The following is a 56,744-nucleotide window of genomic DNA, read 5'->3' as shown; positions in this document are numbered from 1 at the left end:
AGGACCAGGCGATCCTGGACGACCTCCTCGAGCACGTCCCAGACGGCCGGCAGCTGGCGGTCGATCGCGCGCTTGGCGCCCTTGATGTTCTCCACCTTGCCGAGCTCGACGAGGCGGCGCATCACGAACGGCTTGAAGAGCTCGAGGGCCATCTGCGTGGGCAGGCCGCACTGGTGCAGCTTCAGCTTGGGATCGACGACGATGACCGAGCGGCCGGAGTAGTCGACGCGCTTGCCGAGCAGGTTCTGGCGGAAGCGGCCCTGCTTGCCCTTGAGGGCCTCGGCGAGCGACTTCAGCGGACGCCCGCCGCGCCCGGTGACGGGGCGGCCGCGACGGCCGTTGTCGAAGAGCGCGTCCACGGACTCCTGGAGCATGCGCTTCTCGTTGTTGACGATGATCGCCGGGGCGTCGAGGTCGAGCAGGCGCTTCAGGCGGTTGTTGCGGTTGATCACGCGACGGTAGAGGTCGTTCAGGTCAGACGCCGCGAAGCGGCCGCCGTCGAGCTGCACCATCGGGCGCAGGTCGGGCGGGATGACCGGGATGACGTCGAGGATCATGTTGGCCGGGTCGTTGCCGCCCTTGAGGAAGGCGTCGACGATCTCCAGGCGCTTGATGGCCTTCTCGCGCTTCTGCTTCTGGGCGTCCTCGGAGGCGATGATCTGGCGCAGGGTCTGGGCCTCGGACTCGAGGTCGATGCCGCGCAGCAGCTCGCGCACGGCCTCGGCGCCCATGCCGCCCTTGAAGTAGATGCCGTAGTAGCGCTTGAGCTCGGAGAAGAGGCTCTCGTCGGAGATGAGCTCGCGCTCCTCGAGCTGCATGAACTTCTCGTAGGCGTCGCGGCGGAGCGCCTTCTCCTCCTCGTACTCCTCCTCGAGGTCGGCGATGCCGGCGCGGATCTCGTCGGCCGAGAGCGGCTCGATGTCGCTGAACTCGTCGTCGGAGGCCTCGCCCTGCTCCTTCAGGCGCTCGATCTGCTCGTCGCGCTCGGCGTCGAGCTCCTCGAGGTCGGCGGCCAGCTCCTCCTTGAGGTCGTCGGCGTCGGCCTCGCGGGCCTCGGTGTCGACGTTGGTGATGATGTAGCTGGCGAAGTACAGGACCTTCTCGAGGTCCTTGCTCTTGATGTCGAGCAGGCGCGCGAGCGGGAAGCTCGTGGGGCTCTTGAAGTACCAGATGTGGCTCACGGGGGCAGCGAGCTCGATGTGGCCCATGCGCTCGCGGCGCACCTTGGCCGTGGTCACCTCAACGCCGCAGCGCTCGCAGACGATGCCGCGGAAGCGGATGCCCTTGTACTTGCCGCAGGCGCACTCCCAGTCCTTGGTGGGGCCGAAGATCTTCTCGCAGAACAGGCCGTCCTTCTCGGGCTTGAGGGTGCGGTAGTTGATGGTCTCGGGCTTCTTGACCTCGCCCTGCGACCAGCTGCGGATGCGGTCGGCAGAGGCAAGGGAGATCTTGATGGCGTCGAAGTCGGTGGTGTCGAAGTCTGCCACAGTCGCTACTCCTTATCGCTCTTCACGTCGCCAGCGAGAACGGCGTCGGCGTTGTCGAGGTCATCGTCCGAGCCGATGAGGTCATCGGCGGGCGCCATGTCGGCGAAGACGTCCACGGCGCTCTCGGCAGCGGCCTCCTCCTGCTCCTGGGCGGCGCGGTCGGCGCGCTTCTTGTAGGAGATGGGCTCGATGTCCAGGGCCAGGGAGCGGATCTCCTTGACGAGGACCTTGAAGGACTCCGGGATGCCGGCGGACGGCACGTTCTCGCCCTTGACGATGGACTCGTAGGTCTTGACGCGGCCGTTGGTGTCGTCGGACTTGACGGTGAGGATCTCCTGGAGGACGTTGGCCGCGCCGTAGGCGTAGAGGGCCCACACCTCCATCTCGCCGAAGCGCTGGCCGCCGAACTGGGCCTTGCCGCCGAGCGGCTGCTGGGTGACGAGGCTGTAGGGGCCGGTCGAGCGCGCGTGGATCTTGTCGTCGACCATGTGGCCGAGCTTCAGGATGTAGCTCGTGCCCACGGTGATCGGGCTCGCGAAGGGCTCGCCGGTGCGGCCGTCGTAGAGGGTGGTCTTGCCGAGCTCGTTCAGCTGCGGGACGAACTCCTCGCGCATGTGCTCGCCGTAGTCCATGCGGGCCTTGTTCATGAGGTTGATGTTCGTGCGGCGCAGGAGCTCAGCGACCTCCTCGTCGGTGGCGCCGTCGAAGACAGGCGTGGCCACGTTGATCGGGCCGGGCACGTAGCGCTCGGAGTTCTCCGACTCGTCGTCCCAGCCGTGGGCGGCACCCCAGCCGAGGTGGCACTCGAGGAGCTGGCCGACGTTCATACGGGACGGGACGCCCAGCGGGTCGAGAAGGACGTCGACGGGCGTGCCGTCGGCCATGTAGGGCATGTCCTCCACGGGCAGGACGTTGCAGACGACGCCCTTGTTGCCGTGGCGGCCGGCGATCTTGTCGCCCTGCTGGATCTTGCGGCGCTGCGCGACGAAGACGCGGACGAGCTCGTTGACGCCCGGCGGGAGGTCGTCGCCGGCCTCGCGGCTGAAGCGGACCACGTCCACGACGCGGCCGTAGGCGCCGTGCGGCATCTTGAGGGAGGTGTCGCGCACGTCGTGGGCCTTGGCGCCGAAGATGGCGCGGAGCAGGCGCTCCTCGGCCGTGAGGGCCGTCTCGCCCTTGGGCGTGACCTTGCCCACGAGGATGTCGCCAGGGCCGACCTCGGCGCCGATGCGGATGATGCCGTCATCGTCGAGGTTGGCGAGCATGTCCTCGGAGAGGTTGGGGATCTCGCGGGTGATCTCCTCGGGGCCGAGCTTGGTGTCGCGGGCGTCGATCTCGTGGCGGGAGATGCTCACCGAGGTGAGGAGGTCCTCCTGCACGACGCGCTCGGAGACGATGATGCCGTCCTCGTAGTTGAAGCCCTCCCACGGCATGTAGGCCACGGTGAGGTTGGCACCGAGGGCGAGCTCGGAGTGGTCGATCGAGGTGCCGTCGGCGAGCGGCTGGCCCGCCTCGACCTTCTCGCCCGCGCGCACGATCGGGCGGTGGTTGATGCACGTGGACTGGTTGGAGCGCTCGTACTTGGGGAGGTCGTAGCGCTCGGAGCCGTACTCGTCGGAGTAGACGACCACGTGGGCGGCGTCGACCTCGGAGACAGTGCCGGCGTGCGCGGCGCGGATGAGCTCGCCGGAGTCGAGCGCGGCGCGCTCCTCCATGCCGGTGCCGACGAACGGGGCGTGCGCCTTGATCAGGGGCACGGCCTGACGCTGCATGTTGGCGCCCATGAGGGTACGCTTGGCGTCGTCGTGCTCAAGGAACGGGATGAGGTTGGCGGCCACGGAGAGCAGCTGGCGCGGGGAGACGTCCATGTAGTCGACGTCCTCGACGGCGACCTGCGCAGGAGCGCCGAAGGAGCCGTCGAAGTCGCGGGTGCGGGCGATGACGCGCTCGGGGTGCGTCACGTTGCCGTGGGAGTCGACCTCCACGAACTCGCCGGTCTTGGGGTCGAACGGCGTGTTGGCGGGGGCGATGTTGTGCACCTCCTCCTCGTCGGCCGTCATCCAGTCGATCTTGTCGGTGACCTTGCCGTCCTCGACGCGGCGGTACGGCGACTCGATGAAGCCGTACTCGTTGACGTGGGCGTAGAGGGCGAGCGAGCCGATGAGGCCGATGTTCGGGCCCTCGGGGGTCTCGATCGGGCACATGCGGGAGTAGTGCGAGTTGTGGACGTCGCGGACGGCCGTCGGCACGTTGGTGCGGCGGCTGGAGCCGGACTTGTGGCCGGCGAGGCCGCCCGGGCCGAGCGCCGAGAGGCGGCGCTTGTGGGTGAGGCCGGCCAGCGGGTTGGCCTGGTCCATGAACTGCGAGAGCTGCGAGGAGCCGAAGAACTCCTTGATGGCCGCCACGATCGGGCGGATGTTGATCAGGCTCTGCGGCGTGATGTCGTCAACGTCCTGGGACGCCATGCGCTCGCGCACGACGCGCTCCATGCGGCTCATGCCGATGCGGAACTGGTTCTGGACCAGCTCGCCCACGGTGCGGACGCGGCGGTTGCCGAAGTGGTCGATGTCGTCGAGGCGCTTGGTGGTGTCACCGGCGTGGAGGGCCAGCAGGTAGCGCAGGGACTCGACGATGTCCTCCTGCGTGAGCACGCGGGCGGAGGACTCGAGGTCGAGGCCGAGCTTCTTGTTGACCTTGTAGCGGCCGACGCGAGCGAGGTCGTAGCGCTGCTCGTTGAAGTAGAGGCCGTCGATGAGCGAGCGGGCGGAGTCCACGGTGGGGGGCTCGCCGGGGCGCTGGCGACGGTAGATCTCGAGCAGGGCGTCCTCGCGGGTGGTGGCGGTGTCGCGCTCGAGCGTGTTGCGCACGACGTCGGAGTCGCCGAGGAGCGAGAGAATCTCGTCGTCCGTCTCGGCGATGCCGAGGGCGCGCAGGAACATCGTCGCGGACTGGCGGCGCTTGCGGTCGATGGAGACCACGAGGTGGCCGCGCTTGTCGACCTCGAACTCGAGCCATGCGCCACGGGCGGGGATGAACTGCGCCTTGTGGACGCGCACGCCGTTGTCCATCTCGGAGGCGAAGTACACGCCCGGGGAGCGGACGAGCTGGGAGACCACGACGCGCTCGGTGCCGTTGATCACGAAGGTGCCGCGCTCGGTCATGAGCGGGAAGTCGCCCATGAAGACGAGCTGCTCCTTCATCTCGCCGGTCTCCTTGTTGACGAAGCGCACGTCAACGAAGAGGGGGGCCTGGTAGGAGATGTCCTTCGCGCGGCACTCGGCGATGGTGTGCGCCGGATCGCCGAACTGGTGGTCACCAAAGGTGACCTGCAGGGTGTGCGCGGAGTTCTCGATCGGGGAGAACTCGGCGAAGGACTCGGCAAGCCCCTCCCCCATGAACCGCTCGAAGGACTCCTTCTGAACGGAGATGAGGTTCGGCAGCTCCATCGCCGGGGCGATCTTGCTGAAGGTCTTGCGTCCGGTCGTTCCTTGTGGTTTGGTAAGAGCAGTCTTTGCGGTAGACACCAGGCTTTTCCTCCTTCAAAAAGGGTGGAAGGCGGCAATTGTCGCAACGTAATAAGTTACCGAAACCACCTGGCATGGTCAATGAAAAGTCTTGACTTGACTACCGTTTTCGAGTAGGTTTTCGCAGATACCCCTTTGAGCTGCATAAATGCGATGACGAGAAGAACCTCGATGTGAAGGTTCGGTGTTTGCCCGCCGCTCGACGTTCTTCTCGCCGTCAGCGGGCCTCTCGTCGTGGCGGCCGACCGGCCGTGGCCCGTGGCGGCCCGCCCCCATCCTTCCCCGTTGGCAGATCTGGGGTTATGGCAATCTCGCCGCGTTCGGCGTTGCCCAATCCGGGGTCGTGGCAGCGATCGGCCTGCCACGACCCCGGATTCCGCAACATGCCGAGAAGAACTCCCTGTTGGCGCCTCGTCCTGCTTGCCATAAGCCCCAAAACGCCAACGCCGCCGGCTCGGGAATTGCCACAACCCCCAACCGCGCAACGCGTGCGGGCACTCACGCAAAAAGGGGCCGGACCCGAAGGTCCGACCCCTTGTCTGCGCTGAGCGCGTAACCCGAGCAAGCGAACTTACTTGAGGGTGACGGTGGCGCCGGCCTCCTCGAGCTGCTTCTTGGCGGCCTCGGCGTCCTCCTTCTTGGCGCCCTCGAGAACGGCCTTCGGGGCGCTCTCGACGACCTCCTTGGCCTCCTTGAGGCCGAGGCTGGTCAGGGCACGGACGACCTTGATGACGGCGATCTTGTTGTCGCCGAAGCCCTCGAGCACGACGTCAAAGTTGGTCTTCTCCTCCTCCTCGGCGGCAGCGGCGGCCGGAGCGGCGGCCACGGCGGCGACGGGGGCGGCGGCGGAGACGCCGAAGGTCTCCTCGATGGCCTTGACGAGCTCGGAAGCCTCGAGCAGGGTCATCTCCTTGAGGGCGTCAATGATCTCCTCGGTGGTAAGCTTAGCCATTTCTGTTTCCTTTCGGTCCCGTGCGGCGTGCACGGATTGCTTTTGCGTGTGCGGGGCTGACGCCCCGGGTCCGCGGCGTGATGCCGCAGGTTGCCGCTAGGCGGCCTGCTTCTGCTCGGAGACAGCGTTGACGGAGCGCGCGAGGCCAGCGGGGACCTCCTTGACGCACACGGCGATGTCGCGGGCGAAGCCGCTGATGAGACCAGCGATCTGAGCCATGAGCTGCTCGCGGTTGGGCAGGTCGGCGTAGGCCTTGGCCTCGTCGGCAGTAAGGGCCTTGCCATCGGCGATGGCGCCGACGAACGCCATCTTCTTGAGCTTCTCGGACTGCTCCTTGATGACCTTGGCGGCATCGACGGGGTCCTTCTCATAGAAGACGTAGGCGCAGGTGCCGGCGAGCGCGTCGTCGATGTTGGGCAGCCCGGCGTTCTCGAGCGCGAGCTTGACGATGTTGTTCTTGTACACCTTCATCTCGGCGCCCGCCTCGCGCAGCGCGCGACGAACCTCCTGGGTCTCCTTGACGGAGAGGCCACGGTAGTCGACGACGAACACGCCCTGGGAGGACTCCAGCGAGTGGGAGACCTTCTCGAGCATCTCGACATTGGACTTGGACGGCATGTAGTACACCTCCTTCTCTCTGCGGTCGGGCATGCCGCCGACGCGGGCGGGCCTTCCGCATGAGAAGACCCCGTTCGGCACAGCCAAAGCGGGGTCCTCGAAGATGCTATCTCTGAGACCACCTCGGCAGGCGGGTTACCCCTTTGAGCCTTGCGGCACCGGCTGTCTTTGGCAGCGGACATGCGATGTTCTTCACACAGGACGGGCGTCCTGCGCGTGACATTCTGTCACGACGCCGGACGCCCGTCAAGCAGACACAGGAACTTCAAACGAGAAGAACTACTCCTCCATGAGGTTGCGGGTCTTGGTGGAGTCGACCTTGATGCCAGGGCCCATCGTGGTGGAGACGACGACGGACTTGACGTACTTGCCCTTGGCGCTGGACGGCTTCACGCGGAGCAGCTCGTTGATGAGCGCGCCGTAGTTCTCGACGAGCTTCTGGGTGTCGAAGGACACCTTGCCCATCGGGACGTGGCAGATGCCGTAGCGGTCGGCGCGGTACTCGACGCGGCCGGCCTTGAGCTCGCCGACCATCTTGGCGACGTCCATGGTGACGGTGCCGAGCTTGGGGTTCGGCATGAGGCCGCGGGGGCCGAGGATCTTGCCGAGACGGCCGACCTTGCCCATCATGTTGGGCGTGGCGATGGCGGCGTCGAAGTTCAGCTCGCCAGCCTGGACCTGGGCCACGAGATCGTCGGAGCCGATGACGTCGGCGCCGGCGGCCTCGGCCTCGCGGGCCTTCTCGCCCTCGGCGAAGACGGCGACGCGCACGGTCTTGCCGGTGCCGTGGGGCAGCGCGATGGAGCCGCGGACGTTCTGGTCGGCCTTGCGGGTGTCGACGCCGAGGCGGACGTGGACCTCGACGGTCTCGTCGAACTTGGCGGGGGCGAGCTCCTTGGCGAGCTCCATGGCCTCCTTCGGGGAGTAGAGCTTGGTGCTCTCGACCTTCTCCGCGGCGGCCTTGTAGTTCTTTCCGTGCTTAGGCATGTTGCTACCTCCTGTGGTCAACGGGCTTCTTGCCCTCCCACATCGTGCGTGCAAAGGGGACAGTCCCTTTTGCACGGTGAAAGCGTGCAAAAGGGACTGTCCCCTTTGCACGCACGAAACGCTACTCGGCGATGGTGACGCCCATGGAGCGGGCGGTGCCGGCGACGATCTTCTTGGCGGCCTCGATGTCGTTGGCGTTGAGGTCCGGCATCTTGATCTCGGCAATCTTGGTGAGCTGCTCCTGGGTGAGCTGGCCGACCTTGTCGCGCTGGGGCACGCCGGAGCCGCTCTTGAGGCCGAGCTCCTTCTTGATGAGCTGCGCCGCGGGCGGGGTCTTGCAGACGAAGTCAAAGGAGCGATCCTCGTAGACGGTGATCTCGACGGGGATGATGTCGCCCTGCTTGTCCTGCGTGGCGGCGTTGAAGGCCTGGCAGAACTGCATGATGTTGACCTGGGCGGCGCCGAGGGCGGGGCCGACGGGAGGCGCGGGGTTGGCCGCACCGGCCGGGATCTGGAGCTTGATGAAGGCAGTGACCTTCTTCTTTGCCATGGTTCTTCTCCTTGAAGACGTGTCGGGTCGTACTATGTGTGCGCCGCGTCCGAGAAGCTATCCTCACCGATACCGGACGGGCGGGAACTCCGCTAGGCGATGACGGAGATCTGGTCGAGCGTGAGCTCGACGGGGGTCTCGCGGCCAAAGATGGTGAGCATGACCTTGACCTTGCCGGACTCGGGCATGACCTCGGAGATCTGGCCGTCGAAGTCGGCAAGCGGGCCGGAGAGCACGTGGACCGCCTGGCCGACCTCGAGGTTGGTGGCGACGCGCTTGGGAACGGCCGTGGTAGTGCCGCGAGAGCCGCCGCGGCGCATGATCTTGTCGAACTCGTCGCGACGAAGCGGCGTCGGCTTGCCGTCCAGCCCCACGAACCCGGTCACGCCCGGGGTGTTGCGCACCACGGCCCAGGTGTTGTCGTCAACCTCCATACGGACGAGGACGTAGCTCGGGAAGACCTTGGACTCCTTGGTCTCGCGCTTGCCGCCGTCCTTGATCTCCGTGACCTCCTCGGTCGGAATCTGGATGTCGACGACCTTGTCCTCGAGGCCATAGGTCTCGATGCGGTGCTCAAGGTCAGCCTTGACCTTGTTCTCGTAACCAGAGTAGGTGTGAATCACGTACCAACGCTTAGCCATGCCTACCCCCTGAGACCAGTGAAGCCGATAAGAGCGGCGACGATGCCGGAGTCAACGAGCCAAATGACGATGCCAAAGACGATGAGCATGGCGATGATGGCCACCGAGTAGCTCATGAGCTCGTCGCGAGAGGGCCACACCACGCGGCGCATCTCGGAGCGGACGTCGCCGAGGTAGTTCCGCAGGCGACGGAAAAGGCCGGGCTTCTTGTCCGACTTCTTCTCGTCCTTCTTCGCGGGCTTCTTCTCGGCCTTGACGACCTCCTTGGCCGGCTTCTTGCCGTCGGAGCCGGCAGAACCCTGCGCAGAGGCAGCCTGGGCGGCCTCGACGCGGGCGCGCTCCTCGGCACGGGCCTTGCGGACGCTCCTCTTGTTACGGTCCTTGTTCGCCATCCGTCGACTCCTAGAAACGGGCCTTACATGGAAACCGGCTATCCCCGAAGGGAAAGCCGGTGGTGAAATCTGGCAGGCCAGGAAGGACTCGAACCCTCAACAAACGGTTTTGGAGACCGCCGCTCTACCATTGGAGCTACTGGCCTGTGATGAAAACCCACCTAGTTAGCGGGTCTCCCTGTGAAGCGTGTGCTTCTTGCACCACGGGCAGTACTTCTTGAGCTGCATACGGTCCGGGTTGTTGGACTTGTTCTTGTCCGTGGTGTAGTTGCGGCGCTTGCACTCGGTGCACGCGAGGGTAACTAGAGTACGCATTGATCCTCCTGAAGAGCTTCTCGTTGGAGGGAGTTTCCCTCGAACGCGGTGCGGTGGTAAACACTACCAGTACCGCAGCCATTCTGTCAACCTCGCACGAGGCGAGAAGAACGAATCACAAAACCGTCAAATATCTTGGCGGATTCGAGCGAAAAAAGGACCCGGTACCAGAGGGTACCGGGTCCAAGAGTCTCTTCCTGGGAAGTTACTCGATGATGGTGGAGATACGGCCGTCGCCGACGGTGTGGCCGCCCTCACGGATGGCGAACTTGTCGCCCTGCTCCATGGCGATGGCGTGGATGAGCTCGGCGGTGATGGTCACGTGGTCGCCCGGCATGGCCATCTCGACCTTGGTGCCGTTGGAGTCGGTAAGCTCCTGGATGTCGCCCGTGATGTCCGTGGTGCGGAAGTAGAACTGCGGACGATAGCCGGCGAAGAACGGGGTGTGACGGCCGCCCTCCTCCTTGGTCAGGACGTAAATCTCACCGGTGAACTTCTTGTGCGGGTCAACGGAGCCCGGCTTGCAGATGACCTGGCCGCGCTCGATGTCCTCGCGCTTGATGCCGCGGAGGAGGATGCCGACGTTATCGCCAGCCTCGCAGAAGTCCATGGTCTTGCGGAACATCTCGATGCCGGTGGCAACGGAGGTCTGCTTCTCACGGATGCCGACAATCTCGACGGGGTCGTTGAGCTTGAGCTGGCCACGCTCGACACGACCGGTGGCGACGGTGCCGCGGCCGGAGATGGTCATGACGTCCTCGATAGCCATCAGGAACGGCTTGTCGTTGTCACGCGGCGGGGTCGGGATGTACTCGTCGACGGCGTGCATGAGCTCGATGATGGAGTCGACCCACTTCTGCTCGCCGTTGAGGGCGCCGAGGCCGGAGCCGCGGATGATGGGGAGGTCGTCTCCGGGGAAGCCGTACTCGGAGAGGAGGTCACGGGTCTCCATCTCAACGAGGTCGATGAGCTCCTCGTCGTCAACCATGTCGCACTTGTTCAGGAAGACGATGATGTAGGGGACGCCGACCTGACGGGCGAGAAGGATGTGCTCGCGGGTCTGGGCCATGGGGCCGTCGGTGGCGGCGATGACCAGGATCGCGCCGTCCATCTGAGCAGCGCCGGAAATCATGTTCTTGATGTAGTCGGCGTGGCCCGGGCAGTCGACGTGAGCGTAGTGGCGCTCCCAAGTCTCGTACTCGATGTGGGCAACGTTAATGGTGATGCCGCGCTGACGCTCCTCGGGAGCCTTGTCGATGTTCTCGAAGGCGGTGTAGTCGGCCTTGCAGCCCTCGGTCTCAGAGAGGACCTTGGTGATGGCCGCGGTCGTGGTGGTCTTGCCGTGGTCGACGTGACCAATCGTACCGATGTTTACGTGGGGCTTAGAACGATCGAACTTCTCCTTGGCCATTGCCATCCTCCTTTTGGAACCAACCTGTTCGGCCATCCCGTAGTGCTAACGCGTTCTTATGGTAAGCGGCGCCGAAGCGCCGCTAAGAACTCTGGTACCGGTGACTGGACTCGAACCAGTGACATCGCGGGTATGAGCCGCGTGCTCTAACCAACTGAGCTACACCGGCGTGGTGCCGTACGACTGAAAGAGGGAATGGAGCCCGCGACCGGATTTGAACCGGTGACCTCTTCGTTACCAACGAAGTGCTCTACCGACTGAGCTACACGGGCGGATGGTGGGGATGCTTGGACTCGAACCAAGGAACCCAGAGGGAGCGGATTTACAGTCCGCCGCAGTTGCCGCTGTGCCACATCCCCATTCCGTTTTCAGCCACCCACAAGGCGCTTTCTCCCCTGCGAGCGGAAGATAGATTACGCCGGAGAAAAAAACTTGTCAACGTATACCCCGTAGCCGGGCGTCTCTATACTCACGAGTTGCACACATCCGCAGGTCAGAATGGTCCTTCGTGGCGCTTTATACGCAACGAGGCCGCAGCGCATGACGCAACGGCCTCGAATCCTTTCTGGAGCCGGCAGAGGGAGTCGAACCCCCAACCCACGGTTTACAAAACCGTTGCTCTGCCATTGAGCCATGCCGGCGTGTCAGTACATGATAGCGGGTTGGTCGTGCGGCGAGAAGTGCGTTCTTCTCGCCGACGCCTTTGCGTACCCGGGCCGGCACTCATGAGTGCCGGCCCGGGAGTGCGGGCTGAGGCGACGGCCCAGGGCATCGAGTGCCGGCTCTTTCCTGCCGTTTGGCGAGAAGTGCCGGCCGGCAGAGGGCGTTGTGCCCGCACTTATGAGTGCGGGCTAGAAGTGCCGGCTGGGCCCAGGGAGAAGGGCACCGGGAGAGCCTCACCCGCGCAGGAGGCGCCAGAGCTTCTCGCGGGCGGCCGGATCGATGCGGTCCTCCAGGCGCATGTGCTGCGTCTGGCGCTCGGCGTTGGCCTGCTCGTACTCCGCGGTCAGCTGGTTCACGTCGGCAACGAGGACGTCGCTCGAGATTCGCGTCACGGGCACGCCGCCCACCGTCGCGCGGATCGTGCGGTCCGAGGTCACCACGGTCACCGCCCGCGGCAGCAGGCGCTGCTCGGTCACGATCCGCTCTATGACCGCGTCCGCGGACTCGCCGGTGCGCGAGAAGACCATGCGCACGCCGGCCTTGGAGAGGTCGGGCCGCTCCGGGGAGACGTTTCCGGCCGCGTCGAACACGATCACCGGCTCGTAGCGCCCCTTGGCATAGGCTGCCACGTCAGCGACGAGCAAGTCGCGGGCCTGCTCGAAGGGGTCGCCCGCAACGGTCTCGTCCATGCGGGCGAGATAGCGGGCCGACTTGAAGATCACGTTGTAGCCGTCCACCACGAGCAGCTCGCGGGAGCCCTCCAGGCTAGGCATCCGCCCCACCCGTCTCGACGCGCCGCAGCCACTCGTAGCAGAGCACGGTCGTGGCCTGGGCGACGTTCAGCGACTCCACACGGCCCCGCTGCGGAAGACGGCAGGCAAAGTCGCACTTCTCGGCAACCAGGCGCGAGATGCCCTCTCCCTCGGAGCCCATGACCAGGGCCAGGCGACCGCCCACGGGCGCGTGCCAGACGTCCTGCTCGGCATGCTCGGTCGCGGCGCAGGCCCAGAAGCCCGCGGCCTGGAGATCCTCGATGGCACGGGCGAGGTTGGGCACCTGCGCGATGGGCAGGTGCATGACGGCGCCGGCGGAGGTCTTGTACGCGCCCACGCCCACGGAGGCGCTCCTCGCCTTGGCCACGACGACGCCCGCCGCGCCCACGACCTCGGCCGTGCGCACGATGGCGCCGAAGTTGCCCTGGTCGGTCACGTGGTCGAGCACCACCACGAGGGCGTCGCCCTCCCCCGCCGCAGCGATCACGTCGGAGAGCTCGGCATACTCAAAGGGGCGCGTGCGCACCACGACGCCCTGGTGCGCGCCGTGGCTCGACAGCGCGTCAAGCCGGCCGCGCGGCACCCGCTCCACGGGGACGCCGGCATCCTCCAGGCGCGCGGCGATCCTCTCGAGCGCCTGGTCACGCTCGCCGGAGCGCTCCTGCACGAGGGCGCTCCTCAGCGGCATGCCGCACCCGAGCGCCTCCTCGACGGCGCGACGCCCCTCGATGAGGTCGCCCCTGTCGCGGAGCTGCGGGCCGCGCCGCGCCGCGCCCGGGAACGGACGAGGCCCGCGGCCCTTCTCGCCCCGCGTGGCCCTGCCCTTGGGCCCACCTGGGCGAGGCGCCTGCGCGCGCCCCTTGCCCTTGCCGCCGCGGACGTCGCGGCCCGGCGTGCGTGACTGGTTCTTTGCCATACGACTCTCCCCTTGCTTTGTTTAGCCAGTATACCGGGCCCACGTCACCCGACGCGACGATACTTCAGCCCCCTGCCCGCGCCAATCGTCTCCACGAGCCCAAGAGCAATCAGACGCTTGAGGATTCCCCGGAGCTTTGAGCGACTAAAACTCACGCTCTTCTCAAGCTCTCCGGTCGCCATGGCCCGCACGGGACTGAGCAGATCGTATACGAGCCTCTGATCGCCCTCCAGTCCGTTATCCTCCTTGACGAAGGGCAGGGTCACCGTTATCGAATTCTCAGCGACAGCAAACGTCGGCTTTGCAACGCTGCCCTCATACGCCTCCTTGATCCTGATGACCCCCGTACCAAAGGCCTCGATGATGCCCAGCCGGTAGAACACGTTGGCAAGGATGGGATTACGCATGATGGAGACCCTGCCGAAGAGGTACTCCTCCTCGGATATGCCCGCTGGAAGCCCGCCCGGAGATGAGACCTCCACGCGGTCGGGGTGCATCGACACGCGAACCCGCGCCGCAACGTCCCACGTCCTGTGAACGACCGCGTTTGCGAGCGCCTCGCGGAACGCCTGGACGGGAACCGTTTCGACCAGCCTGCGATGGACCCCCTCAACCCGTTCGTAGCAATATGCGTCCCTGAAGAGCCCTGCCACGTCATCAAACTCCGCCAGGAGAGACGCGCCTTCATAGGTCGCGCGCTTGAGTATCACGCTGATGTCCTCGCCAAAGCGTGCGACATCGATTCCGGGGAACGCGCTTCGATCGGCGAGAATCGCCGCGGCGTTGTTGTAGGTTCCCGACGGGGAGAGAAGGCTGAGCGTCTTGAGCGTGTCGGAGTTAAAACTCGCAAGACCCAGCTCCTCCTGCATCGCCGCCCCAAGTCGAGCGAACGTAAGATCCTGGTCCTCTGACGGGAGCTGCTCGAAGCTCAGATTGCTGCCGGCAAGGGTGAGGCGCGTCAGTTCCGTACGATCGACCTCGACCGTCGCGCTATCTGCGCGCTTGTAAGCCTTCGCACGATAGAGATAAGGCGTTGCGGCACCCGGCATGACCTTGAGCTCGACCGTCGAGGTGAGCGCGCGTATCGTGAGCTCAAACTCCGGAATGGGTGCGATGGAGTCGTTGATGCGGTTCTCTATGTCGAGACACGCCCGCGTGGGGTCTTGAAGACCAACCGGCGTCCCGTCATCAGCGATGCCGAAGTAGACCGTCCCGCCACCGTAGTTCGCAAACGCAGAAACAGTTTTGAGGAACGAGTTGCTCACGGACGCCTTGAACTCAACGGTTTTCGACTCTCGCATTTCATCCCCCTCTCTCGTTTGCCCACAAAGTGTACGCAGAAAAGTGCGCACAAAATTTTGCGCGCACTTTTCTGCGTAAAAAAACGAGAAAGCCGTATTTGCTCGTACGCTGGCGCCTACTCCTTGCGACGCAGGCGGGCGCCCGCGGCGGTGTCCTCGACCACGAGGCCGAGGGCGGTGATGCCGTCGCGGATGGCGTCGGCCACGCCCCAGTTCTTCTCGGCACGCGCCTGCTGGCGCGCGGCGAGAAGGACCTCTGCGGCCTCTGAGGGGGCATCGCCCTCATATCCGGCCTGCTCGCGCGCGAGGTCGACGAGCTCGGCCGGCAGGTCGTCGTTCCCGGCGGTGCGGGGCAGCTCGATGCCCATGACGTCGGCGAGCTCGCAGAGCATGTCGGCGGCGCGCAGCGTCACGGCCGTCGAGGTGTCGTCCGCGGCGTCGGCCAGGTAGGTGTTGGCGTCGGTCACGAGCGAGAAGATCGCGGCGAGGCCGCCCGCGGTGTTGAAGTCGTCGTCCATCTGGCGGCAGAACTCCTCGCGCGCGGCGTCGATGGCGCGGCCGAGCGTGCGGTCGGCATCGTTGAGCTCGCCGTCCTGCGGGGCGCGCTCCGCGGCCCAGCGCAGGTTCTTCACGCAGGTCTGCAGGCGCTCGAGGGTGCCGCACACGCCGTCGAGCCGGTCGAAGGAGAAGTCGAGCGGCGCGCGGTAGTGGGTCTGCAGCATGAGCAGGCGCACGGCGTCGGCGGGGTACTTGTCGAGCACCTCCTTGAGCGTGTAGAAGTTGCCGAGGCTCTTGGACATCTTCTCGCCGTCGACGCGCAGCATGCCCGTGTGCATCCAGGTGTTGGCGAGCGCGGCGTCCCAGGCGCACATGGCCTGGGCGGTCTCGTTCTCGTGGTGCGGGAAGACGAGGTCGGCGCCGCCGCCGTGGATGTCGATCGGGGTGCCCAGATAGCGGTGGATCATCGCGCAGCACTCGGTGTGCCAGCCGGGGCGGCCGTCTCCCCACGGGGAGGGCCAGCTGGGCTCGCCGGGCTTCGCGGCCTTCCAGAGGGCAAAGTCGAAGGGGTCGCGCTTCTCGTCGTTGACCTCCACGCGCTCGCCGGCGCGCATCTGGTCGAGGTCGCGCCCGGAGAGGACGCCGTAGCTGTGGTCGGAGCGCACGGAGAAGTAGACGTCGCCGGACGGCACCGGGTAGGCATGGCCGCGTTCGATGAGAAGCGAGATCATCTCCTGCATGGCCTCGATCTCGCGCGTGGCGCGCGGGCGGATGTCGGGGTCGAGCACGCCGAAGCGGTGCATCTGCTCGATGAAGGCGGCCGAGCACTCCTCGGCGACCTCGGCGGCGGTCTTGCCCTCCTCGTTGGCGCGGTTGATGATCTTGTCGTCCACGTCCGTGAGGTTCTGGGCAAAGGTGACGGCGTAGCCCTTGTACATGAGGTAGCGGCGAATCACGTCGAACGCGAGGAACGTCCGCGCGTTGCCGATGTGGATCTGATCGTAGACCGTGGGGCCGCAGACGTACATCCGGATCTTGCCCTCCTCGATGGGGGTAAGCTCCTCCTTCTTGTGCGTCTGGCTGTTATAGACGAGCATGCTTGCTCCTTGGCGTCTCGGATACGTTGTCTGACCAGTATAGCGCCGGGACCGGCGCAGGCCGGCCTAGGGCTCCGCGCGCTCGAGAAGGACGACGGCCCAGGCCGCGATCCCCTCCTCGCGTCCCACGAAGCCGAGCCGCTCCGTCGTGGTGGCCTTGACGCCCACCGCCTCGGTGGGAACGCCGAGGGCGGCGGCCATGTTGGCGCGCATCTGCTCGCGGTAGGGCGCGAGCTTGGGCGCCTGCGCCGCGATGGTGCAGTCGGCGTCCGCCACGCGCCAGCCGCGGCCGCGGGCGAGCTCGGCCACGCGGCGCATCAGCGCGAGCGAGTCGGCGCCCTCGTAGGCGGGGTCCGTGTCGGGGAAGAGCTTGCCGATGTCGCCCTCGCGCAGCGCGCCGAGCACGGCGTCCATGAGCGCGTGCGCTACGACGTCCGCATCCGAGTGGCCGGCGAGGCCGCGCTCCGCGGGCACGTCGACGCCGCCCAGGATGAGACGGCGCCCCTCGGCGAACGCGTGCACGTCAAAGCCATGTCCTATGCGAAGCATCTTCGTCCTTTCCTGGTTGTGCCACCGTCGTCTGCCTCCGGCGTCAGGCGTGCCACCGGCGTCTGCGTGCCACTGGCGTCAGGTTTATTTGGCACGCGATCTACGCGTGCCAAATAAACCTGACGCCAGTGGCACGCAGACGCCGGTGGCACGCCTGACGCCGGAGGCAGACGACGGTGGCACGCTCATTGCCCTATGAGGCGCTGTCCGAGGGCGGCCTCGGCGAGGGCGAGGTCCTCGGGAACGGTGACCTTGATGTTGTCGCGCGAGCACTCGACCACGCGCACGCGGCCGCCATGGCGCTCGACGAGCGAGGAGTCATCGGTGCCCTGGTACTCGTCGCGGGCGGCCGCCCGGTGCGCCGCGAGCAGGATGCGGCGCCGGAAGACCTGCGGGGTCTGGGCCGCCCAGTAGAACGAGCGGTCCGGAGTGGCCACGATGGTGTCCCCCTCCACAAGCTTGAGCGTGTCGACGGAGCGGGAGGCCAGGATGGCGCCGGCGAGCGAGGCGTCCCCGCGCACGGCGGCAACGGCCCGCTCGATCATCTCGACCTCGATCAGCGGGCGCGCCGCGTCATGCACGGCAACGAACTCCAGCTCGCGGGGCACGGACCCCAGGCCGGACAACACCGACGCCTGCCGCGTCGCCCCGGAGGGGGCCAGGGACACGGGCTTGGTCAGGGAGAGCCGCGAGAGCACGTCCTTCTCGACCTCCGGACCGCGCTCGGGGGCGCAGACGACCACGATTCGCGCGACGGAGGGGGCCTGGTCGAAGGCCGCGACGGACCAGCACATGAGCGGGAGGCCGCAGAGGTCCACGAACTGCTTGCCGCGCGGGTCGCCGAAGCGCTCGCCGGTGCCGCCCGCCACGATGACGGCGCAGGTGTCCGCGCCGGCCTCGGGCGCGCCCATGAGACTCGGCTCCGCGCAGGCGCACGGCATCGGGGCGTCGGGGCCCATCACTCGCCCTTCCCCCACATGCGGTGCAGGCTGCTGGCGAGGATGTCGGGGTTCTTCACGCCGATCTCGCCGAGGCGCTGCGGGTCATCGTCGACGGCCTCGAGAATCTCCTGGAGTGAGCCGTACTCGTCGACGATCTTGTCGGCCATGCCGTCCCGGACCACCGGGACGCGCGAGAGCGTGCGCAGCCCGAGCGGCGTCATGATGGAGTCCTCGCCGCGCTCGTCCCCGTAGCCGAGGATCTTGGCCACGAGCTTGGCGGAGCGCAGCTGCGCGTTGACGGTGTCGTGGAGGCGCTTGCGGATGGTTCGCGCGGCCTCCTCGGAGGAGTCGACCGCGTAGTCGCGAATCATGAGCGTGTAGGCCTCGTCCACGCCCGAGAGGTACTCCTCGCGCTGCATCTGGGCGATCTTGCCCTCGTTTCCGAGCTGGACGATGCACTCGTCGAGCTCGGAGCCCGCGGACATGAGCACCTCGAAGAGGTAGAAGATGTCCGTGAGGTCGCCGAGCGTGACGCAGTCGTCGAGCTCGAGGCTCGTGAGGCGCAGCAGGCTCCGGTCGAGCTGCGAGCGCGTGTTCTGCATCGCCACGGTGAGCTGGTTGCCCAGGACGAAGAGGTCGCGCACGCTCTTGATCTGGAAGCCCTTGCCGTCCACGTAGACGTTTACGACGGAGCGGCGCGAGGACACCGAGATGACCGTCGCCTTGGTGAGCAGGCTCATCCGCGCGGCGGTGCGGTGGCGCGTGCCGGTCTCGGAGGTGGGCAGCGACGGGTCGGGGTTCAGGTGGTAGTTGGCGCGCAGGATCTTGGTGATGTCGCGGTCGATGACCACGGCACCGTCCATCTTGCAGAGCTCGAAGAGGCGGTTGGCCGTGAACGAGACGTCGAGCTTGAAGCCGTCGTCGCCGGCGGCGAGCACGTTCTCGGTGTCACCGACGCAGATGAGCGCCCCGAGGTGGCCGGCGAGGATCATGTCGAGCGCCACCCTGAGGGGCGTGCCGGGGGCGGTGTTCCTGATGGCGTCCTGCAGGCGCTGCTCGCGCTCCGCGACACCCGTGTTCAGCTGGGATGCGTCCATGGGCGGCCCCTTCATGTGCGCCGACCTCAAACGGGCCGGCCGGTCTTCTCATCCCCCAGTATACGGCCTCGGCGGCAATGGGTCATGAGAGGTCGGAGGTGAGGGGGACGGAGCGGCCACGGCCCCTCCGTCCCCCTGTCGCGCTAGTCGGATGCGAGGAGGCTCCCGCCGCTCGCCCTCGGGGCGGACGGCTCCGGGAGCGAAGCGAGGTCGGGTGACGCCATGTGCTCGCGGCGACGCGGCGCGGGAATCTCGCCGGTCGTGTGCTCGAACACGAGCCGCCCGTCCTTCTCGTCCACGCGGATGATCTCCCCGCGGTGCCAGAGGTTCTGCAGCAGCTCCTCGGAGAGCGGGTCCTCGATGAGCGTCTGGATGGCGCGGCGGAGCGGCCGCGCGCCATACACCGGGTCGGCGCCCTCCTTGGCCACGAAGTCGCGCGCCGCGTCCGTGAGCTCGATGGACATGCCCTGCGCGATGAGACGGTCGCGCAGGTCGGCCACCATGAGCTCCACGATGCCGCGCAGCTGCTCGGGCGTGAGGGACTTGAAGACCACGACCTCGTCCACGCGGTTGAGGAACTCCGGGCGGAAGTGTTTCTTGAGCTCGGACATCACGCGGCTCGTGATCTCCTTGTCGGAGAGGCCGTTCGCGCCCTGCGCGGAGAAGCCCATCGTGGTGGTCTGCGCGATGTCGCGCGCGCCGATGTTGGACGTCATGATGATGACGGTGTTGGAGAAGTCCACGTGACGGCCCTGTCCGTCCGTGAGGCGACCCTCCTCCAGGATCTGGAGAAGGACGTTGAAGACGTCGGGGTGCGCCTTCTCCACCTCGTCGAAGAGCACGACGGAGTAGGGCCGGCGGCGCACGGCCTTGGTGAGCTCGCCGCCCTCGTCATAGCCCACGTATCCCGGAGGGGCGCCGACGAGCTTGGAGACGGTGTGCTTCTCCATGAACTCCGACATGTCAAAGCTGATGAGCGCCTCCTCGGAGCCGAAGAGGAACTCGGCGAGCGCCTTGGCGAGCTCGGTCTTGCCCACGCCCGAGGGGCCGAGGAAGATGAACGAGCCGCCGGGGCGACGCGGGTCCTTGAGGGGGCTGCGGCTGCGCCGGATGGCCTTGGCGACCTTGGTCACGGCCTCGTCCTGGCCCACGACGCGCTCGTGGAGCACGTCCTCGCAGCGCAGGAGCTTGGAGGCCTCGGCCTCGGTGAGGCTCGAGACGGGCACGCCGGTCATCGTGGAGACCACGTCGGCGATGTCCTCCTCGTCGACGGTCACCACGTTGGCGGCCAGCTCCTCGCGCCACTTGGCCTCAAGCTCGTCACGGCGGGCCACGAGCGCCTTCTCCTCGTCGCGCAGGCGCGCCGCCTCCTCGAACTCCTGGGCGGCGGCCGCGGCGGACTTCTCGTCGCGCACGCGCGCGAGGTCGGCGTCGGTCTGGGCAATCTCGGGCGGCAGCGCCATCTTGTGCACGCGCGTGCGGGCGCCCGCCTCGTCGAGCACGTCGATGGCCTTGTCGGGAAGGAAGCGGTCCTGCACGTAGCGGCTCGAGAGCGTCACGGCGGCCTCCACGGCGGCGTCCGTGTACCGGACGTGGTGGTGCTTCTCGTAGCGCTCCTTCAGGCCCTCGATGATCTTGATCGTGTCCTCGGGGCTCGGCTCGCCGATGTTCACCGGCTGGAAGCGCCGCTCGAAGGCGGAGTCCTTCTCCACGTGCTTGCGGTACTCCTCGGCCGTGGTGGCGCCGATGACCTGGATCTCGCCGCGCGAGAGGGGCGGCTTCAGGATGGAGGCAGCGTCGATAGAGCCCTCGGCCGAGCCCGCACCGATCACGGTATGGATCTCGTCGATGAAGAGGATGTCCTCCTTGGAGTCCTGGAGCTCCCTCACGACCTTCTTCATGCGCTCCTCGAACTCGCCGCGGTACTTGGAGCCGGCGACGAGGCTCGCGAGGTCGAGCGTCCAGATCTGCTTGCCGCGCAGGATGTCCGGCACGTTGCCGCCGGCGATGAGCTGAGCGAGCCCCTCGACGATGGCGGTCTTGCCCACGCCCGGGTCGCCCAGGATGAGCGGGTTGTTCTTCTGGCGGCGCGCGAGGACCTGCATGACGCGCTCGATCTCTCGGTCGCGGCCGATCACCGGGTCAAGGCGGTCGTCCGCGGCGAGCTTGGTGAGGTTGCGCCCGTACTGCTCCAGGACCGAGCCCTCCTCGCCCTGCTGCTGCGGGCCGGGCCCGCCGAAGCCGGCCATCCGCACGTCGGCGGTGGCGGGCTGGGCGCCCTCGGAGGACTTCGAGGCGAGCTCGTTCACGGCGTTGCGCACCGCGTCGGCCGAGACGCCCATCTGGCGCAGGGCGTCCATCGCGCGGCCGTTGCCCTCGGACACGATGCCGAGCAGCAGGTGCTCGGTCGAGATGTACGTCTGGCCGTGGGTCATCGTCTCGCGGTACGCCCCCTCGAGCACGCGCTTCGCACGCGGCGTGAAGGGGATGTGGCCGCCCGGCACGGGCTCGGTCTCGCTGGGCGTGAGGTCGCGCACCGTGGAGAGCGTCTCGTCATAGGTGACGTCAAGCTTGGCGAGCGCCTGGGCCGCCACGCCCTCGCCCTCCTTGATGAGGGCCAGGAGCAGGTGCTCGGTGCCCACGTACATCTGTCCGAGGCCGCGCGCCTCCTCCTGCGCGAGGCTCATCACCTTGCGCGCCTTGTCGGTAAACTTCTCAAACATAGGGGGTTCCCTCCCATGGTCGTTTCACGGTTATAGTTTGTACCCACCACGCGCCCAGCGCAAACGCGATAAGCGACGTGACGTTCTTCTCGCCTTTTTTCCGCCCCTCCCTTCGCGAGGCCCCCCTCAGCAGGCCCTCCTCCAGACGACCTCCTCCTCCGGTCGCCCCTCTTCAGCCGGCATCCTCCGGTCGCCCCTCCTCAGCCGGCACTTATAAGTGCCGGCTGAACGCCTGCCACCAGCCGGCACTTCTCGCTAAACCCCGAGAGATTGCCGACACTCCTGTCGACAGCCCGCCAAATCAGCCGACACTCCTTGCCGACACTCATAGGTGTCGGCTACGAGCGGGGCGCAAGGGGCTTTCGTCTCAGGCCCCTGCCCTGAACGCCGGACCACACGGGTTGTGATGGTTTGGCGCATCAACAGAATGTCAAGGCAAAAGCCCCCTATGCCATGCGCGTGGCTCACACCTCGCCCGACCTGCTCTTTTCTCGGCATGTCGACAGGAAAACGCAGAGTTTGGTCAGAGGCCGGCAACCAGATGGAGCGCTTCGCGCAAGTGCCCCCCGCTAGGCTTTCGAGCCCACCGAAGGAAAGGGGGCCTCATGGCGGAGAGCATCTTTCTCGCAGGCACCGACTCGCTCAAGTTCACGCGCATCGCTCGGCGCGACCCAGACCTGCGGCTTGTGCCCGCGCCGGGCGCCGCCCCCATGGTCCGACAAGGCCCGATTGACCTCTCCGCCCTACGCGCCTCCCTCCCCGACGGCCTCGGGGGCATCTCGAGCGCACGCCCACTCGAGCTCACCTTCTTCTCTCGCCGGGACCGGACGGAATCCTCCCTCGTCAGGTCGCGTGCCTTGCTGTCGCATCTGCCGGACGCGGCGTTCTATGAAGTCGTGCACGAGGACGGGCGCGCCTGGGACTACGCGGGCGGCGGCGACCTCCGCATCTTTGTCGAGTCCCCTGCGCTCAGCATGGTGCGGATGCAGCAGGCCCTCGCGACCCTCGTAAGACACGGGGCGCTCACCGACAACGCGAGCCTCTACCGACTCTTAACGTTTCCCATGGAGGCCTGTGGATCCTATGCGCGCGACCCCTTCGACCCGGCGCACGGCGCCTGCGCCTTCGAGCTCGAGCCCATCGCGCACGCCGCCGACCTGCGCGTCTTCCTGGGGGAGGCGACCGGCATCAAGGGCCTTGCCCAAGCCCGGCGAGCCGCCGGCCTCGTTCAGGACGGGTCCGGCTCCCCCGAGGAGACGCTCCTCTCGTTTGCGTTCAAGCTTCCGGGAGAGCTCGGGGGCATAGAGACGCCGCCCTTCCTCGAGAACGCGCCCATCGAGTGGCCGCATGAGGTGCGTGACCTCATCGAGCATCAGCGCATGCGGCCCGACTTTCACTGGCCGGACCAGCTCACCGCATCTGAGTACAACGGCAAGGAGCATATCAGCGAGGCTGCCTTCGAGGAGGATCAGCGCAGAATCCGCGACTACCAGACCTGCGGGATCTCCGTGTTTCCGGCGAGCTATAAGAACGTGAGCACCCTGCCCGCGCTCAACGCCTACCTCGCCCGCGTCGCACACGCACTCGCAGTGCATGAGGGCGCCAGCTACGAGACCAAGGTCAGGGGAATTCTTGCCGACGAGGGATGCGCCCACGCCCGTCGCGTCCTTCTCAGCCAGATGCTGCCGGCGCTTCCCAGCGAGAAGCCCGGGTGGTGACACCGAGCGGTCGGAGCGCAGCCGACACTCATGAGTGCCGGCAAGGAGTGCCGGCCAAAAGGGTGGCCTGTCCGCAGGAGTGCCGGCCCCTTCTTGGCGTTTGTCGAGAAGTGCCGGCTGAAAATGACACGGCAGCCGACACTCATGAGTGTCGGCCGCCGCAGAGCGAAACAACGAGAAGGACGGGCGCCCTGTCGCTACTTGCCAAACGTGTCGCGGTCGGGCGCGATGGCCTTCATCGCGTCGATGGTGCGCGAGAAGAGCTCGTCGAGCTCCCAGCCGCAGAGCTCGGCGCCCTTGCGGATGACGTCGCGGTTGCAGCCGGCGGCGAAGCGCTTGTCCTTGAACTTCTTCTTGAGCGACTTCACCTCGAAGTCCATGACGGACTTGCTCGGGCGCATGATCACGGCCGCGCCGATGAGGCCCGTGAGCTCGTCCACGGCAAAGAGGACCTTCTCCATGGGGAGCTCGGGCGCGGGCAAATCGGGGTTGTTGTCGGAGTTGTGCGACTGGATGGCACGCACGAGCTCCTCGGAGGCACCCGCCGCGCGCAGCAGCTCAGCGGCGTAGACCGTGTGGTTGGCCGGGTCGTCGGCGTGCTCCTCCCAGTCGAGGTCGTGCAGGATGCCCACGACCTCCCAGAAGTCGGCGTTGTCGGGGTCCATCTCCTCGGCGAAGACGCGCATCACGCCGCCGACGGTCTGGCCGTGCTCGAGGTGGAACTCCTCGTGGTTGTGCTTGGCGAGAAGGGCGAGCGCGGCATCGCGGTCAATGCCGGCGACGAGCGCCGCAGGGGCCTCCGCCGTGGCGGCCGTGACCTTCTCGCTGTCCTCGGCGATGGCGTCCACGGAGGCGGCGGCGTTGTCCGTCACCACGCCCGCGACCTGGGCCTCGATGTCCGCGCGCGTGATGGTCTCCGGCTTCATGGCCGGGAAGAGCAGCACGTCGCGGATCGCGGGCTGGTCGCAGAAGAGCATGATCATGCGGTCGATACCGTAGCCGATGCCGCCCGCCGGCGGCATGCCGTACTCGAGGGCGCGCACGTAGTCGTAGTCGTAGCCCATGGCCTCGTCGTCGCCCATGCCCTTGGCGGCAACCTGCTCGGCAAAGCGGCCGGCCTGGTCCACGGGGTCGTTGAGCTCGGAAAAGGCGTTGGCGTACTCGTGGCCGGCGATGACCAGCTCAAAGCGGTCGGTCAGGCGCGGGTCCTCGGCCTTGCGCTTGGAGAGCGGGGAGACCTCCTCCGGGTAGTCGCACACGAAGGTGGGGTTGACGATGGTCTTCTCGCCCAGCTCGTCGTAGAGCTCAAAGAGGAGCTTGCCGGCGCCCCAGCTGGGCTGGACCTCGACGCCGTGCTTCTCGCAGAGCTCGCGCAGGTGCTCGATGGGGGTGTCCATCGTGAGCTCCTCGCCCACGCACTCGGAGGCGATCTCGGAGAGCGGGCGGCTCGCCCAGGTGCCGGACATGTCGATCTGCTGTCCCTGGAAGGTGATGACCTCGTGGCCTTCCTCGCAGCCGCAGACCTCGCGCGCGATGGCCTTGAACAGACCCTCGGAGAGGCGCTTCATGCCCTCGAGGTCGGAGTAGGCGCAGTAGGCCTCCATCGAGGTGAACTCGGGGTTGTGCGTGAGGTCCATGCCTTCGTTGCGGAACTGGCGGCCGATCTCAAAGACGCGCTCCATGCCGCCCACGATGAGGCGCTTGAGCGGCAGCTCCGTTGCGATGCGCAGGTAGAAGTCGCGGTCGAGCGCGTTGAAGTGCGTCACGAAGGGACGCGCGTTGGCACCGCCGAGGATGGCGTGCATCATCGGCGTCTCGACCTCCATGTAGCCCTCGGCCTCCATGTAGCGGCGGATGAGGGAGATGATCTGGCTGCGCTTGCGGAAGACGTCGCGGACCTCGGGGTTCATGATGAGGTCAACGTAGCGCTGGCGGTAGCGGACCTCGCGGTCCGTGAGGCCGTGGAACTTCTCGGGCAGCGGGCGCAGGGACTTGGAGAGCACCGTGAGCTGCGTCGGAGAGACGGAGAGCTGCCCGCGGCGCGTGCGCATGACGGCACCCGTGGCACCTAGGATGTCTCCGAGGTCGAGCTTGCCGAGAAGGTCCCAGCCCTCGTCACCGAGCACGTCGTGGCGGCAGAAGAGCTGGATGGAGCCCGTCACGTCCTCGAGCACGATGAATGCGGCCTTGCCCTGCTTGCGGAGCGCCCGGATGCGGCCGGCGACGCTCACCACGTCCTCGGTGTCCGTGCCGTCCGCGAGGTCGGCGTACTTGGCCTCGAGCTCGGCGGCGTGCGCCGTGACCTCGGAGGCGATGGGATACGGGTTCACGCCCGCGTCGATGAGCGCCTGGCGGCGGGCGCGGCGCATCGCGCGCTCGTCGGTGGCGGCGGTGCCCGCGGCGGTGTTCTCTGCCATGTTGTCCCTTTCAGATAGAAGCGCCCCGCACCTGCGATACGCAGACACGGGGCGCCACGCTTGCTGCTTGCCGGAGAGGAAGTGCCGACCTAGCGGGAAATCCCCGTGATGACGTACTTCCTCGTCTTGCCGGACGGCGCGACGACCTCGACCTCGTCGCCCTCGCGGTGGCCCACCAGGGCGCTGCCCACGGGGGACTCGTTGGAGATCTTGTGCTCGAGGGAGTTGGTCTCGGTGGTGCCCACGATGGTGAAGGTGGACGCCTTGCCCTTCTCGTCCTTCAGCTCGACGGTGGTGCCGATGGAGACCGTGAGGTCGTGCGCGGGGCCGGCCTCGACGACCGTGGCAACGGAGAGAATCTGGCGAATCTCGTTGATGCGCGCGGCGTTGCGCGCCTCCTCCTCCTTGGCGGCGTCGTACTCGGAGTTCTCGGAGAGGTCACCGAAGCCGCGGGCCTCCTTGATGCGCTCGACGATCTCGTCGTGCTTCTCGCCCTCGCGGTACGCGAGCTCGTCGACGAGCTTCTGGCGACCCTCGGAGGTGAGCTCGATCTTCTTGGTGCTGTCCATGCGCTGCTCCCTACCTGCCGCGTGCCACTAGTTGAGCTTGTTGCCGCACTTGGAGCAGAACCCGGCGTCGGCCGCGTTCTTGGCGCCGCACTTGGAGCAGAACACCGCGTCGTCGGCAGCGGTCTCGGGGGCGTCGGCGTCGTCCTCGTCCTCGATGACCTCGACGGAGTCGTCATGGGACTCGATCGGGCTCTCGTCCTTCTCGTCCTTGCCCTCTTCCATGCCCTCGCGAACGTTCTTGACGGTCTTGCCAAGGGCGCTGCCGATCTTGGGGAGGTTCTTGGGCCCAAAGATGACCAGCACGATGACGAGGATGATGACGATCTCAAGCGGCCCCATGCCAAGAATCATGATGAAGTGTCCTTCCGGTGCGTTGTCTCAGACGGGCCCCAGGCCCAATACAGCATCAGCTAGTATAGCCGACGTTACGCGCTACTCACAATCTCTAAAACGCGAAAAGGGGCCCATGTTGAGAGAGCTCGTCTACGCCCTCCTCATCCTGACCGTCGTCTGCACCGTCGTGCTGGTCGTCCTGCTCTGGGGGCTGCGCCGGCGCGGCGTGAGCGTGCTGCGCACCAAGTTCGGCCTCACCCTCGTCTTTGACTCGCTGACCGAGGACAAGACGCCCGTGCGCCTGCTCAACGTCAACGGCACGTTTCAGTCCGTGAGCTACGTCCCCCACGACCTGCGCTTCGAGCTTGCCTGCGAGTATCACCGCGCGATGGCCGCCATCATCGAGGGGCTCGTCTCCGCCCGCGGGCGGTCGGCCGACCGTCCGCTGCGCGTGATGGTCATGGGAGGCGGCGGCTACTCGCTCCCCAAGTACCTGGCCGCGTACGTGCCGGCCGCGCGCGTGGACGTGGTCGAGGTCGACCCCGCCATCACGAAGCTGGCACGCGAGCGGTTCTTCCTAGACGACTGCCTCGAGGAGACGGGAGCCGAGAAGGACGGGCGCATTCGCCTGGTAAACGATGACGCCTGGGGGTTCCTCCGCGCCGCTGCGGAGCCTTACGACGTGATCGTCAACGACGCGTTCTCGGGCAAGCGCCCGCTCGGGCCGCTCACCACCGACGAGGGCGCGCGGGTGGTGCGCGGGCACCTCGCCGAGGACGGCGTCTACCTCGCGAACGTCCGCTGCGCCTGCGAGGGGCGCGGCGCGCGCACGCTGCGCGAGGTCGAGGCGGCCTTCGGGCGCGAGCTCGCGCACGTGAGCTACGTGCCGGAATGGCCGGGCGAGCCGGAGAAGCCCGGGAACAACGTGGTCGTGGCAAGCGACGCTGAGGTCGCCGTTCCCGAGGGAGCCGTGACGGTGCAGTAGCGGGCTTCTCTCGCCTCCGCGTGCTTCTTGTCCCCGCGTTCTTCTCGCCTCCGCGTTCTTCTCGCCCTCCCCCAGCGGCCCCATTTGACGTTTGCACGAGCAAACTCAAAACGTGAGAAAAACGACGTGTTGCGTCGGCTTTGTGTCACCTTGGACGAGCGGCAGCTCCGCGCGGCTGGGCGGCGGCATCCCCAACGCGGCGGCAACGGGGCGATATACTGCCTCCTGTATCGCCGTGGGAGGTGGGACCCCTGATCAGACTCTTTGCCAGCGACCTCGATGGGACGCTCTTCAACGCGCTCCACCAGACGGACCGCGCCATCCTCCTGCAGCTGAGGCGCGTGCTTGACGCGGGCCGCCACGTGGCGCTCGCAACCGGGCGCGCCGTGCGCCGCGCCTCCACGCTCGGCTTTGGCGACCTTCCGCTCGAAACCGTCTCCGCAAACGGCGCGCTCATCTGCGACGCGCGCGGGGAGCTGCTGCGCTTCTCGCACTTCGACCCACAGACGCTCGAGGAGCTCCTTTCCGCGTTTCCCGAGGTGTGCTTCAACTGCATCGCCGAGGACGGCACCTATGTCCGAGGCACGCGCGAGAGCTTCCTCGCGGGGCTCCGCCCGTCCCCCGGGCTGCTTGGGAGGCTCGTCGCGCATCGGCTGCGCCGGCGGCCGCCCGCCCCCGACACCCACTTCGACCAGACGGACGCCGACGTGCTGGCGCGCCCGATCTGCAAGGTCAACTTCCGCGTAGCCGACGGGGCGCTTCGCCGCGAGCTGGCCGGCTTCATTGCCGACCATGCCCGCTCGATCGTGAACGCCTCCTTCGACGGCGACCTCTTCGAGCTCACCGACGCCCGGGTCAACAAGGGCGAGGCCGTGGCCTGGCTCGCGGGGCACCTCGGCATCGCCGAGAGCGACGTGGCCGTCTACGGCGACGGCGGCAACGACCTCGCCATGCTCGAGCGCTTCTCGCACGCCTACGCCCCGAAGGGCGCGAGCGAGGCGGCCAAGCTCGCCGCGAGCCACGTGATCGGCAGCTGCGCGCATCACGCCGTCTCCCGTCACATGCTGATGACCTGCCGGCGAGAAGGGCGTCTGGGCAGCGCAAGCTGACGGCGAGAAACCCGGTTTGACATCACGTTGCGTCGTTCGGCGATGGTGTGTGGATCGCACTGTCAGCCACAACTAACACGGAGGAAAACATGCACCGCACCAACAGGCGCGCGCACATCTTCGGTGCGCTCGTCGCAATCTGCGCCGCGCTGGCGTTCTCGCTGACGCCGCTGCCCGCGCAGGCCCTGAGCACCAACAGCTTCTACACGGGGACCAGGCCCGGGGGCGGCTCCCGCGTCAACGACGCGCCCCTCACCGCGGCCACCGGCGTCACGTATGCGCTCTACTACACCGACGACTCGGGCCAGGTATCCAACTACGCCAACGTGAGCGACACGGACGTCAATCGCATGGACAAGTCGGTCGCCGACGTCGACCTCGTACACAACCTGCGCGCGGTGCTCGTCGTCACCAACCCGGGGAATGAGGATGTCTCGTTTGACGCGCGCCTCTCGACGCCCTATGCGGACTACGCGGGCGGCGGGACCGAGGACCGCCCGCTGGTAAGGGTCTCCGGAGCCGCGACGTTTGCCTCGACCGTCGCCGGATCCGAGGCGTATGCGAGCCTGGAGGCGGACTCCGGCTCGATGGACCCCGCCCCCTTTGCCGACGCGGCGGGAGCATACGCCGCCACCAACGCCTGGGACGACCTCAAGCGCGTCACCCTGAGCGGCTCCATCCAGCCGGGCGAGACCCTGACCGTGACGCTGCCGCTCGAGCTCACCAACGAGACCCGCGCGGTGCTCTACGGCCACGGCTTTGCCAAGCTCGGCCTCTGGAGCTCCTCCACGCTCGAAGGTCGCAGCAACAACGCGAGCGCCTTCCTGCGCTTTGCCCGGCAGCTCACCGAGGAGGACGCCAACGGCGCCACGGTGGGCCGCTTCCAGGGCGGCGGCAAGTACCTCGGCGTGACGGTGGTCCCCGAGGGCGACCTCCTTGCCGGGACCTTCACGCCAGTCCCCGCCGACGTACAGGCCGCGATCCCCGAGATCTCACTCGAGGACTTCCACTTTGACAACATCAACTACCTTGACCGTCACCGCGCAACCGACGACCCGACCCTGTATTCGGGAAGCGTCTATAGCATTGACCTGCGCCGCATTCGCGATGCCATACGCGACCTCGGGTGGTCGGTGGGCACGGGCAACTCGGCCGTGGTCTACCCCGGGCTTCCCGACTGGGTGCTCAACGAGGACGAGAACCTCGACGATGACCTCATGCAGGAGTATCGCTATCGCGCCGCGGCAAAGGACGCCGTCATCCTCAACCCCGACGGCAGCGATGCCACGCTGAGGGGCGTCAACGCTGACGGCATACGAATCGGCAGCATCCACGTAAGGCTGCGCCCCACCATCCAGACGCGTGACCTCGAGCTTGCCGTCGGCGACTCCTGGCAGCCCTCTGACAGCCTCGTGAGCATGTCCGACCATGCCGGCGCCGCGGTGGGCCTCGATGACGCCGAGCACGCGCGGGTCGAGCACGACGTCGACACGTCGCTGCCCGGAACCTACGCGGTCCGGTTCTATCACCACTACACCGGCAACGCCGCGTCCGGCGGAGACTACGAGACCTCCCGCGCGGCAAAGGTCGCGGTGACGGGAACCTACCGCGTTGCGTACGACGCCAACGGCGGCACCGATGCCCCGGACGCGGAGGAGACCCGCGCCGCCGCAGCGACCCTCGAGACCGCGGTGTCCTCGAAGGAGCCCACGCGCGAGGGGTTTGCGTTCGTCGGCTGGAACACCAAGGCCGACGGAACGGGAACGGCCTACGACGCGGGCGCGCACCTCTCGCTCCCCTACGCCAACCACGACCTCACCCTCTACGCCCAGTGGAAGCCCGTCGAGAAGGACGCGGGCACCAGCGGCCAGCAGGGCGGGAAGGACGGCTCGTCCACCTCGCCGCAGGGCGAGAAGAACGGCGGGCGTGACGGCGGCTCCCCCGAGAAGCCCGGCGCGAAGAGGGCCTCCGGGCGGCGGAAGGCCGGCGTTCCCGAGACCGGTGACGCCACCTCCAACGCGCCCCTCTTCCTCCTCGGCGCGGCGATCCCCCTCGTTGCCGCCGGCTCCGTCATGATCGTTCGCGCGCGGCGCTCCTAGACCGCCGGCAGGGAGGACCCGCCGGTCCGCCCACCCCGGGCGCTGCCTTCCCGAGTGCGGCCCTCCCCGAGCGCTGCTCTCCCCGAGTGCAACCCCCCCGAGTGACGGGTTTCGAACAAACGAGGCCGAAAAAACGGCCCCATCCGTTCGAAATCCGTCACTCTCTTTGTGTCCGATGCCCCCGGGGGCGCGCTGTCCGCAAGCGCGTTCTTCTCGCCCAGGGCGCATGCAAAAGGGCCGCCGGCGCACTGCCGACGGCCCTGCATCTACGTGGTCGGGTTGACTGGATTCGAACCAGCGACCTCTCGGTCCCGAACCGAGCGCTCTACCAAGCTGAGCCACAACCCGTAGCAGGGGAGTATTCTAGCAGACTTTCTCGCGCGAGCCAACCAGTTTTTGTCGCCCACGCGCGCCAGCCCTTCCGACGCGCCTCGGCACAGGCGGCCTCCGCCGCAGCGGCGCTCTCGCAGAGCGCAAACGAGCAGGTGCCTGACCCCGTTATCTGTGCCGCAAGGACGCCCGGCCGCCGGCGAAGCCACGCCTCGACCTCGCCCGCCTCCGAGCACAGGGCGCGCGCCGCGGGCGCAAGGTTGTTGTGAAGGTGAGCGGCAGCCGAGGAGACGTCCCCCTCCTCGAGCGTGGAGCAGAGGTCATCGTAGCCACGGGGCTCCGCGCCTGCCCGATCGAACTCCGCGTAGGCGGCAACCGTCGAGCCGCCCTCCGCGCGGGGCATCACCAGCGCAACGGGAACCTCGAGCGCGGGGAAGGTCCGCTCGAGCACGTCCCCCGCACCGCCATAGAGTCCCGGTTCGGGGTTGAGAAAGAACGCCACGTCGGCCCCGACGCGACGTGCCACCGCAACGACGCGCGAGTCGAGCGGATCGACTCCCCAGAGCCCGCAGAGCGCGCGAATCGCGGCACCCGCGTCCGCAGAGGACCCCCCGAGACCCGCGCGCTCGGGAATGTGACACGCCACTGACACGGAGACGCCGGGCTGCCGACCCAGGGCCTCGGTGAGAAGGACGGCCGCCTTCCAGACGCCCGTCTTCTCGGGGGCGACCTCGAGCGCGGGCTCAAACCGAACGCTCAGCGCGGGCGCCTCCTCAACCGTCACCACGTCGCACAGGTCGACCGGCACCATCACGGAGTCGACGCGATGATACCCGCGCCCGTCCTTCTCGCGATGAACGCCGAGGTGCAGGTTGACCTTACAGGGGGTCGTGACGACGACTGCGCCCGCCATCGTGCGCCGGGCCTACTCCGAGAAGGACTCGACGAAGTCGAAGAGACGCTCGCCGGTCTCCGTGTCGTAGAGCTCCACGGTACCGGTAAGCACGTCGACATACTGATAGGACTGGCGAGAGGTGCGGCCGCGGCGCTCCTCCACCTCGACGACGAAGAGCGAGGGGTGCGCGTGCACGAGCGTGCCGGCACGCTCCACGATGCGGGAGCGGCCCATGTTCGCCTTCACCTTGAGGCGCTTGCCCTCGAGCCTGCCGAGCTCCTCACGAATCTCGTCAACCCGGTTCACGGGAGGAATGTCGTTCTCCATGGATGCCTCCATTCGTCTCATGGGCAAAATGCCCAGAATGAGCGAAGTTCTATCTTACTCTGACTTCACGCAAGCAACAAACTGCCCGGCGGCCGCCACGATGCCGCCACATGACGACGGCGTACCATGGCAGGAGGACTGCACCCACGGCAGAAGGAGACGCAATGGACGAGAGTCGCCTCGCACGCGTGAGGGAAAACCTCGCGAGAAGAACCATCGATCAGATGCTCGTGGTGGACCCGCTTTCCATCTGGTGGCTCTGCGGCTACTACACCGAGCCCTACGAGCGCTTCCTCGCACTCTTCGTCCCTGTCGAGGGAACGCCGACCCTCTTTGCGAACCGCCTCTTCCCGGACGCGTCCGGATGCGGGGCGCGCGTGGTCGAGTTCTCCGACACAGACGACCCCGTCCCCCTGGTGGCGCAGGTCACCATGCACGACCGCCCGCTCGGCGTGGACAAGGAGCTCGCCGCCCGCTGGCTCGTGCCCCTCATGGAGGCCGGGGCCGCCTCGCGCTTTGTTCTCGCGTCCGATGCCGTGGACGACGCGCGCTCGGTCAAGGACGCCCGCGAGCGTGAGCTCATGCGCGCCGCGTCGCGCACGAACGACGAGGCCATGGCGTGGCTCGTCGACCAGGTGCGCCCCGGCGTGACCGAGCGCCAGATCGCCGACGGGCTGCTCGGCGAGTATCGCCGCCTCGGGGCGCAGGGGCACTCCTTCTCCCCCATCGTGAGCTTTGGCGACCACGCCGCCGACCCGCACCACGAGCCCGACGACACGCCGTTCGTGCCGGGCGACATGGTCCTCTTTGACGTGGGGTGCAAGCGCGACTGGTACTGCTCCGACATGACGCGCACGTTCTTCTCCGCCGAGCCAACCGAGCATCAGCGCGCGGTCTACGACGCGGTGCGACGCGCGAACGAGGAGGCCGAGAAGATCGTGCGGCCCGGGGTCACCTTTGCCGAGATCGACCTCACGGCGCGCCGCGTCATTGAGGACGCGGGATGGGGCCCGGCGTTCACGCACCGTCTCGGGCACCAGATTGGGCTCGTCGACCACGAGCCGGGAGACGTCAGCTCCACGCACGACGAGCCGGTGCGCCCCGGCCAGTGCTTCTCCATCGAGCCGGGCATCTACCTTCCCGGCGACATGGGCGTCAGGATCGAGGACCTCGTCATCGTGACCGAGGACGGCTGCGAGGTCCTCAACAGCTACCCCAAGGGGATTACGATTCTGTAGCTGCACGAAGGCGGCGGGGCGACTCGACATGAAAAACGGGCCGGAACCCGTGGGTTCCGGCCCGAGACGTTGCCGCGTCGAGAGGCGCTACTAGTCGATGGAGACCTTGGTGACGTTGGCCTTCTCCTGCTGCTTGGGGACGTTCACGGTGAGGACGCCGCCCTCGAGCTTGGCGGTCAGGCCGGCAACGGCCGCATCCTTGAGGTAAACGCCGCGCGTGGCGCTCCACTCGCCGGTCTCCTTGTAGAGGTAGTTCTTGCCCTTCTCCTCATCGGACTCCTTGCGCTCGACGGAGATGGAGAGGCGGCCCTCGTTGAGCTCGACGTCGATCTCCTCACGCTTGACGCCCGGAAGCTCCGCGGAGACGACGTACCTGTCGCCCGCGTCCTCGACGTTCATCTTGAAGCTCGCGGCGGTCGAGGAGAGCGGCGCGAAGGGCGCGTCGAAGAAGTTGTCCAGCGCGTCAAACGGCCAGTTGCGAAGAGCGCGAGAATAACGATCGTAAGGAACCAGTGCCATGATGATCACTCCCTTGTGATGTGGGCGCCGCCCCGGCGCCCTTGCTGTACATAGCTATTTGTTCCCCTCGCCTCGATTTCTATACGCTTGGCAGGAACTTTTCTTAGCGTCATATACTCACCATATCTAAGCGTAATGGGCTTAGATATATCACTGATTCGAACTGGGAATTCTTACAGTTTTAGAAGTCTTTTCGCCCGCGGGCGGCGCGCGGTCGCGCTGCCGTATGATGTGTGCATTGCTGTTCATGACTGCTAACGGGAGCACACATGACCAACGATAACGAGCGTGACGACCTCGCCGATGGCGCCAGCGAGCCTTCCGGAACCACGCAGAGGGCGCCCGAGCAGGCGGCGCGTACGCCCTACGTCCGCCAGAGGCCAGCCCACCGCAGCGTCGAGCCCATCGACGACTTTGCCAACGAGGAGGATGAGCCCGCCCAGATAGCCCACGACTCCGGGTACACGGTCGGCGGCGGAGCGTTCTCGGGACGGGGGTATCGCCGCTCCCGCGCCGACGGGCAGCAGCTTCGCCGCGACCTTCACTACGGCCAGTACCTCGAGATTCCGAAGGGACGTCGCGACATCTTCGTCTCTCGGGAGCGCAAGACCCGCATCAAGACCGCCCTCGCGCTCATCGCCGTCCTCGCCGTCCTCGCAGTGGTCGTCTACTTCCTCTGGGGCTACATGCAGACCAACTGGGGCGCCACGAGCTAACCCAGCCAAGGCTTGTGCCACTGGCGTCAGGTTTATTTGGCGTGCCATGGGCGTCAGGTTTATTTGGCACACGTTGCCCGTGTGCCAAATAAACCTGACGCCCATGGCACGCCAAATAAACCTGACGCCAGTGGCACAAGCCGGCAAGCGGCGCGCCTTACGACCAGGGGTCGCGCTCGAAGAGCGGCTCGGGGTCGGGTCGCCGGTCGGAATAGGGGTCGTATCCGTCGTCGTCCTCGTTCTCGGCGCGCACGAACTCGTCACGCTCCACGTCCTTCTCGCCCTTCTTCTTGTCACCCATGCAGCATCACCCCGTGTACTGGTCGATGTAGGCAATGTAGTCGCAGACGCTCCCGCCAAAGCTCGAGAGGTTGACGGAGGAAAAGTGCGCCGTCGGCGCGACGAGCGCCACCACGCGCGTGGACCCCTCGTAGCCGCCGATGATGACCGCCCACGTGTAGTCACCCTGGCGGCCATAGCCGCAGATGAAGTGGTGCGCGGGCTCTGCGGGCTCCTCCGCGTCGCCCTCCCCGTCGGTGCTCTCCTTGTCCGCGGGATCCTCGGGCTCCGCGGGCTCCTGCGGCTCCGGATCCGGTATGGGCGCGACGATGTCGCTCTCGGTGCAGGTGTCGAGCAGCCCCTCGAGTCCGCACGCCTCCATGACGGCGCGGATGCCCGACTCGTTCTCGGTGGCGCCGCCCTCAGGCAGGGTCTCCGCGGAGAACGCGTAGCGCACGCCGCCCACCCCCGCGCCACGCGCGAGCACGTCGGCCTGAGATCCGCCCGCGTAGTGGGCGGTCTCGGGCTCGTTGGTTATCTGGAGGAGGTCGCCGGAGGCACCCGTATAGGCAACGTGTGCGTTGCCGCCCGAGGCGTAGATCTCCCCGTAGTCTAGCGTGTATCCCGCGTCCGCGAGATACACGGAGAGCGCCTGGGGCGCCGCGTCGAGGTATCCCATCAGGTCATAGGGCTCGTGGGGCATGGGCGTCGCCACCGCCAGGGTGATGCTCGCGCCCGCGGCGACCTCGGTCCCCGCAGGCGGGTCGAGGCTCACCACGGTGCTCTTCTCCGCGTCGGACTCGACGTAGATGACCGTTGAGGTCAGGCCCCCTGCCTCGAGCTGGGCCTGAGCGTCCGAGAGGGGCATCCCCTCGAGCGCGGGGACGGTGAACGCCCGCGCCACGGTCACGGTGATGGGGTCGGACGAGACGAACGCGCTCCCCTCCTCGGGGCTCACGGCCAGGACCGTCCCGGCGGGCTGGTCGGAGTTCTGGTAGGAGAGCGTGACGTTCTCCGCGCCCGCGTCCAGAAGCGCCTGATGGGCGGACTCGACGTCCATCCCCACGATCTGGGGTATGGTGCGCTGACTCGCCACGGAGATGGTGGCGCCGTTCGCGGGGTCGACGCGCTGGCCCTCCGACGGGCTGCACGCCAGCACGATGCCAAACCCGTCATCGGCCGCGACGGGCTGCACGCTCACGGCAAAGCCGAGGTTCTCAAGGGCGCGCGTGGCCTCCTCCTGCGTGAGGCCGACGACGCGGGGGATGGTCTTGCCGCCCCACATCTCCTGGCCGTAGGTGTAGTACGCCACCCCGCCCGCGCAGGCGAGAAGGACCACGACGATGAGGGCCACCGCCCAGCGCGGAAGGCGGCGCTTGCGCTCGGGCAGGCTCTGGACCGGCGACGGGATTGAGACGGGGACGCGCGCCTCGGTGAGGTCGTTGGGGACGACGGGCGAGAAGTACGGGTCGCCGAGGGCGTCGATGCCATCGACCGCCGTCTCGGGCGCGTCCTTCTCGGCGGGCAGCACGATCGTGGGAAGGGCCTCCGGAGCGACGCGGCGCGTCGGGGCTTCGTCCGCAAGCTGCGTGGCATCCGGGTCTGAGTCGGGCGGCATCGCCACGGTCTCGCCCAGAGGGTTCTTCTCGTCCTGTGCCATGTCGTCCCCAACCTATCGTTGAATGATGCCTCTATCGTAAAGCAACAGCCCAACGGGAGACAAAGGGGACGGTGAGACAAAGGGGACGGGTTCATTTGTCTCATGCACCCCAATGAGACAAATGAACCCGTCCCCTTTGTCTCAGTCCCCCCTGTCTCACCGCCCCCCTGGCGCTACTCCACGGAGTCGGGCTCGAGGGGCTCGCCGTCGTGGCTCGCCGCATCGTCGCGCGCCGCGAAGAGGCGGTCGTCGGGGCCCACGTCCACGCGGACCGTGTCCCCCTCGGCGAGCTGACCGTCGATGATGAGGTTGGCCACCGAGTCCACCACCTGGCGCTGGATGAGACGCTTGAGCGGGCGCGCGCCGTAGACGGGGTCGAGGCCGTCAAGGGCGAGCGACTGCTTGGCCGCAGGCGTCAGCACGAGCTGGATACGGTCGCGGCTGAGGCGGTCGCGTACGTCGCGGAGCTGGATGTCCACGATCTTCTCGATGTCCTCGAGGCCGAGGGCGTGGAAGACCACCACGTCGTCGATGCGGTTGAGGAACTCCGGCTTGAAGGTCTGGCGCAGAGCGTTGTTGACCTCGCGCTGGACCTCGTCCGGGTCGCTCGCCGCGTTGGCCCCGGCGATGAACTGACTGCCGACGTTGGACGTCATGATGATGATCGTGTTCTTGAAGCTCACCACGCGGCCCTGGCCGTCCGTGAGGCGCCCGTCGTCGAGCACCTGTAGCAGGATGTTGAAGACGTCGGGATGCGCCTTCTCCATCTCGTCGAGCAGGATCACGGAGTACGGACGGCGCCGCACGGCCTCGGTGAGCTGGCCGCCCTCGTCGTAGCCCACGTATCCGGGAGGCGCGCCGATGAGGCGCTGCACGCTGAACTTCTCCATGTACTCGGACATGTCGATGCGCACGAGCGCGCGCTCGTCGTCAAAGAGGTTCTCCGCGAGCGCCTTGGCGAGCTCCGTCTTGCCCACGCCGGTGGGGCCGAGGAAGAAGAAGCTGCCGATGGGTCGGTTGGGGTCGGAGAGTCCCGCGCGGCTGCGGCGCACGGCGGCGGCCACGGCGGAGACGGCCTCGTCCTGCCCCACGACGCGCTTGTGCAGCTCGCCCTCCAGGTTCTTGAGCTTGTCCATCTCGCCCTGCATCATCTTGGACACGGGCACGCCGGTCCACGAGCTCACGACCTCGGCGATTTCCTCGGACGTGACCTCCTCCTTGAGCAGGCCGCCCTCCTCCTGCCGGGCGGTGAGCGCGGCCTCCGCCTCGTCGTACTCGCGCTGGAGGCTCGGGATCGTGGAGTAGCGCAGCTCGGACGCGCGGGCGAGGTTGCCCTCGCGGGTCACGCGCTCCATCTCCACCCGCGCGCCCTCGATCTTGGACTTGAGGTCCTGCACGCGGTCGATCGCGCCCTTCTCGTTTTCCCAGCTGGCCTTCATGCCGTCGAGCTTCTCGCGCGTGGTGGCGATCTCGCCGCGCAGGGTCTCGAGACGCTCCTTGCTGGCGGCGTCCTCCTCCTTCATGAGGGCCTGCTCCTCGATCTGCATCTGCGTGAGCTGGCGGTCCACGGCGTCGATGTCTGCCGGCATGCTGTCGAGCTCCATGCGCAGGCGGCTCGCCGCCTCGTCGACGAGGTCGATGGCCTTGTCCGGGAGGAACCGGTCGGAGATGTAGCGGTTGGAGAGGTCGGCAGCGCTGACCAGCGCGGAGTCCGTGATGCGCACGCGGTGGTGCTGCTCGTAGCGGTCCTTGATGCCGCGCAGGATGGAGATCGTGTCCTCGACGGTGGGCTCCGAGACCATGACGGTCTGGAAGCGCCGCGCGAGGGCCGCGTCCTTCTCGATGTACTTGCGGTACTCGTCCAGCGTGGTGGCGCCGATGGCATGCAGCGTGCCGCGCGCGAGGGCGGGCTTCAGGATGTTGCCGGCGTCCATGGAGCCCTCCGTGGCGCCCGCGCCCACGATGGTGTGGAGCTCGTCGATGAAGAGGATGATTCGCCCGTCGGACTTCTCGACCTCCTTGAGCACGGACTTCAGGCGGTCCTCGAACTCGCCGCGGTACTTGGCGCCAGCCACGAGCGCGGACATGTCGAGCTCGATGAGCTCCTTGTCACGCAGGGTGGACGGGACATCGCCGTTGACGATGCGCTGGGCGAGGCCCTCGACGATGGCGGTCTTGCCCACGCCGGGCTCACCGATGAGCACGGGGTTGTTCTTGGTGCGGCGGGAGAGCACCTGGATGGTGCGGCGGATCTCCTCGACGCGGCCGATGATCGGGTCGAGCTTGCCCTGGCGCGCGAGGTCCGTGACGTTGCGGCCGTACTTCTCGAGCGCCTCGAACTCCGGCTTGGAGTCCTGGCTGGTCACGCGCTCGTCCCCGCGCAGGTCGTCATAGGCCTCCTCGACGCGCTTGGCCGTGACGCCGGCGGCCTTGAGGATTGAGCCGGCCTCGTCCTTGGCGTCGGCGAGCGCGCAGAGCAGGTGCTCGGTGGTGACGTAGGAGTCCCCCATCTTGGACGCGAGCTTCTCCGCCGCGTTGGTCACGCGAACGAGGGCGTCGCCCATCCCCATCTGGCTGGCGTCTCCGGTGACGCGCGGCTGGCGCGCGATGGCCTGGTCCACCTGGGCCTCGATGCCGGCCGGGTCCGCACCGACGCGCTCGATGATCGCGCGCAGGTTGTGCTCTCCCGAGCTGAGCAGGGCCTTGAGCAGGTGAATGGGCATGAGCTGCCCGGCGCTGGCATCCGTCGCGATGCCGATGGACGCCTGCAGCGCCTCCTGGGCCGTCACGGCCCACTTGTCGAGTCTCATGATTGCCCCCTTCTTGGGTCGTTGTTTATCAAGGGATATTGTTCCCTCCCAAGCTGGGGCGTATACGCAAATCTAAGCGTCTACATAGTAGATTTTCTGCGTGCTGGCGAGAAGAACGTGGGTGGCGCGGGGACCTCTCCGGGTCCTTGTGCCGTGGGGGCCGCACGGGGTGCCGCGGGGATGTCGCGGGGCCTCCTACCGTGCGCCGTATGCCGCCGTGCTGCCGCGGCGCCGTGCTGCCGTGCTCAAATCCGGATTTGAGCACGGCTACGCACTCAGTTGGGAATTTGAGTGCCAGGTCCTGCCCCTCAGAAGCGTAAGACCACGCCCTAGGAAGGTTCGACAGCACGCGAACTGGGCTTTTGTCGCCCAGCGCAACATGCAAGCCCCTGCCCGCGCGCTCAAATCCGGATTTGAGCGCGCCCCTGTACTCAGTTGGGGATTTGAGCAAGGCCGCGCGCTCGGTTGGGGATTTGAGTGCCAGCATGCCGCCCGCCGCCTCGCATGGCAGCGCACGGCGAGACGTGCCGGCTTTCTCTATACTTTACGAAACCGTATCTGGGAGGCCGCAATGGGACGGGCCACGCATCGGCTTGTCGTTCTTCTCGCCACAGTCGTCGCCATCGTGATGACGCTGGGGGCATGTCAGACGGTGACGAGCGGCACCGTCTCCTCCGCATATGATGTGGCGGGCATGCTGGCATGCGATCCCAAGGACCTGCCCGGCGCCCTCAGCAAGCTGGGGTTCACGTATTCGGTCGGCGTGCCGTATGGCTCGTGGCAGACGAGCGAGCCCGTGGAGGGGCAGCCCGAGTGCCGCTCCAACAGCCTGATGCTCGGCGGCACGTCGCCAGACCTTCTGAGTGCCGGCAACGCGCCGTCGGAGGCATCGTTCAGCTTTCAGTGCGCGCCCGTCGTGAGCGAGGAGGAGTCGAACGCGATTGGCGACGACATGCTCGACCGTGCCGGGCTTCGCGACCCGTTCTACACGGACCGCGTCGAGGACGAGGAGTTCGGCCGCGTGCGACTCTATCGCGTGGGGCGCATCGAGGGGGAGGGGCCGGCGGCGTACTGGATGCTTCTCATAGGCATCGACGAGGACTTCGGCTACACGACGTACATACTCTCCGCCTACACCGAGGCGGCCGTCGACTCGCTGCCGGACGAAGCGCTGGCAGCCGAGGTCGCGTAAAAACATGCCTAAAAGGGGCCTGGCCCCTTTTAGGCATGGCCCCTTTTAGGCATGCCCGTCCTTCTCGCCAGAATCGGGGGCGCCGTTGAGCAGGAGGCGGCGCATGACCTGCTCGGGACTGCTCGCGCTGTCATAGCGGGCGAGCGCCGTGATCTTCTCCTGCATGCGGAACTCGTGGACCTCGTCCTCGAGCTCGCGCACGCGGCGACGCAGCTCCTCGAGCTCGTCCTCGCGCGCCAGCATGCGCTCGCGCATGTCGAGGATGCGCACGACGCCGGCGAGGTTGATGCCCTCGTCGGTGAGCTTGGAGATGAGGTTCAGCCGGTCGATGTCTGACTGCGAGTAGAGGCGCGTGTTGCCGCGCGAGCGTCCGGGCGTGACGAGCCCCTTCTGCTCGTAGACGCGCAGGGTCTGCGGGTGCATGCCCGTGAGCTCGGCGGCCACGCTGATCATGTAGAGGGGCTTGTCGCGGTCGCGGCCCTCGCGCCCGCGGTCCCTGCCGCGCTCCTCGCTAGCGCTGCGTACCATAACGGTTGACCTCCTCGCGGTAGTCGCGCGTGTCGGCGTCGCGCAGCGCCTCGAGCGCGTCGCGCTCCTTCTTGGTGATGAGCGTCGGGACCTTCACGCGCACCGTCACGTAGAGCGCGCCGCGCGTGCCCTTGCGCTTGACGTTGGGGGCGCCCAGGTCGCGGAAGCGGAAGGTCTTGCCGTCCTGCGTGCCAGCCGGGACCTTGAGGCGCACCTCGGTCCCGTCGGGCGTCGGGACCTCGACGGTCGCGCCGAGCGTTGCCTCGTACATGCTGATGGGAAGGTCCATCCGCACGTCCGCGCCATCGCGCTTGAACAGCGGGTGCTCCGCCACGTGCGTGGTGATCACGAGGTCGCCACGGTCGCCGCCGTTGGTGCCATACTCGCCGCGGCCCCGGTAGCGGAGCTTGCCGCCGTCCACGGCGCCGGCGGGAATCTTGATGGTGAGCGTCTGCTCCTCGCCCGTGGATGGCACGCGATACGTCGCCTTGCGCGTGGCGCCGCGGAACGCCTCCTCGGCGGAGACGTCCACCGACATGGTGAGGTCGCTGCCCTTGGTGGGCCGATTGGCCGCACGCCCCGCAGCCCCGCCGAAGATCGACGAGAAGTCGAACCCGCCGAAGCCGCCGTCACCGCCGCCGCGCATGCTGTCGAAGATGTCGGACCAGTCCCCGCCCACGTTGGTGGTGTACGTGTAGCGGCCGCGGCCGCCCGAGCCGCCGAAGTCGGCGCCGGGGATGCCGCCGAACATGAGCATCTGGTCGTACTCACGGCGCTTCTTGGGGTCCGAGAGCGTGGTGTACGCCTCGCTGACCTCCTTGAACTTCTGCTCGTCGCCGCCGGCGTCCGGGTGGTACTTGGCCGCCAGCTTGCGGAACGCCTTCTTGATCTCGTCGTCAGAGGCGTCGCGCTTCACGCCCAGCACATCATAGTAGCTTCGCTTAGTTGCCATCTCGCACGAGCCTCCCTTCTGATAGGGCGTGCAAAGGGGGCAGTCACTTTTGCACGCCGTCCAACTAACCTGCGCGCGTGCAAAAGTGACTGTCCCCTTTGCACGCCCGTGGCGCTACTCTTCCTCGGCGGGGCGCTTGGGCCCGCCGTAGGTCACCGTCACCATGGCGGTGCGAATGACCTTGTCGCCCATCTTGTAGCCCTTCTGATACACCTGGGCCACGGTCTCGTCGAAGGCGTCCTTGTCCTCCACGCGGCCGACGGCCTGGTGGGCCAGCGGCTCAAAGGGCTCCCCCACCGGGTCGATGGGCTCGACGCCCTCCTTCTCGAGCACGCCGAGCATCTTGGCGTGCACCGCGGAGACGCCGTCGACGAACTGCTGGAACTGCGTGTCGCCCTCGGTGACGCCGGCGTGCTCGATGGCGCGCTCGATGTCGTCGATTACCGGCAGCAGGTTGGTGACCAGCTTCTCTGCCGCACGCTCCTTCTCGGCAAGACGCTCGGCGGCGGTGCGGCGACGGTAGTTGTCCCAGTCCGCCTGGAGGCGCAGCATGCGCTCCGTGGCCTCGGAGGCCTCCTTCTTGGCGGCCTCGATCTGGTCCTCGACGTCGGCGAGCTTCTTCTGCAGCTCGTCGCGCTCCTCGCGAATCTTGCTCGCGTCGGCGGCAAGCTCGCGCTCCGCCGCCTCCTCGCCGGCGCGGATGGCGGCCTCTACGCGGGCGCGCTCCTCGTCCGGGTCCACGTCCTCGACGACGTCCTCGGCCTCGGCCTCCTCGGATTCCGGGTCCACGTCCTCCGGCTCGACGGGCTCGGGCTCCATGGCCTCGTTCTTCTCGTCCTCTACCTCGATGGGCACCTTCACGTCACCCTCCTCAAACTCTCGGGTGTGCAAAAGTGACTGTCCCCTTTGCACGGTCCCCTTTGCACGAGGGGCGGCCGCGTAGCCGTGGCCGCCCCTGTTCTAATCCGTTACGTACGGCCGCTGTGGACTAGTTGTTCTTGTCGTCGTCCACGACCTCGTAGTCGGCGTCCACGACGTCGTTGGCGGAGCCGCCCTGCGCGCCCGCGCCGGCGCCGGCCGCAGCGTCCTCCTGCGTGGCGGAGTAGACGACCTCGGCGAGCTTGTGGCCGACCTCCTGGAGCTTGTCGCCCGCGGCGCGGATGGCCTCCACGTCGGTGCCGTCAAGCGCCTTCTTGGCCTCGGCCACGGCGTCCTCGGCGGCCTTCTTCTGGTCGGCCGGAACCTTGTCGCCCAGGTCCTTGAGGGTCTGCTCGGTGGAGTACGCGAGGGAGTCGACCTGGTTGCGGACCTCGATCTCGTCCTTGTGCTTCTTGTCCTCCTCTGCGTGGGCCTCGGCGTCCTTGACCATGCGGTCGACCTCGTCGTCGGAGAGGGCGGTGGAGCCGGAGATGGTGATCTGCTGGCTCTTGCCGGTGGCCTTGTCCTTAGCGGTGACCTTCACGATGCCGTTGGCGTCGATGTCGAAGGTGACCTCGATCTGCGGGATGCCACGGCGGGCCGCCGGGATGCCGGTGAGGTTGAACTTGCCGAGGGACTTGTTGTCCGCGGCCATCTCGCGCTCGCCCTGCAGGACGTTGATCTCGACGGAGGTCTGGTTGTCGGCCGCCGTGGAGTAGATCTCGGTCTTGGAGGTGGGGATCGTGGTGTTGCGGTCGATCATCTTGGTCATGACGCCGCCCATGGTCTCCACGCCGAGGGACAGCGGCGTGACGTCCAGAAGCAGGATGCCCGAGACGTCGCCGGTGAGGACGCCGCCCTGGACGGCCGCGCCGTCGGCCACGACCTCGTCCGGGTTCACGGACATGTTGGGCTGCTTGCCGGTCATCTGCTTGACGAGCTCCTGGACGGCGGGCATACGGCTGGAGCCGCCCACGAGGATGACCTCGTTGACCTCGGAGAGCTGCAGGTTGGCGTCGTGCAGGGCCTTGGTGACGGGGCCCTTGCAGCGGTCGAGCAGGTCGCGCGTGATGCGCTCGAACTCGGCGCGGGTCAGCGTGTAGTCGAGGTGCTTGGGGCCGGTGGCGTCGGCAGTGATGAAGGGCAGGTTGATCTGGGCCTGCTGGGCGGAGGAGAGCTCCTTCTTGGCGTTCTCCGCGGCCTCCTTCAGGCGCTGCAGGGCCATGGGGTCCTTGCGCAGGTCGATGCCGTTGTCGGACTGGAACTTGTCGGCCAGCCAGTCGATGACGCGCTGGTCCCAGTCGTCGCCGCCGAGGTGGTTGTCGCCGTTGGTGGCAAGGACCTCCACGACGCCGTCGGCGAGGTCGAGAAGCGACACGTCGAAGGTGCCGCCGCCGAGGTCGAAGACCAGGACCTTCTGGTCGATGCCCTTCTTGTCGAGGCCGTAGGCCAGGGCCGCGGCGGTGGGCTCGTTGACGATGCGCTGGACGTTGAGGCCGGCGATCTTGCCGGCGTCCTTGGTGGCCTGGCGCTGGGCGTCGTTGAAGTAGGCCGGGACGGTGATGACGGCGTCGGTGACGGGCTCGCCGAGGTACTTCTCGGCGTCGGCCTTCATCTTGGAGAGGATCATGGCGCTGATCTGCTCGGGGGTGAAGTCCTCGCCGTCGATCTCAACGACCGCACGGCCGCCCACGCCGGGCTTGACCTTGTACGGGACGGTCTTGAGCTCGGAGCCGACCTCGTCGTAGCGACGGCCCATGAAGCGCTTGATCGAGAAGACCGTGTTGGTGGGGTTGGTGACGGCCTGGTTCTTGGCCGCCTTGCCGACGATGCGGTCGCCGTCGGAGCGGAAGCCCACGACGGACGGGGTGGTGCGGTCGCCCTCGGCGTTGACGATGATCGTGGGCTCGCCGCCCTCGAGGACCGCCATCGCGGAGTTGGTGGTACCAAGGTCGATACCGAGAATCTTGCCCATGATGCTCTCCTTTTCCTGCGTGGAGCCCGCGCCTGCGCGGGCCCGCTCGCCTGTTTCCTGTCTGTACGGTTGAGTTTATCCCCTCTGCGCCTCGATTCTATACATAATCTAAGTCTCTACACATGAGATTTTTTGAAGCGAGGATTTTAGGGCGTGCAAAGGGGACAGTCACTTTCGCACGGGCAAACCGTGCGAAAGTGACTGTCCCCTTTGCACGCCTGCGGCACGACGCCGATGAGGGGCTACAGCAGCCGATGCTCGAAGCTGCCGTCCTCGTAGACGCCGTAGCTGGCCGAGCCATCCTTGGGAATGCCCACGGAGCCGGGGTTGAAGACCCAGGCCCCGTGCGCCTCGTCCTTCTCGCTCACTTTGACGTGAGTGTGACCGTACACGAGCGCGGAGCGCTCCGGCAGCTTTGGCCATGCATCCACGCTGTTGTGGTAGCCGGGCCCATAGACGTGTCCGTGCGTGAGGAAAAGCGTCATCCCGGCCGCCGGGTCCAGCAGGATGTTGTGGTCCGCCATGCAGGGGAACTTGAGGACCATCTGGTCGACCTCGGCCTCGCAGTTGCCGCGCACGGCGATCACGCGGTCGGCGACGGCGTTAAGCATCTCAATCACGCGCTTGGGGGCGTAGTCGGCCGGGAGGTCGTTGCGCGGACCGTGGTAGAGCAGGTCGCCGAGAAGCACCACGCGGTCGGGAGACTCCTCCTCAATCGCGGCCATGAGGCGGGCGCAGGCGTCGGCCGCGCCGTGGATGTCGGAGGCGATGACGAGCTTCATGGGAGGTCCTTTCTGCGCGTGCCGGGAGGGTCGGAAAATTAACGCACATTTGGTTTTGTGGAGCGCGCGTTTTCCCAGTTGGCATTCGCGGCGGGCACATTGGATGTGCGTTAATTTCCGGACGCGACGGGAGACGCGGGCTCGCAGACCATTCTAGACCACCCCGGACGGGCAGAAGGAAAGCGCGTGGGCCACTACGAGCGCGCGAACGGCAGGCAGCTCGGCCAGGGCATGCGGCCAGGTCGACACGGTAAGGCCCTGCGCGGCAAGCTGTTCCCGCAGATCAACGAGCACGTCGTGGCGCGCATGGTGGCCCAGGGCCATCAGAAGGGGGCCAAGCAGAACCTTGCGCTCGGGCCGGCGCGCGAGGCGGCCGGACAGGTGGCCCGGCGCGTCCACGAGCACGTCGGCACGACCGCGCTCCGAAAGGGCTTCCTCAAGCCGGGCGAACGCCTCCTCGCACGCGGCGCCACGGTGGCCGGCAAGCGCGACCACGAGCCCCGGGCGGGCGGGCAGCGCCTCGTCGAGGGCGGCGGCCACGGCGGCGAAGTCCTCCTCTTCGGAGAGCAGGGGCGGGGCGAGGTTCAGCCCGTCAAAGCCCCAGAACGCGGCGCGCACGGCAAATCGGGCCTCACGCTGGAGCCGGCCGTTCGTCACGTGCGTCGTCACCACGAGGGCCCGGCGGACGCCGCGCGCCCGCAGCTCCGCCAGGGCCTCGGGGACCGCGGGCCCCACGGGACGTCCGCCCGTTCGAGCCCGCAGCACCGCGCCGGCACCGACCGCCGCCGCAAGCTCGTCCACAAGCGCGGCCACGCCCGCGTCGTTCTTCTCGCCGGACAGGCAGCCGGCTATGACCAGGGCATCGGGCACGCTAGTGATGGCAGGCGTGCTCCTCGCCCATGACGGGGAGCGTTCCGGCGGCGGCCATCTGCGCGACGTCTCCCACGCCCGGGGTCTGGTTCTCAAAGTAGACGGTGATGCCCGCCTGCGCGAAGCCCATCATCGGGCGCATGCCCATGCCGGCGGCGACGATGGCGTCGATGCCGTTCTGAGCGAGCAGCGCCACGGGGCGCATGCAGCCGCCCTCCTCGTGGGGCGGGTTGTCGATGACGCTCACGGCGCCGACCTTGCCGTCCTCGACGTCGACCACGGTGAAGCAGTCGCAGTGGCCAAAGTGGCCGGAGCGCTCGCAGTCAAGACCGCCCTTGCCGAGGGTGGGAATGGCGACCTTCATGGGGTTCTCCTTTCGTTTATGACAGTTGACCCTGTCACCTTTGTCATATGAGGCCAAGATGCTCGAGCACGCGCGCCACGCCGTCCTCGTCGTTCGTGGGTGCGACGAGCGACGCGCGCTCCAGGAGCTCCGACGGCGCGTTGCCCATGAGGTAGCCATGGCCCACGGCCTCGAGCATGGGAAGGTCATTGTAGTTGTCGCCGAACGCCAGGGCGTCGGCCGGGTCAAGCCCCCAGAGGTCGCAGAGGATGCGAACCGCGCCCGCCTTGCTCGATCCGGCGGGCATGACCTCGATGAGCGTCTCCGAGGAGATGGCGATGGCAAACTCGGGAAAGCGCTCCTTGAGACGGCGCTCGACCTCCTTGGTGCTGCCCGCCGTGCAGAGGCAGAGGATCTTCTGCACCTCGTCACGCTCGATGGAGTCGATGGTGCCCTCGCGCGCCTCGGCCATCACGATGCGCTCCTCCTGGAGCAGGCGCGGGTCGGTGCGGTCGGGCGCCACCCAGTCCTCGAAGGAGTAGGCGCTCCAGGTCATGTCCAGGCCCTCGGCCTCGGCAAAGGAGACGACCTCCTGGGCCTGCGCGCGCGTGAGGCCGTGGTGGTGGATGACGTTGCGCGCCTCGTCCAGGATGACGCCGCCGCTGTAGGTGACCACGGTGCAGGAGATGTCCTGCTGATCGAGGAGCGGGTAGGTCCCCGAGACGCCGCGCGCCGTCACGATCACAAACGGCACGCCCGCCGCCTGCACCGCGCGGATCGCGGCGCGCGTGCGGGACGTCACCTGATGGGTGGAGTTGAGCAACGTTCCGTCGATGTCACTGAAAACTGCCGTGCGGGGCATGAGGCCTCCCGTTCTTCTCGCCTGAGCAGCATGATAGGCCGAGTCGGGCGCGCTTCTCGCCGATTGCCGATAAAAACCTCGATGCGCGGACCTACCATGGGAATGTGCGCCGCGAGGGGTGGCGCCAACGGAGAGGAACGCCATGAGGTACCTGATCGTGGGCGGCGTGGCCGCCGGAACCAAGGTCGCGGCCAAGCTCAAGCGGTGCGACCGCTCGGCCGAGGTCGTGGTCGTGACCAAGAGCGAGGACATCAGCTACGCCGGGTGCGGCCTGCCGTACTACATCGGCGGGGACATCCAGACGCGCGGCGAGCTCATCGTCAACACGCCGGCCGCCTACGAGGGGCTCACCGGCGTTGAGGTGCGCACGGGCGTGGAGGCCGTGGCGCTTGACGCCGCAGCGCACGAGGTCACGGTGCGCGAGAAGGACGGCTCCGAGCACGGCGAGAAGTACGATAAGCTGGTCATCGCCACCGGTGCCTCGCCGATCGTGCCCGCGAGCATCCCCGGCACCGACCTGCCGGGCGTCTTCACCGTGCGCACGCCCGACGACGCCGAGGCCATCCGCGACTACGCCGACGCCGGGGCGCGCCGTGCGGTGATTGTGGGCGCCGGCTTCATCGGCCTGGAGGTGGCCGAGAACCTGCTCTCGCGCGGTCTCTCCGTCACGGTGATCGACGCGCTGCCGCAGATCCTGCCCAACGTCTTTGACCCCGAGATGGCCGGCTTCGCGCAGCGCCAGCTCAAGGCGGCCGGCATGCGCGTCATGACGTCGTGCCCGCTGGCGGCCATCAAGGGCGGCGACAAGGTCGAGGGCGTGGAGACCGGCGCGGGCACGCTGCCGGCGGACCTCGTGATCCTCTCCATTGGCATCAGGCCCAACACCGCGTGGCTCGAGGGCTCCGGCGCGGAGCTCGACCGCGGCTGCGTGGTCGTGGACGAGTTCGGCGCCACCAACCTGGCGGACGTCTACGCCGCCGGCGACTGTGCCGAGGTCACGAACGCCATCACCGGCCGCCCGTTCTGGAGCGCCATGGGCTCGACGGCCAACATCGCTGGCCGCGCGATCGCCCGCACGCTCACGGGCACGCCGACGCCCTACCCCGGTGCGCTCGGGACCGGCGCGGTGCGCCTGCTGCCCACGCTGAACGGCGGCCGCACCGGCCTCACCGAGGCGGCCGCGCGCGAGGCGGGCTTTGACCCGGTGAGCGTGGTCTCCGTGGTGGACGACAAGGCCCACTACTACCCCGGCTCCTCGAGCTTCATGGTGAAGCTCGTCGCGGACCGCGCGTCGCACCGCCTGCTCGGCATGCAGGTGCTCGGCGCCAGCGCCGTGGACAAGGTCACGGACGTGGTGGTGACCGCGCTCTACCAGAAGGCGCGCGTGGAGGACCTTGACCTGATGGACCTCTCCTACGCACCGCCCTTCTCGACCGCCATTCACCCGCTGGTCACGACGGCCTACATTCTGGAGAACAAGCTCGCGGGCGAGCTCGAGAGCTTCACGCCGGCCGAGTACGCCGCCGGTGCCGCCACGGACTACCACGTGATCGACGTGCTGCCCGCCCCCACGATCCCCGGCGCGGAGTGGGTTGACCTCACCAAGATCGGTCCGGACGGGCTGCCCGGTCACGAGAAGGACGAGAGGCTCCTGCTGGTGTGCGCCAAGGGCAAGCGCGGGTACTTCGCGCAGAACCGTCTCAAGGCCGCTGGCTACACGCAGACGCGCGTCCTCGAGGGCGGCGTGACGTTCAACGAGGTCCGCGTGCCGCGCCCGGCGGGCACCCAGCTGCCCGCCGCCGAGGTCAAGCGACTCAAGGGCCTGGGCTGCCTGCAGGACAAGCGCTACGACGACGTCTTCAACATCCGCGTGATCACGCGCAACGGCAAGATCACGGTGGACGAGCAGCGCGCCGTGGCCGAGGCCGCCGAGCGCTTTGGCTCCGGCGAGGTCACGATGACCACGCGCCTCACGCTGGAGATCCAGGGCGTGAGGTACGAGAAGATCGACGAGTGCATCGCGTTTCTCCAGGACCACGGCCTGGACGCCGGCGGCACCGGCTCCAAGGTGCGCCCGGTCGTGAGCTGCAAGGGCACCACCTGCCAGTACGGCCTCATCGACACCTTCGACCTCTCCGAGAAGCTGCACGAGCGCTTCTACGTGGGCTATCACGGCGTGGACCTGCCGCACAAGTTCAAGATCGCCGTGGGCGGCTGCCCCAACATGTGCGTCAAGCCCGACCTCAACGACCTGGGCATCGTTGGCCAGCGCGTGCCGCAGATCGACCTCGAGAAGTGTCGCGCGTGCAAGGTCTGCCAGGTCGTGAAGGCGTGCCCGATGGGCGACGCGCAGATCGGGCCGGACGGTAAGATCACGATCGATGGCTCCGCGTGCAACCACTGCGGCCGTTGCGTGGGCGCGTGCCCGTTTGGCGCCGTGACCGAGGGGCTTGCGGGCTACAAGGTCTACATCGGCGGGCGCTGGGGCAAGAAGGTCGCGCATGGCCAGGCGCTGGACAAGATCTTCACCAGCGAGGACGAGGTCATGGACCTCGTGGAGCGCGCGATCCTCTTCTTCCGCGACGAGGGCGAGAGCGGCGAGCGCTTTGCCGACACCGTGGCGCGCCTCGGCTTTGACTACGTGCAGGAGAAGCTGCTGACCGCGCCCATCGACAAGGACGCCATCCTCAACAAGACCGTCATCGGCGGCGCCACCTGCTAGCGTGCAAAACGTGCAAAAGGGACAGTCACTTTTGCACATCGGCCGGGCCCGGACGTGGGTGTCCGGGCCCGGCCGCTTGTCTCGGTGAAGCACCGGGAATCAGCGTCCGCTGAGGGGAGAGACTTTCGAACTCTCTCCGAATCCGATGCACCGAGCGCGGTCCCGAAGCGCGAAGCCGTTCCCGATATGGGGCTCAATTACGAGCTCGATCCCCTCGGCAGCCATATTCGCCGCGCCGACAAAATGGTCGCCCTCCGTGTGGCAGTCCGAGAGATTAGGGGGTCGCACGCTATAGCCACTAAGCTTGTTGGGCTCGAATTGGCCGGGCGGGCAAATATCACCTTCTATCCAAATGCGGCCTGAGTCGCTCCGTGGGCGACTCAGGCCGCATTGGCACTGCCGGCGCAGCAACCTCAAAAGCAGAATCGAGTTCTGCGCAATCGACTCCTCAAGCCCTCAACGCTTGGGCAATACATCATGGGCTCCTTAACGAACCGAAATAGACACCAGGTCAAGCTCAAGCCAATCTGCTGTTGAGTTGTAGTCGCCGACAATTGCGGTAATGGTGATATTGTCACCCCCGCGGAGCGAGTCTGCATTTGTCACGTTCATGTCATAGAAGTTCACGTCTGTAAGTCTGAAGTTTGGCCCTGTCATTGGACTTACGCCGTTATCTCCCGCGAGGATAAGTACGTCGTAACGGGTGTCATAGTTTTCGTGGTTCATCATGTCGGCAACCCAGCCATCAAAGGTGATGGTCCTGCCCCGATACGCAGAGCTAAACCAACTCGCATCAGTATCGCTTGAGGCGAGCAGCGAGCTGAGGTCCTCTTCGGGCACCTCCTCAGCAGGGGGCTGCATCGACTCGTCCGATGTTGAAGCGCCCTCGTAATACGTAATCTCAACTCCGGCGTCAAAGGGGAACGAATCACTTGTTGTGAAGTCAGATGACCCGAAAATACCTCCAATCTTCACTGAGGAGACCGTTCCGCCAACCCCAGAAGCACTCGTCGATGTAGTCGTCACATTGATGAACCCGGCATCCTCAAACAGCTCAACAACGTTTTCGTAGCCCATTCCTTCAAGCTCATCAGAAGAGGCGGGAGGGTTGAGGTCCGCGAGAACGTGATAGCTAATTACGACCTCCTCATCAGCAGCAAACGCATCCTGCACGCTGAAGCTCTCCGCGCCCCCAATGGAAACGCTTCCCACAAGCCAGTTCTTGTCACTTTGGTCCGGCGTCAAATCGCGCAGCTCTTCTTCTCTTATGTTGGTGAATCCCGCTTCTTCGAATGCGCGATAGAGCTCATCGTGATATTTCGTCGATGCCTCGTCGGACGAAATCGGCGGGAAAACCGAGTCAATCTGCTCAATCTCGACTTGGGAAGAGGTGCACTTAACTCGATATTTGAGCGACGTATCACCGTTGATGGATATCCCCACTGACCCATCAACGTTTCCGTCGTCTTCTTTTGCGAATCTCAGCTCATGGTCCCCGTCGGCCAAGGTCGCCTCAAACGTCTTGGTTGTCCCATGGTCGAGAGTCCCCAAAGAGTCCGCGTCGACATAAACAGCAATGTCGTACTTACTCAATAAGAGATTTGACTCGCACTCAACGGTAATGGATACGCTTGATCCGGCATCTTGATTGGGCTCTGTCTCCGCTTGACCTTCCGAGCAGCCAATAAGAGATAGGGCCATGGCCGCCGCAACGAGCATGCACGACAGGCCACGAATGGCCCGATACCCGAAGTTAGACAACATACGCTCCATTCATCCGTATGAATCGGCTCTCTATAGAGAGCATGAGCCAATGGTACCGCTTCTATCCTTTCCCGCATGGACAACGCGGAAGAGAAACGGGCCATCGGCGCCCGAATACGCGCTGAGCGCACCCGGAGCGGAATATCTCAGCGCCAGCTTGCGCTCATGACGGGCACAAGCCGTTCCTATCTCTGGAAAATCGAGACAGGAACGGCTGATGTTGGCATCGATGTCCTTATCCGCATCGCGAAGGCCCTTGATGTACCAACGCGAGACCTGATCAACTTCTAGCCCTATTGTCCAACCTCGGCCAGCATCTCATATATGCGCGCAGTCACTTCGGCATAATATGCGGCATCGGCCGGCGTCAGGGAGCCTTCGTCGATCTCCCCCATTGCGTTTATGGTCTCCGTATACCTTGTCATCAGATCTGAGTACTGTCCGATGAGTTCAACCGAAGTGGGGTCAGCCTCATATGCCTTCATGAATTCGACGTACTCGCTGAAGAATGCCTCATACCCGTCCATTGTCTCCTTGAACGCTGGATCAACGGCCGAGGTATCCACAGCGTCGTCTTCAGAGGAGTCAGCTACGGGTTCCTCAGCGTCGCCCTCCTGACCTTCGTCCTTCGTCTGTACTGGGGCAAAGATTCCTTCCACATCAAAGTCGTTTGAGTAAAACGCGCTGCGCACATCGGAGTAATCGCCATACACGTCAGACCGACCATCGGAGATTGCCTCATAGACATCACTCCGAGCGTCGGAGTACGCCTCATACGCGTCACTCGATGTATCCGACCACTCGTCGTACGGGGTCGTGTCATACGCATCCCGAATAATGCCATCGTAGTACGTGTCATACATCTCGTCGTATGCATCCTCGTAGATGGCGTCGTAATAATCGTCGTATGCGTCCTCATAAACCGTGTCGTAGAACTCCTCGGTCGCCTTGTCGAGCTCGCGATCGTCCGTCACGTCAACGTTGTCGACAACAGCCTTGTAGTATTCGCGCCCATACTCGACAGCGCGCTCGCCAAGCGCCTCCGTCTCGCTAATGGACAGGTCGTACCATGCTTGAATCATGTCGAGATTGGCGAGGTAGTCCTCGTAGCTGTCTCCAACCTCAGAGAACACCTTCTCCTGCTCGTCAAGCAGTTTCTGACTTGTCTCGGTGAAGTCAGCCTGAGCGCGCTGGATTATCTCCTCGAGGCTATTTGCCGGAGCCGCGCTCTCGGGCTCGCTCGAGGGCGCCTGCTGGGGAGCAGATTCTCCGCCATCACTGCCACCGCCGCACGCCGCAAGCGTCACAACCATCGCGGCCGCGCATAACGTCCGAACTATCCGTTTCATGACTGCCACCCCTCTTGCTCGAGCTCCCTATGCTTTCTTCGACTGCCCGCGCAGCACGATCTGCCACACCGCGCACGAAACCACGACGATGCCTGCCAGCAGATACACCCACTTCGCAATGCCCCAGTCGTAGCTGCTGCTCGGAATCACGCCACGGTCCTCGAAGTCCCAGTTCAGGAGGAACGTCATAGCCACGGTGAGCACGGAGAACACAATCGCGGGAATCGGCTTGCGCAGCAGCGCGAACAGCAGCGTCAGCGCTCCGAGCACCGCCGGAGCGACCGTCAGAGGAACATAGACCATCGCAAACGTCTCGCCCATACCTAGGTCACTGGACGAGCCGTAGATTCGCGCGTACTTGAAGAGAGAAATGTCGGCGAGGTCCTCGTTACTCATGCCCAGAGTCTCGGAGTAGGGATTCGCGGACATCGAGTCCAAGCCATCGCGGAACTCCTGCGTTCCCGCCGCATACGGCAGGAAGAACGCCGCTACCAGCAGGGCCGCCGCGATAATCGTCGCAATGACCGCGACACGTTTCGTTTCCACGTTCTTCTCGCCCATTCCAAACTCCTTTCAGAAGGTTGACGCCCATTCTGAAAGGAGGGCCAAAGCAATTCCTCAGTTGCCAACTGAATTACGTGAACGGTCAAGGCCACCGAACGGCCGCGCCTCACCACGCCTGCGTGTACACCTCATATGTTGCGTAATCCACGTCATCGACGACGTTAATCTCAAACGAGGTCGACTCGCCTTCGTCAGGACGTTCCGCAAAGGTCAGCGCGCCATAAACAATGTTGCCGCCCGCATCGCGGAGAACCACGGCAATCAGAACGTCACCCATGCCGATGCTCTCATCACCCGCGTGCTCAGTCTTAATCTCCCCCACGACGCTAAATCCCCCGAGGGTGCCTTCTACGACGCCGGCATCGAGTACGGAGAAGGCGGGCACGTCCATCTCGGGCTTGATCTGATCCTGATCGACGCCCATAAGAGAAAAGTCAACGGAGGTCGGCGCGGTGCCGTTTCCGGTCAACGACCCAAAAAAGACCGTCTCACCGGCCGGGACTGCAAAAACGCGCTGCTCGTCAGAAAAGACCACTCTTCCAGACTCATCGCGACCAGTTACCGTATACCCGGGGTTATCGATGGTGACGTCCCCGTTGTTTCGAAGCCCGACCGCATAATGCACATAGCCCTGCGAGTCCACTGACCACCCGGATTCGACGATCTCGAGGTCAACGGTCTCCGCTGCAGGCGCGGTACCACTGGTGGACTCACCGCCCCCCGCGGGCCCGTCATCCGCGGTCACGCTCGCCGCAGGCTCGTCCGCCGGCGGGACGTCCACGTCCTTCTCGCCGGCCCCAAACGTCTGCGCCAAGATGATTGCCACCGCAGCCATAAACGCAACGGCTGCCATCACGGCGAGAAGGACCTTCACCCAGTTGCGCCGCCGAGGCGCGGGCTCAAACGTCGGTGGCTCCACCGAGTCAGCGGGCGGCTCTGGCCCAGCAACCTCCTCCCCGCCCAGCGCCGCCGCAAGGGCCTCGGCGCTCTGGTAGCGCGCGCTCGGCTCCATCGCGCTTGCGCGCTGGATGACCGCCCGCAGGTCCGGCGAGACCAGCGATTCGTCCTCGAGCGCCGCCTCGTACTTCTCGCCCTCCGCCGGCATGATGCCCGTGAGCAGGTATCCGAGCATGCGGCCGAGCGAGTAGACGTCCGAACGGGCGTCGGTCTGGGCAAAGCCGTACTGCTCCGGGGACGCAAAGCCGTACGTGCCGAGCTGCGTGGTGTCGCGCGTGGCACCCTCCACGCGAAAGCGGGCAATTCCCAGGTCGATGAGGTGCGCGCCGTCCGCGGCGACGATCACGTTCGTAGGCGAGATATCACGGTGGATGATGCCGTGAGCGTGAAGGGCGCCGACCGCCTCGCAGAGCTGGGCGACTATCTGCAGCGCGTCCTTCTCTCCAAGATGACCGCGAGCGGCGACCAGCTGCTCGAGATTCTCTCCCGGGACGTAGTCGCACACCACGACGAACTCGCGGGGCATCTCGTAGGTTGCCTCGACCCGTGGCAGGCGGGCCGAGTCGCACTCGACGAGCGTCGCCCACACGCCGCGGCGCGCCAGCTTGGCAGGGATCCGCTTCCGCACGAACGGGCCAGAGCCGTCCAGGGTCACAAGCTCCGTCGTGCCGCCGGCTCCGCTGGCCAGCACGCGCTCCACGTGATATGCGTCGTCTATGCCCATGGCATGCATGACCTGCTCGTCGTTCACCTCAGCGCCATCCGCTCGTCCCCACCCTCAGCCAACAATAGTAAAGGTTATATTCAGTCATGGACTGATTCCTCAGTTCGCAACTGAATGAGCGGCATGCGCCGGATGCGCCGGCGGCTAACGGAGCGGACCGGTGCCCAGCAGGGTCTTCTCGCCCAGACGATACAGCTCGTCATCCGTCTGAGTTCGGCTATAGCCGTGCTCCACGCACCAGATGATCACAGCATCTCGGCGGTTCTTTGCCCAGAGCTCGGAGACGCCATCAAGGCGCAGCAGCCGCTGGGTCTCCCGCAGGGTGCATCCCATGCCAAGCGCCAGCATGATGGCCTTGTCCCGGCCAAGGCGGCTGTCGCCGTTGAAAACGTCGTAGACGAACGTGCTGTTGAGACCCGAGGCACGCACCACCTCGGAGCGCTTCATGCCCTTCTCGCCGAGCAGCTGAAAGAGGTAGTCGGGAAGCTCGCGTTCGATGGTCAGGCCCTCGTCGAGATATGCCTCCGGCGTCGAGGACGCCAGCAGGCGCTCAAGCAGCTTCTCTGTCAGACGCTCATTGGGCATGGCGCATCACCTTTCTCGTACGACGGGACGAGGCCGACCTCGCCCACCACTATGATGCGCGGAGCGCGCGTTTGCAATTAGCGGGATAGTGCGAAATATCGACCAGCGGCCCTGCAATCGGCGGGATAGTGTGAAGGCATTTTGGCCAAAAAACGACGCCAGGAGACGTCCCGGGCGCCTCTCCAGCGACGTTTTCGCAGGAAATGGAAGGGCGTCTA

At 66.4% G+C, this 56,744-nt stretch carries 49 protein-coding genes and 6 tRNA genes (1 of these 55 running past the window's edge); 9 read left to right on the top strand and 46 right to left on the bottom strand.

Annotated elements, in window-relative coordinates; translation table 11 throughout:
* From E0L17_RS08730 to E0L17_RS08620, 23 genes are all read right to left on the bottom strand, one after another.
* A protein-coding gene (locus E0L17_RS08730) for a DNA-directed RNA polymerase subunit beta' (protein ID WP_167930851.1) crosses the window boundary here: on the bottom strand, positions 1–1,487 show its start. It extends 2,935 nt beyond the left edge of the window; the window shows 1,487 of its 4,422 coding nt (coding positions 1–1,487); it begins with the start codon at positions 1,485–1,487; its stop codon lies off the left edge, out of view.
* Between the two features lie 5 nt (positions 1,488–1,492).
* On the bottom strand, positions 1,493–5,011 hold the full coding sequence (gene rpoB, locus E0L17_RS08725; RefSeq protein ID WP_167930850.1) for a DNA-directed RNA polymerase subunit beta: 3,519 nt from the start codon (positions 5,009–5,011) through the stop codon (positions 1,493–1,495).
* 571 nt (positions 5,012–5,582) lie between these two features.
* Positions 5,583–5,963 carry a 50S ribosomal protein L7/L12 gene (gene rplL, locus E0L17_RS08720; RefSeq protein WP_075279228.1) on the bottom strand — a complete coding sequence of 127 codons (381 nt, stop codon included), beginning with the start codon at positions 5,961–5,963 and terminating at the stop codon, positions 5,583–5,585.
* A gap of 96 nt (positions 5,964–6,059) precedes the next feature.
* Positions 6,060–6,581: a 50S ribosomal protein L10 gene (rplJ, locus tag E0L17_RS08715; RefSeq protein ID WP_075279227.1), complete on the bottom strand. Its 522-nt coding sequence runs from the start codon at positions 6,579–6,581 to the stop codon at positions 6,060–6,062.
* Positions 6,582–6,860: 279 nt separating this feature from the next.
* The gene (rplA, locus tag E0L17_RS08710) at positions 6,861–7,568 is read right to left on the bottom strand and encodes a 50S ribosomal protein L1 (protein WP_075279226.1); all 708 of its coding nucleotides are present in this window, start codon (positions 7,566–7,568) and stop codon (positions 6,861–6,863) included.
* A 121-nt stretch (positions 7,569–7,689) separates the two neighbouring features.
* Positions 7,690–8,118: a 50S ribosomal protein L11 gene (gene rplK / locus E0L17_RS08705; protein WP_075279225.1), complete on the bottom strand. Its 429-nt coding sequence runs from the start codon at positions 8,116–8,118 to the stop codon at positions 7,690–7,692.
* 92 nt (positions 8,119–8,210) lie between these two features.
* Positions 8,211–8,759, bottom strand: a complete 549-nt coding sequence (nusG, locus tag E0L17_RS08700) for a transcription termination/antitermination protein NusG (RefSeq protein WP_167930849.1) — start codon at positions 8,757–8,759, stop codon at positions 8,211–8,213.
* A gap of 2 nt (positions 8,760–8,761) precedes the next feature.
* Positions 8,762–9,151 (bottom strand): preprotein translocase subunit SecE, encoded by a 390-nt coding sequence (gene secE / locus E0L17_RS08695; protein ID WP_167930848.1) that lies wholly within the window; start codon positions 9,149–9,151, stop codon positions 8,762–8,764.
* Positions 9,152–9,221: 70 nt separating this feature from the next.
* A tRNA-Trp gene (locus E0L17_RS08690) sits at positions 9,222–9,297 on the bottom strand.
* Between the two features lie 19 nt (positions 9,298–9,316).
* A complete protein-coding gene (rpmG, locus tag E0L17_RS08685) occupies positions 9,317–9,466 on the bottom strand; it encodes a 50S ribosomal protein L33 (RefSeq protein WP_075279222.1) in 150 nt (49 codons plus the stop codon).
* A 205-nt stretch (positions 9,467–9,671) separates the two neighbouring features.
* Entirely contained in the window at positions 9,672–10,877 is a 1,206-nt protein-coding gene (tuf, locus tag E0L17_RS08680; RefSeq protein WP_167930847.1) for an elongation factor Tu, read from the bottom strand.
* 92 nt (positions 10,878–10,969) lie between these two features.
* Positions 10,970–11,046, bottom strand: a tRNA-Met gene (locus E0L17_RS08675).
* A gap of 27 nt (positions 11,047–11,073) precedes the next feature.
* Positions 11,074–11,149: transfer RNA gene (locus E0L17_RS08670), tRNA-Thr, on the bottom strand.
* Positions 11,150–11,152: 3 nt separating this feature from the next.
* Positions 11,153–11,236 (bottom strand) — tRNA-Tyr (locus E0L17_RS08665).
* A 207-nt stretch (positions 11,237–11,443) separates the two neighbouring features.
* Positions 11,444–11,518, bottom strand: a tRNA-Thr gene (locus E0L17_RS08660).
* A 255-nt stretch (positions 11,519–11,773) separates the two neighbouring features.
* On the bottom strand, positions 11,774–12,313 hold the full coding sequence (locus E0L17_RS08655; protein ID WP_167930846.1) for an NYN domain-containing protein: 540 nt from the start codon (positions 12,311–12,313) through the stop codon (positions 11,774–11,776).
* A complete protein-coding gene (gene rlmB, locus E0L17_RS08650) occupies positions 12,306–13,229 on the bottom strand; it encodes a 23S rRNA (guanosine(2251)-2'-O)-methyltransferase RlmB (RefSeq protein WP_167930845.1) in 924 nt (307 codons plus the stop codon). Before rlmB ends, E0L17_RS08655 begins: the two co-directional genes overlap by 8 nt.
* A 44-nt stretch (positions 13,230–13,273) precedes the next feature.
* A complete protein-coding gene (locus E0L17_RS08645) occupies positions 13,274–14,530 on the bottom strand; it encodes an ATP-binding protein (protein ID WP_167930844.1) in 1,257 nt (418 codons plus the stop codon).
* 116 nt (positions 14,531–14,646) lie between these two features.
* Positions 14,647–16,125, bottom strand: coding sequence for a cysteine--tRNA ligase (gene cysS / locus E0L17_RS08640; protein ID WP_167930843.1), 1,479 nt, complete (start codon positions 16,123–16,125; stop codon positions 14,647–14,649).
* Positions 16,126–16,191: 66 nt separating this feature from the next.
* Positions 16,192–16,674 (bottom strand): 2-C-methyl-D-erythritol 2,4-cyclodiphosphate synthase, encoded by a 483-nt coding sequence (gene ispF / locus E0L17_RS08635; RefSeq protein WP_167930842.1) that lies wholly within the window; start codon positions 16,672–16,674, stop codon positions 16,192–16,194.
* A 185-nt stretch (positions 16,675–16,859) separates the two neighbouring features.
* Positions 16,860–17,633, bottom strand: a complete 774-nt coding sequence (ispD, locus tag E0L17_RS08630; RefSeq protein WP_206109087.1) for a 2-C-methyl-D-erythritol 4-phosphate cytidylyltransferase — start codon at positions 17,631–17,633, stop codon at positions 16,860–16,862.
* Positions 17,633–18,712: a DNA integrity scanning diadenylate cyclase DisA gene (gene disA, locus E0L17_RS08625; RefSeq protein WP_167930841.1), complete on the bottom strand. Its 1,080-nt coding sequence runs from the start codon at positions 18,710–18,712 to the stop codon at positions 17,633–17,635. Before disA ends, ispD begins: the two co-directional genes overlap by 1 nt.
* Positions 18,713–18,855: 143 nt before the next feature.
* Positions 18,856–21,435 carry an ATP-dependent Clp protease ATP-binding subunit gene (locus E0L17_RS08620; RefSeq protein ID WP_167930840.1) on the bottom strand — a complete coding sequence of 860 codons (2,580 nt, stop codon included), beginning with the start codon at positions 21,433–21,435 and terminating at the stop codon, positions 18,856–18,858.
* A 605-nt stretch (positions 21,436–22,040) separates the two neighbouring features.
* On the opposite strand from E0L17_RS08620, the gene E0L17_RS08615 reads away from it, so the two are divergent.
* Positions 22,041–23,153, top strand: coding sequence for a hypothetical protein (locus E0L17_RS08615; RefSeq protein WP_167930839.1), 1,113 nt, complete (start codon positions 22,041–22,043; stop codon positions 23,151–23,153).
* 197 nt (positions 23,154–23,350) lie between these two features.
* On the opposite strand, the gene lysS is transcribed toward E0L17_RS08615, so the two are convergent.
* The 3 genes from lysS to tatA all read right to left on the bottom strand — a co-directional run bounded on the left by lysS (position 23,351) and on the right by tatA (position 26,490).
* Positions 23,351–25,570 (bottom strand): lysine--tRNA ligase, encoded by a 2,220-nt coding sequence (gene lysS / locus E0L17_RS08610; protein ID WP_167930838.1) that lies wholly within the window; start codon positions 25,568–25,570, stop codon positions 23,351–23,353.
* Between the two features lie 89 nt (positions 25,571–25,659).
* The gene (gene greA, locus E0L17_RS08605) at positions 25,660–26,139 is read right to left on the bottom strand and encodes a transcription elongation factor GreA (protein WP_167930837.1); all 480 of its coding nucleotides are present in this window, start codon (positions 26,137–26,139) and stop codon (positions 25,660–25,662) included.
* Positions 26,140–26,166: 27 nt separating this feature from the next.
* The gene (gene tatA, locus E0L17_RS08600; RefSeq protein ID WP_075279199.1) at positions 26,167–26,490 is read right to left on the bottom strand and encodes a twin-arginine translocase TatA/TatE family subunit; all 324 of its coding nucleotides are present in this window, start codon (positions 26,488–26,490) and stop codon (positions 26,167–26,169) included.
* A 118-nt stretch (positions 26,491–26,608) separates the two neighbouring features.
* On the opposite strand from tatA, the gene E0L17_RS08595 reads away from it, so the two are divergent.
* From E0L17_RS08595 to E0L17_RS08585, 3 genes are all read left to right on the top strand, one after another.
* Positions 26,609–27,457 (top strand): spermidine synthase, encoded by an 849-nt coding sequence (locus E0L17_RS08595; protein WP_502706248.1) that lies wholly within the window; start codon positions 26,609–26,611, stop codon positions 27,455–27,457.
* A gap of 242 nt (positions 27,458–27,699) precedes the next feature.
* On the top strand, positions 27,700–28,566 hold the full coding sequence (locus E0L17_RS08590) for an HAD family hydrolase (protein ID WP_353652972.1): 867 nt from the start codon (positions 27,700–27,702) through the stop codon (positions 28,564–28,566).
* Positions 28,567–28,655: 89 nt separating this feature from the next.
* Positions 28,656–30,665: an InlB B-repeat-containing protein gene (locus E0L17_RS08585; protein WP_167930835.1), complete on the top strand. Its 2,010-nt coding sequence runs from the start codon at positions 28,656–28,658 to the stop codon at positions 30,663–30,665.
* Positions 30,666–30,936: 271 nt separating this feature from the next.
* On the opposite strand, the gene E0L17_RS08580 is transcribed toward E0L17_RS08585, so the two are convergent.
* The 3 genes from E0L17_RS08580 to E0L17_RS08570 form a co-directional block, all read right to left on the bottom strand.
* Positions 30,937–31,013, bottom strand: a tRNA-Pro gene (locus tag E0L17_RS08580).
* Positions 30,991–31,908: a 4-(cytidine 5'-diphospho)-2-C-methyl-D-erythritol kinase gene (locus E0L17_RS08575; protein WP_167930834.1), complete on the bottom strand. Its 918-nt coding sequence runs from the start codon at positions 31,906–31,908 to the stop codon at positions 30,991–30,993. The genes E0L17_RS08580 and E0L17_RS08575 overlap by 23 nt, the downstream gene beginning before the upstream one ends.
* 12 nt (positions 31,909–31,920) lie before the next feature.
* Positions 31,921–32,217, bottom strand: coding sequence for a Veg family protein (locus tag E0L17_RS08570; protein ID WP_075279197.1), 297 nt, complete (start codon positions 32,215–32,217; stop codon positions 31,921–31,923).
* Positions 32,218–32,381: 164 nt separating this feature from the next.
* Here E0L17_RS08570 and E0L17_RS08565 point away from each other — a divergent pair, with 164 nt between their 5' ends.
* Positions 32,382–33,455, top strand: a complete 1,074-nt coding sequence (locus E0L17_RS08565; protein ID WP_167930833.1) for a M24 family metallopeptidase — start codon at positions 32,382–32,384, stop codon at positions 33,453–33,455.
* A gap of 90 nt (positions 33,456–33,545) precedes the next feature.
* Here the strand turns inward: E0L17_RS08565 and E0L17_RS08560 are convergent, their stop codons facing one another.
* Complete coding sequence (locus tag E0L17_RS08560) at positions 33,546–33,974, bottom strand: Hsp20/alpha crystallin family protein (protein ID WP_167930832.1); 429 nt, start codon at positions 33,972–33,974, stop codon at positions 33,546–33,548.
* A gap of 269 nt (positions 33,975–34,243) precedes the next feature.
* Here E0L17_RS08560 and E0L17_RS08555 point away from each other — a divergent pair, with 269 nt between their 5' ends.
* Positions 34,244–34,690, top strand: a complete 447-nt coding sequence (locus tag E0L17_RS08555; protein ID WP_167930831.1) for a hypothetical protein — start codon at positions 34,244–34,246, stop codon at positions 34,688–34,690.
* A 157-nt stretch (positions 34,691–34,847) separates the two neighbouring features.
* Here the strand turns inward: E0L17_RS08555 and E0L17_RS08550 are convergent, their stop codons facing one another.
* The 3 genes from E0L17_RS08550 to clpB form a co-directional block, all read right to left on the bottom strand.
* A complete protein-coding gene (locus E0L17_RS08550) occupies positions 34,848–34,991 on the bottom strand; it encodes a hypothetical protein (protein ID WP_167930813.1) in 144 nt (47 codons plus the stop codon).
* Between the two features lie 6 nt (positions 34,992–34,997).
* Positions 34,998–36,629, bottom strand: coding sequence for a PASTA domain-containing protein (locus tag E0L17_RS08545; RefSeq protein ID WP_167930830.1), 1,632 nt, complete (start codon positions 36,627–36,629; stop codon positions 34,998–35,000).
* Between the two features lie 173 nt (positions 36,630–36,802).
* Positions 36,803–39,439, bottom strand: a complete 2,637-nt coding sequence (gene clpB / locus E0L17_RS08540) for an ATP-dependent chaperone ClpB (RefSeq protein ID WP_167930829.1) — start codon at positions 39,437–39,439, stop codon at positions 36,803–36,805.
* Between the two features lie 571 nt (positions 39,440–40,010).
* On the opposite strand from clpB, the gene E0L17_RS08535 reads away from it, so the two are divergent.
* Positions 40,011–40,631, top strand: a complete 621-nt coding sequence (locus E0L17_RS08535; RefSeq protein WP_167930828.1) for a hypothetical protein — start codon at positions 40,011–40,013, stop codon at positions 40,629–40,631.
* Between the two features lie 45 nt (positions 40,632–40,676).
* Here the strand turns inward: E0L17_RS08535 and E0L17_RS08530 are convergent, their stop codons facing one another.
* The 8 genes from E0L17_RS08530 to E0L17_RS08495 form a co-directional block, all read right to left on the bottom strand.
* On the bottom strand, positions 40,677–41,159 hold the full coding sequence (locus E0L17_RS08530; protein ID WP_167930827.1) for a heat shock protein transcriptional repressor HspR: 483 nt from the start codon (positions 41,157–41,159) through the stop codon (positions 40,677–40,679).
* A complete protein-coding gene (locus tag E0L17_RS08525; RefSeq protein WP_167930826.1) occupies positions 41,143–42,111 on the bottom strand; it encodes a DnaJ C-terminal domain-containing protein in 969 nt (322 codons plus the stop codon). Before E0L17_RS08525 ends, E0L17_RS08530 begins: the two co-directional genes overlap by 17 nt.
* A gap of 114 nt (positions 42,112–42,225) precedes the next feature.
* The gene (grpE, locus tag E0L17_RS08520; RefSeq protein ID WP_353652971.1) at positions 42,226–42,972 is read right to left on the bottom strand and encodes a nucleotide exchange factor GrpE; all 747 of its coding nucleotides are present in this window, start codon (positions 42,970–42,972) and stop codon (positions 42,226–42,228) included.
* A 127-nt stretch (positions 42,973–43,099) separates the two neighbouring features.
* Complete coding sequence (gene dnaK / locus E0L17_RS08515; protein ID WP_167930825.1) at positions 43,100–45,004, bottom strand: molecular chaperone DnaK; 1,905 nt, start codon at positions 45,002–45,004, stop codon at positions 43,100–43,102.
* A gap of 242 nt (positions 45,005–45,246) precedes the next feature.
* The gene (yfcE, locus tag E0L17_RS08510; protein ID WP_167930824.1) at positions 45,247–45,786 is read right to left on the bottom strand and encodes a phosphodiesterase; all 540 of its coding nucleotides are present in this window, start codon (positions 45,784–45,786) and stop codon (positions 45,247–45,249) included.
* A 153-nt stretch (positions 45,787–45,939) separates the two neighbouring features.
* Positions 45,940–46,656 (bottom strand): sirohydrochlorin cobaltochelatase, encoded by a 717-nt coding sequence (locus tag E0L17_RS08505; protein WP_167930823.1) that lies wholly within the window; start codon positions 46,654–46,656, stop codon positions 45,940–45,942.
* Between the two features lies 1 nt (position 46,657).
* On the bottom strand, positions 46,658–47,020 hold the full coding sequence (locus tag E0L17_RS08500; protein WP_167930822.1) for a NifB/NifX family molybdenum-iron cluster-binding protein: 363 nt from the start codon (positions 47,018–47,020) through the stop codon (positions 46,658–46,660).
* A gap of 43 nt (positions 47,021–47,063) precedes the next feature.
* Positions 47,064–47,861, bottom strand: a complete 798-nt coding sequence (locus E0L17_RS08495; protein WP_167930821.1) for a Cof-type HAD-IIB family hydrolase — start codon at positions 47,859–47,861, stop codon at positions 47,064–47,066.
* 142 nt (positions 47,862–48,003) lie between these two features.
* On the opposite strand from E0L17_RS08495, the gene E0L17_RS08490 reads away from it, so the two are divergent.
* Positions 48,004–50,583 (top strand): FAD-dependent oxidoreductase, encoded by a 2,580-nt coding sequence (locus tag E0L17_RS08490; protein ID WP_167930820.1) that lies wholly within the window; start codon positions 48,004–48,006, stop codon positions 50,581–50,583.
* Between the two features lie 486 nt (positions 50,584–51,069).
* Here the strand turns inward: E0L17_RS08490 and E0L17_RS08485 are convergent, their stop codons facing one another.
* A complete protein-coding gene (locus E0L17_RS08485) occupies positions 51,070–52,176 on the bottom strand; it encodes a DUF4839 domain-containing protein (RefSeq protein WP_167930819.1) in 1,107 nt (368 codons plus the stop codon).
* Between the two features lie 246 nt (positions 52,177–52,422).
* Between E0L17_RS08485 and E0L17_RS08480 the strand changes: the two genes are divergently transcribed.
* Positions 52,423–52,638, top strand: a complete 216-nt coding sequence (locus E0L17_RS08480) for a helix-turn-helix domain-containing protein (RefSeq protein ID WP_167930818.1) — start codon at positions 52,423–52,425, stop codon at positions 52,636–52,638.
* Positions 52,639–52,640: 2 nt separating this feature from the next.
* Here the strand turns inward: E0L17_RS08480 and E0L17_RS08475 are convergent, their stop codons facing one another.
* The 4 genes from E0L17_RS08475 to E0L17_RS08460 form a co-directional block, all read right to left on the bottom strand.
* Complete coding sequence (locus E0L17_RS08475; RefSeq protein ID WP_167930817.1) at positions 52,641–53,696, bottom strand: DUF6591 domain-containing protein; 1,056 nt, start codon at positions 53,694–53,696, stop codon at positions 52,641–52,643.
* A gap of 27 nt (positions 53,697–53,723) precedes the next feature.
* Positions 53,724–54,257 carry a hypothetical protein gene (locus E0L17_RS08470; protein WP_167930816.1) on the bottom strand — a complete coding sequence of 178 codons (534 nt, stop codon included), beginning with the start codon at positions 54,255–54,257 and terminating at the stop codon, positions 53,724–53,726.
* Positions 54,258–54,366: 109 nt separating this feature from the next.
* A complete protein-coding gene (locus E0L17_RS08465) occupies positions 54,367–55,968 on the bottom strand; it encodes a serine/threonine protein kinase (RefSeq protein WP_167930815.1) in 1,602 nt (533 codons plus the stop codon).
* 117 nt (positions 55,969–56,085) lie between these two features.
* Entirely contained in the window at positions 56,086–56,526 is a 441-nt protein-coding gene (locus tag E0L17_RS08460; RefSeq protein WP_167930814.1) for an XRE family transcriptional regulator, read from the bottom strand.
* Positions 56,527–56,744 lie beyond the last annotated feature (218 nt).

The organism is Olsenella sp. SW781 (assembly GCF_012027725.1).
Lineage (GTDB): Bacteria > Actinomycetota > Coriobacteriia > Coriobacteriales > Atopobiaceae > Thermophilibacter.
This window is presented reverse-complemented; position numbering and strand designations above follow the sequence as displayed.

Excerpts from the sequence above, each read along its gene's own strand:
- rplL (WP_075279228.1), bottom strand. The coding sequence starts at position 5,963 with ATGGCTAAGCTTACCACCGAGGAGATCATTGACGCCCTCAAGGAGATG.
- rplJ (WP_075279227.1), bottom strand. The coding sequence starts at position 6,581 with ATGCCGTCCAAGTCCAATGTCGAGATGCTCGAGAAGGTCTCCCACTCG.
- rplA (WP_075279226.1), bottom strand. The coding sequence starts at position 7,568 with ATGCCTAAGCACGGAAAGAACTACAAGGCCGCCGCGGAGAAGGTCGAG.
- rplK (WP_075279225.1), bottom strand. The coding sequence starts at position 8,118 with ATGGCAAAGAAGAAGGTCACTGCCTTCATCAAGCTCCAGATCCCGGCC.
- nusG (WP_167930849.1), bottom strand. The coding sequence starts at position 8,759 with ATGGCTAAGCGTTGGTACGTGATTCACACCTACTCTGGTTACGAGAAC.
- secE (WP_167930848.1), bottom strand. The coding sequence starts at position 9,151 with ATGGCGAACAAGGACCGTAACAAGAGGAGCGTCCGCAAGGCCCGTGCC.
- rpmG (WP_075279222.1), bottom strand. The coding sequence starts at position 9,466 with ATGCGTACTCTAGTTACCCTCGCGTGCACCGAGTGCAAGCGCCGCAAC.
- tuf (WP_167930847.1), bottom strand. The coding sequence starts at position 10,877 with ATGGCCAAGGAGAAGTTCGATCGTTCTAAGCCCCACGTAAACATCGGT.
- E0L17_RS08655 (WP_167930846.1), bottom strand. The coding sequence starts at position 12,313 with ATGCCTAGCCTGGAGGGCTCCCGCGAGCTGCTCGTGGTGGACGGCTAC.
- rlmB (WP_167930845.1), bottom strand. The coding sequence starts at position 13,229 with ATGGCAAAGAACCAGTCACGCACGCCGGGCCGCGACGTCCGCGGCGGC.
- E0L17_RS08645 (WP_167930844.1), bottom strand. The coding sequence starts at position 14,530 with ATGCGAGAGTCGAAAACCGTTGAGTTCAAGGCGTCCGTGAGCAACTCG.
- cysS (WP_167930843.1), bottom strand. The coding sequence starts at position 16,125 with ATGCTCGTCTATAACAGCCAGACGCACAAGAAGGAGGAGCTTACCCCC.
- ispF (WP_167930842.1), bottom strand. The coding sequence starts at position 16,674 with ATGCTTCGCATAGGACATGGCTTTGACGTGCACGCGTTCGCCGAGGGG.
- ispD (WP_206109087.1), bottom strand. The coding sequence starts at position 17,633 with ATGGGCCCCGACGCCCCGATGCCGTGCGCCTGCGCGGAGCCGAGTCTC.
- disA (WP_167930841.1), bottom strand. The coding sequence starts at position 18,712 with ATGGACGCATCCCAGCTGAACACGGGTGTCGCGGAGCGCGAGCAGCGC.
- E0L17_RS08620 (WP_167930840.1), bottom strand. The coding sequence starts at position 21,435 with ATGTTTGAGAAGTTTACCGACAAGGCGCGCAAGGTGATGAGCCTCGCG.
- E0L17_RS08615 (WP_167930839.1), top strand. The coding sequence starts at position 22,041 with ATGGCGGAGAGCATCTTTCTCGCAGGCACCGACTCGCTCAAGTTCACG.
- lysS (WP_167930838.1), bottom strand. The coding sequence starts at position 25,570 with ATGGCAGAGAACACCGCCGCGGGCACCGCCGCCACCGACGAGCGCGCG.
- greA (WP_167930837.1), bottom strand. The coding sequence starts at position 26,139 with ATGGACAGCACCAAGAAGATCGAGCTCACCTCCGAGGGTCGCCAGAAG.
- tatA (WP_075279199.1), bottom strand. The coding sequence starts at position 26,490 with ATGATTCTTGGCATGGGGCCGCTTGAGATCGTCATCATCCTCGTCATC.
- E0L17_RS08585 (WP_167930835.1), top strand. The coding sequence starts at position 28,656 with ATGCACCGCACCAACAGGCGCGCGCACATCTTCGGTGCGCTCGTCGCA.
- E0L17_RS08575 (WP_167930834.1), bottom strand. The coding sequence starts at position 31,908 with ATGGCGGGCGCAGTCGTCGTCACGACCCCCTGTAAGGTCAACCTGCAC.
- E0L17_RS08570 (WP_075279197.1), bottom strand. The coding sequence starts at position 32,217 with ATGGAGAACGACATTCCTCCCGTGAACCGGGTTGACGAGATTCGTGAG.
- E0L17_RS08565 (WP_167930833.1), top strand. The coding sequence starts at position 32,382 with ATGGACGAGAGTCGCCTCGCACGCGTGAGGGAAAACCTCGCGAGAAGA.
- E0L17_RS08560 (WP_167930832.1), bottom strand. The coding sequence starts at position 33,974 with ATGGCACTGGTTCCTTACGATCGTTATTCTCGCGCTCTTCGCAACTGG.
- E0L17_RS08555 (WP_167930831.1), top strand. The coding sequence starts at position 34,244 with ATGACCAACGATAACGAGCGTGACGACCTCGCCGATGGCGCCAGCGAG.
- E0L17_RS08550 (WP_167930813.1), bottom strand. The coding sequence starts at position 34,991 with ATGGGTGACAAGAAGAAGGGCGAGAAGGACGTGGAGCGTGACGAGTTC.
- E0L17_RS08545 (WP_167930830.1), bottom strand. The coding sequence starts at position 36,629 with ATGGCACAGGACGAGAAGAACCCTCTGGGCGAGACCGTGGCGATGCCG.
- clpB (WP_167930829.1), bottom strand. The coding sequence starts at position 39,439 with ATGAGACTCGACAAGTGGGCCGTGACGGCCCAGGAGGCGCTGCAGGCG.
- E0L17_RS08535 (WP_167930828.1), top strand. The coding sequence starts at position 40,011 with ATGGGACGGGCCACGCATCGGCTTGTCGTTCTTCTCGCCACAGTCGTC.
- E0L17_RS08530 (WP_167930827.1), bottom strand. The coding sequence starts at position 41,159 with ATGGTACGCAGCGCTAGCGAGGAGCGCGGCAGGGACCGCGGGCGCGAG.
- E0L17_RS08525 (WP_167930826.1), bottom strand. The coding sequence starts at position 42,111 with ATGGCAACTAAGCGAAGCTACTATGATGTGCTGGGCGTGAAGCGCGAC.
- dnaK (WP_167930825.1), bottom strand. The coding sequence starts at position 45,004 with ATGGGCAAGATTCTCGGTATCGACCTTGGTACCACCAACTCCGCGATG.
- yfcE (WP_167930824.1), bottom strand. The coding sequence starts at position 45,786 with ATGAAGCTCGTCATCGCCTCCGACATCCACGGCGCGGCCGACGCCTGC.
- E0L17_RS08500 (WP_167930822.1), bottom strand. The coding sequence starts at position 47,020 with ATGAAGGTCGCCATTCCCACCCTCGGCAAGGGCGGTCTTGACTGCGAG.
- E0L17_RS08495 (WP_167930821.1), bottom strand. The coding sequence starts at position 47,861 with ATGCCCCGCACGGCAGTTTTCAGTGACATCGACGGAACGTTGCTCAAC.
- E0L17_RS08490 (WP_167930820.1), top strand. The coding sequence starts at position 48,004 with ATGAGGTACCTGATCGTGGGCGGCGTGGCCGCCGGAACCAAGGTCGCG.
- E0L17_RS08480 (WP_167930818.1), top strand. The coding sequence starts at position 52,423 with ATGGACAACGCGGAAGAGAAACGGGCCATCGGCGCCCGAATACGCGCT.
- E0L17_RS08475 (WP_167930817.1), bottom strand. The coding sequence starts at position 53,696 with ATGAAACGGATAGTTCGGACGTTATGCGCGGCCGCGATGGTTGTGACG.
- E0L17_RS08470 (WP_167930816.1), bottom strand. The coding sequence starts at position 54,257 with ATGGGCGAGAAGAACGTGGAAACGAAACGTGTCGCGGTCATTGCGACG.
- E0L17_RS08460 (WP_167930814.1), bottom strand. The coding sequence starts at position 56,526 with ATGCCCAATGAGCGTCTGACAGAGAAGCTGCTTGAGCGCCTGCTGGCG.